50 protein-coding genes and 1 tRNA gene (1 of these 51 only partly in view) are annotated in these 55661 nt (G+C 69.2%); 12 read left to right on the forward strand and 39 right to left on the reverse strand.

Features of this window, described 5'->3' with window-relative positions; genetic code table 11:
- The first annotated feature begins 165 nt into the window (after positions 1–165).
- Positions 166–242: transfer RNA gene (locus AC3WQY_RS10400), tRNA-Asp, on the forward strand.
- A 52-nt stretch (positions 243–294) separates the two neighbouring features.
- Here AC3WQY_RS10400 and AC3WQY_RS10405 read toward each other — a convergent pair.
- Together AC3WQY_RS10405 and lexA are read right to left on the reverse strand one after the other, a co-directional pair.
- The gene (locus tag AC3WQY_RS10405; protein ID WP_492708081.1) at positions 295–591 is read right to left on the reverse strand and encodes a helix-hairpin-helix domain-containing protein; all 297 of its coding nucleotides are present in this window, start codon (positions 589–591) and stop codon (positions 295–297) included.
- Positions 592–603: 12 nt separating this feature from the next.
- On the reverse strand, positions 604–1302 hold the full coding sequence (gene lexA, locus AC3WQY_RS10410; RefSeq protein WP_492708083.1) for a transcriptional repressor LexA: 699 nt from the start codon (positions 1300–1302) through the stop codon (positions 604–606).
- A gap of 99 nt (positions 1303–1401) precedes the next feature.
- On the opposite strand from lexA, the gene AC3WQY_RS10415 reads away from it, so the two are divergent.
- Positions 1402–2328, forward strand: a complete 927-nt coding sequence (locus AC3WQY_RS10415) for an asparaginase (protein ID WP_492708085.1) — start codon at positions 1402–1404, stop codon at positions 2326–2328.
- A gap of 49 nt (positions 2329–2377) precedes the next feature.
- Here AC3WQY_RS10415 and AC3WQY_RS10420 read toward each other — a convergent pair whose 3' ends face one another.
- Positions 2378–2803, reverse strand: a complete 426-nt coding sequence (locus tag AC3WQY_RS10420) for an organic hydroperoxide resistance protein (protein ID WP_492708087.1) — start codon at positions 2801–2803, stop codon at positions 2378–2380.
- A gap of 26 nt (positions 2804–2829) precedes the next feature.
- Positions 2830–3324 (reverse strand): MarR family winged helix-turn-helix transcriptional regulator, encoded by a 495-nt coding sequence (locus AC3WQY_RS10425; RefSeq protein ID WP_492708090.1) that lies wholly within the window; start codon positions 3322–3324, stop codon positions 2830–2832.
- A 67-nt stretch (positions 3325–3391) separates the two neighbouring features.
- Here AC3WQY_RS10425 and AC3WQY_RS10430 point away from each other — a divergent pair, with 67 nt between their 5' ends.
- Positions 3392–3751, forward strand: a complete 360-nt coding sequence (locus AC3WQY_RS10430; RefSeq protein WP_492708092.1) for a DUF1304 domain-containing protein — start codon at positions 3392–3394, stop codon at positions 3749–3751.
- Positions 3752–3755: 4 nt separating this feature from the next.
- Here the strand turns inward: AC3WQY_RS10430 and AC3WQY_RS10435 are convergent, their stop codons facing one another.
- The 8 genes from AC3WQY_RS10435 to queF are packed head-to-tail and all read right to left on the reverse strand — an operon-like array spanning position 3756 to position 11943.
- Positions 3756–5744: an ATP-binding cassette domain-containing protein gene (locus AC3WQY_RS10435; RefSeq protein WP_285232031.1), complete on the reverse strand. Its 1989-nt coding sequence runs from the start codon at positions 5742–5744 to the stop codon at positions 3756–3758.
- A complete protein-coding gene (gene prmB, locus AC3WQY_RS10440) occupies positions 5741–6610 on the reverse strand; it encodes a 50S ribosomal protein L3 N(5)-glutamine methyltransferase (RefSeq protein ID WP_492708227.1) in 870 nt (289 codons plus the stop codon). The genes AC3WQY_RS10435 and prmB overlap by 4 nt, the downstream gene beginning before the upstream one ends.
- A gap of 5 nt (positions 6611–6615) precedes the next feature.
- Positions 6616–7773 (reverse strand): succinyl-diaminopimelate desuccinylase, encoded by a 1158-nt coding sequence (gene dapE, locus AC3WQY_RS10445; protein ID WP_492708094.1) that lies wholly within the window; start codon positions 7771–7773, stop codon positions 6616–6618.
- 2 nt (positions 7774–7775) lie between these two features.
- Positions 7776–8930, reverse strand: a complete 1155-nt coding sequence (locus AC3WQY_RS10450) for a PilT/PilU family type 4a pilus ATPase (RefSeq protein ID WP_285232034.1) — start codon at positions 8928–8930, stop codon at positions 7776–7778.
- Positions 8931–8964: 34 nt separating this feature from the next.
- Positions 8965–9789, reverse strand: coding sequence for a 2,3,4,5-tetrahydropyridine-2,6-dicarboxylate N-succinyltransferase (gene dapD, locus AC3WQY_RS10455; RefSeq protein ID WP_285232035.1), 825 nt, complete (start codon positions 9787–9789; stop codon positions 8965–8967).
- Positions 9790–9846: 57 nt separating this feature from the next.
- Positions 9847–11067 carry a succinyldiaminopimelate transaminase gene (gene dapC / locus AC3WQY_RS10460; protein ID WP_492708097.1) on the reverse strand — a complete coding sequence of 407 codons (1221 nt, stop codon included), beginning with the start codon at positions 11065–11067 and terminating at the stop codon, positions 9847–9849.
- A gap of 7 nt (positions 11068–11074) precedes the next feature.
- Positions 11075–11500: an SET domain-containing protein gene (locus AC3WQY_RS10465; RefSeq protein WP_285232037.1), complete on the reverse strand. Its 426-nt coding sequence runs from the start codon at positions 11498–11500 to the stop codon at positions 11075–11077.
- Positions 11501–11511: 11 nt separating this feature from the next.
- Positions 11512–11943 carry a preQ(1) synthase gene (gene queF, locus AC3WQY_RS10470; protein WP_285235634.1) on the reverse strand — a complete coding sequence of 144 codons (432 nt, stop codon included), beginning with the start codon at positions 11941–11943 and terminating at the stop codon, positions 11512–11514.
- Positions 11944–12168: 225 nt separating this feature from the next.
- Between queF and smc the strand changes: the two genes are divergently transcribed.
- Genes smc through paeA form a run of 3 tightly spaced genes read left to right on the forward strand, consistent with a single transcriptional unit; the run spans position 12169 to position 18082 of the window.
- Positions 12169–15690: a chromosome segregation protein SMC gene (smc, locus tag AC3WQY_RS10475; RefSeq protein WP_492708100.1), complete on the forward strand. Its 3522-nt coding sequence runs from the start codon at positions 12169–12171 to the stop codon at positions 15688–15690.
- Positions 15687–16754, forward strand: a complete 1068-nt coding sequence (locus AC3WQY_RS10480) for a cell division protein ZipA C-terminal FtsZ-binding domain-containing protein (protein WP_285232039.1) — start codon at positions 15687–15689, stop codon at positions 16752–16754. Before smc ends, AC3WQY_RS10480 begins: the two co-directional genes overlap by 4 nt.
- Before the next feature lie 35 nt (positions 16755–16789).
- Positions 16790–18082: a polyamine export protein PaeA gene (paeA, locus tag AC3WQY_RS10485; protein WP_285232040.1), complete on the forward strand. Its 1293-nt coding sequence runs from the start codon at positions 16790–16792 to the stop codon at positions 18080–18082.
- 23 nt (positions 18083–18105) lie between these two features.
- Here the strand turns inward: paeA and AC3WQY_RS10490 are convergent, their stop codons facing one another.
- Positions 18106–18831: a hypothetical protein gene (locus AC3WQY_RS10490; RefSeq protein ID WP_492708103.1), complete on the reverse strand. Its 726-nt coding sequence runs from the start codon at positions 18829–18831 to the stop codon at positions 18106–18108.
- Positions 18832–18994: 163 nt separating this feature from the next.
- On the opposite strand from AC3WQY_RS10490, the gene AC3WQY_RS10495 reads away from it, so the two are divergent.
- Together AC3WQY_RS10495 and ligA are read left to right on the forward strand one after the other, a co-directional pair.
- Positions 18995–19684, forward strand: a complete 690-nt coding sequence (locus tag AC3WQY_RS10495; protein ID WP_492708106.1) for a DUF4082 domain-containing protein — start codon at positions 18995–18997, stop codon at positions 19682–19684.
- 91 nt (positions 19685–19775) lie between these two features.
- The gene (ligA, locus tag AC3WQY_RS10500) at positions 19776–21839 is read left to right on the forward strand and encodes an NAD-dependent DNA ligase LigA (protein WP_492708108.1); all 2064 of its coding nucleotides are present in this window, start codon (positions 19776–19778) and stop codon (positions 21837–21839) included.
- Here ligA and AC3WQY_RS10505 read toward each other — a convergent pair.
- The 6 genes from AC3WQY_RS10505 to AC3WQY_RS10530 all read right to left on the reverse strand — a co-directional run bounded on the left by AC3WQY_RS10505 (position 21811) and on the right by AC3WQY_RS10530 (position 28849).
- Positions 21811–23184, reverse strand: coding sequence for an MFS transporter (locus AC3WQY_RS10505; RefSeq protein WP_492708110.1), 1374 nt, complete (start codon positions 23182–23184; stop codon positions 21811–21813). The two genes, ligA and AC3WQY_RS10505, sit on opposite strands and share 29 nt — an antisense overlap.
- A gap of 93 nt (positions 23185–23277) precedes the next feature.
- Positions 23278–24717, reverse strand: a complete 1440-nt coding sequence (locus tag AC3WQY_RS10510) for an aldehyde dehydrogenase family protein (RefSeq protein ID WP_492708229.1) — start codon at positions 24715–24717, stop codon at positions 23278–23280.
- 15 nt (positions 24718–24732) lie between these two features.
- Complete coding sequence (gene gudD, locus AC3WQY_RS10515) at positions 24733–26067, reverse strand: glucarate dehydratase (protein WP_492708111.1); 1335 nt, start codon at positions 26065–26067, stop codon at positions 24733–24735.
- Positions 26068–26086: 19 nt separating this feature from the next.
- Complete coding sequence (locus AC3WQY_RS10520; RefSeq protein WP_492708113.1) at positions 26087–27046, reverse strand: Bug family tripartite tricarboxylate transporter substrate binding protein; 960 nt, start codon at positions 27044–27046, stop codon at positions 26087–26089.
- Positions 27047–27088: 42 nt separating this feature from the next.
- A complete protein-coding gene (gene kdgD / locus AC3WQY_RS10525; RefSeq protein ID WP_492708115.1) occupies positions 27089–28000 on the reverse strand; it encodes a 5-dehydro-4-deoxyglucarate dehydratase in 912 nt (303 codons plus the stop codon).
- Positions 28001–28117: 117 nt separating this feature from the next.
- Positions 28118–28849: a FadR/GntR family transcriptional regulator gene (locus AC3WQY_RS10530; protein ID WP_492708117.1), complete on the reverse strand. Its 732-nt coding sequence runs from the start codon at positions 28847–28849 to the stop codon at positions 28118–28120.
- Between the two features lie 127 nt (positions 28850–28976).
- Here AC3WQY_RS10530 and garD point away from each other — a divergent pair, with 127 nt between their 5' ends.
- Positions 28977–30578, forward strand: a complete 1602-nt coding sequence (gene garD, locus AC3WQY_RS10535; protein WP_492708119.1) for a galactarate dehydratase — start codon at positions 28977–28979, stop codon at positions 30576–30578.
- Positions 30579–30593: 15 nt separating this feature from the next.
- Here the strand turns inward: garD and AC3WQY_RS10540 are convergent, their stop codons facing one another.
- From AC3WQY_RS10540 to AC3WQY_RS10560, 5 genes are all read right to left on the reverse strand, one after another.
- On the reverse strand, positions 30594–31481 hold the full coding sequence (locus AC3WQY_RS10540) for a DMT family transporter (protein ID WP_492708121.1): 888 nt from the start codon (positions 31479–31481) through the stop codon (positions 30594–30596).
- Positions 31478–33004, reverse strand: a complete 1527-nt coding sequence (locus tag AC3WQY_RS10545) for a DNA-3-methyladenine glycosylase 2 family protein (RefSeq protein WP_492708123.1) — start codon at positions 33002–33004, stop codon at positions 31478–31480. The genes AC3WQY_RS10540 and AC3WQY_RS10545 overlap by 4 nt, the downstream gene beginning before the upstream one ends.
- A gap of 59 nt (positions 33005–33063) precedes the next feature.
- On the reverse strand, positions 33064–33804 hold the full coding sequence (locus AC3WQY_RS10550) for a substrate-binding periplasmic protein (RefSeq protein ID WP_285232051.1): 741 nt from the start codon (positions 33802–33804) through the stop codon (positions 33064–33066).
- A 103-nt stretch (positions 33805–33907) separates the two neighbouring features.
- Entirely contained in the window at positions 33908–34681 is a 774-nt protein-coding gene (locus AC3WQY_RS10555; protein WP_285232052.1) for a LytR/AlgR family response regulator transcription factor, read from the reverse strand.
- A gap of 11 nt (positions 34682–34692) precedes the next feature.
- Positions 34693–35820, reverse strand: a complete 1128-nt coding sequence (locus tag AC3WQY_RS10560) for a sensor histidine kinase (protein ID WP_285232053.1) — start codon at positions 35818–35820, stop codon at positions 34693–34695.
- A gap of 154 nt (positions 35821–35974) precedes the next feature.
- Between AC3WQY_RS10560 and AC3WQY_RS10565 the strand changes: the two genes are divergently transcribed.
- The 3 genes from AC3WQY_RS10565 (at position 35975) to AC3WQY_RS10575 (ending at position 39367) form a co-directional block, all read left to right on the forward strand.
- On the forward strand, positions 35975–37372 hold the full coding sequence (locus AC3WQY_RS10565) for a phosphomannomutase/phosphoglucomutase (protein WP_285232054.1): 1398 nt from the start codon (positions 35975–35977) through the stop codon (positions 37370–37372).
- A complete protein-coding gene (locus tag AC3WQY_RS10570) occupies positions 37369–38673 on the forward strand; it encodes a 3-deoxy-D-manno-octulosonic acid transferase (protein WP_492708126.1) in 1305 nt (434 codons plus the stop codon). Before AC3WQY_RS10565 ends, AC3WQY_RS10570 begins: the two co-directional genes overlap by 4 nt.
- 193 nt (positions 38674–38866) lie before the next feature.
- Positions 38867–39367 (forward strand): DUF2938 family protein, encoded by a 501-nt coding sequence (locus AC3WQY_RS10575; protein WP_492708128.1) that lies wholly within the window; start codon positions 38867–38869, stop codon positions 39365–39367.
- A gap of 16 nt (positions 39368–39383) precedes the next feature.
- On the opposite strand, the gene AC3WQY_RS10580 is transcribed toward AC3WQY_RS10575, so the two are convergent.
- The 15 genes from AC3WQY_RS10580 to AC3WQY_RS10650 form a co-directional block, all read right to left on the reverse strand.
- Positions 39384–40568, reverse strand: coding sequence for a sigma-54-dependent Fis family transcriptional regulator (locus AC3WQY_RS10580; protein WP_492708130.1), 1185 nt, complete (start codon positions 40566–40568; stop codon positions 39384–39386).
- A gap of 100 nt (positions 40569–40668) precedes the next feature.
- The gene (locus tag AC3WQY_RS10585; protein WP_492708132.1) at positions 40669–42522 is read right to left on the reverse strand and encodes a secretin GspD/PilQ domain-containing protein; all 1854 of its coding nucleotides are present in this window, start codon (positions 42520–42522) and stop codon (positions 40669–40671) included.
- Positions 42519–42932 carry a hypothetical protein gene (locus AC3WQY_RS10590; protein ID WP_492708134.1) on the reverse strand — a complete coding sequence of 138 codons (414 nt, stop codon included), beginning with the start codon at positions 42930–42932 and terminating at the stop codon, positions 42519–42521. Before AC3WQY_RS10590 ends, AC3WQY_RS10585 begins: the two co-directional genes overlap by 4 nt.
- Complete coding sequence (locus tag AC3WQY_RS10595; protein ID WP_492708136.1) at positions 42929–43588, reverse strand: hypothetical protein; 660 nt, start codon at positions 43586–43588, stop codon at positions 42929–42931. Before AC3WQY_RS10595 ends, AC3WQY_RS10590 begins: the two co-directional genes overlap by 4 nt.
- Positions 43585–44289 (reverse strand): PilN domain-containing protein, encoded by a 705-nt coding sequence (locus AC3WQY_RS10600; RefSeq protein WP_492708138.1) that lies wholly within the window; start codon positions 44287–44289, stop codon positions 43585–43587. Before AC3WQY_RS10600 ends, AC3WQY_RS10595 begins: the two co-directional genes overlap by 4 nt.
- A 20-nt stretch (positions 44290–44309) precedes the next feature.
- A complete protein-coding gene (locus tag AC3WQY_RS10605; RefSeq protein WP_492708140.1) occupies positions 44310–45347 on the reverse strand; it encodes a hypothetical protein in 1038 nt (345 codons plus the stop codon).
- Entirely contained in the window at positions 45347–48028 is a 2682-nt protein-coding gene (locus tag AC3WQY_RS10610) for a hypothetical protein (RefSeq protein ID WP_492708142.1), read from the reverse strand. The genes AC3WQY_RS10605 and AC3WQY_RS10610 overlap by 1 nt, the downstream gene beginning before the upstream one ends.
- On the reverse strand, positions 48025–48495 hold the full coding sequence (locus AC3WQY_RS10615) for a pilus assembly FimT family protein (protein ID WP_285232064.1): 471 nt from the start codon (positions 48493–48495) through the stop codon (positions 48025–48027). The genes AC3WQY_RS10610 and AC3WQY_RS10615 overlap by 4 nt, the downstream gene beginning before the upstream one ends.
- Positions 48476–49294, reverse strand: a complete 819-nt coding sequence (locus tag AC3WQY_RS10620) for a PulJ/GspJ family protein (RefSeq protein WP_492708144.1) — start codon at positions 49292–49294, stop codon at positions 48476–48478. Before AC3WQY_RS10620 ends, AC3WQY_RS10615 begins: the two co-directional genes overlap by 20 nt.
- Entirely contained in the window at positions 49281–49850 is a 570-nt protein-coding gene (locus AC3WQY_RS10625) for a prepilin-type N-terminal cleavage/methylation domain-containing protein (RefSeq protein ID WP_492708146.1), read from the reverse strand. The genes AC3WQY_RS10620 and AC3WQY_RS10625 overlap by 14 nt, the downstream gene beginning before the upstream one ends.
- A 52-nt stretch (positions 49851–49902) precedes the next feature.
- The gene (locus tag AC3WQY_RS10630; protein ID WP_492708148.1) at positions 49903–50391 is read right to left on the reverse strand and encodes a prepilin-type N-terminal cleavage/methylation domain-containing protein; all 489 of its coding nucleotides are present in this window, start codon (positions 50389–50391) and stop codon (positions 49903–49905) included.
- The gene (locus tag AC3WQY_RS10635; RefSeq protein ID WP_492708150.1) at positions 50388–50774 is read right to left on the reverse strand and encodes a pilin; all 387 of its coding nucleotides are present in this window, start codon (positions 50772–50774) and stop codon (positions 50388–50390) included. The genes AC3WQY_RS10630 and AC3WQY_RS10635 overlap by 4 nt, the downstream gene beginning before the upstream one ends.
- A gap of 134 nt (positions 50775–50908) precedes the next feature.
- Entirely contained in the window at positions 50909–52141 is a 1233-nt protein-coding gene (locus tag AC3WQY_RS10640) for a type II secretion system F family protein (RefSeq protein ID WP_492708152.1), read from the reverse strand.
- 5 nt (positions 52142–52146) lie between these two features.
- The gene (locus AC3WQY_RS10645) at positions 52147–53889 is read right to left on the reverse strand and encodes a GspE/PulE family protein (protein ID WP_492708154.1); all 1743 of its coding nucleotides are present in this window, start codon (positions 53887–53889) and stop codon (positions 52147–52149) included.
- Between the two features lie 6 nt (positions 53890–53895).
- On the reverse strand, positions 53896–55661 hold the 3' portion of the coding sequence (locus AC3WQY_RS10650; RefSeq protein WP_492708156.1) for a GspE/PulE family protein. 766 nt of this gene lie beyond the right edge of the window; 1766 of the gene's 2532 nt are visible here — the last part of the coding sequence; its start codon lies beyond the right edge, outside the window; its stop codon occupies positions 53896–53898.

Here is a 55661-nt window from a genome sequence, read left to right on the forward strand (position 1 = left end):
CCCCTTCGTCTAGAGGCCTAGGACACCACCCTTTCACGGTGACTACAGGGGTTCGAATCCCCTAGGGGACGCCAAGTTTTACAAGGCTTGGTAAACGGCAGCGCGCAAGCGCTGCGAGTTTACGAAACTTGTTGATGCGACGAGTTATATAATGCTCATCCATCTGGAGTGGTAGTTCAGTTGGTTAGAATACCGGCCTGTCACGCCGGGGGTCGCGGGTTCGAGTCCCGTCCACTCCGCCAACATTTTTGTCAAACCCCGATTGCGCAAGTAGTCGGGGTTTTTCTTTATGCGCTAGATACTGCCGTAGAGCGCCTTGCGCTGTGGCGTGTAATGCCACCAGGGCGCTGCGGCAGCACCGGCCATGAAGTCAACCGCCGCCATCAATGTATCGAGCACGCAGGGGTCGTGGCGCTGCTCGGTAATGGCGCAGAGCTGCTGGTAGAGCACGAAGGCATCACGCCCGCGCAACTCGCCTGGCACGCGTATGCCAAGCAGACGCAGATCCTCCACCATGGCGGGGCCGATATTCGGGATCTGCTCCAGCGCCACGCAGTCGTCGCGATGCGCCGCCTTGCTCGGTTTCACCATGGGCGCGCCGCCTCAGGAGAGAAACTGCGAGCGAATCAGGCCGACCGCCAGCCCTTCGAGCGCAAAGCTCTGGTCGCCTTCGGTTACGCGTATGGGCTCGAAATCGGGGTTCTCGGGCAGCAGTTCAATGCCTTGCTTGCCGCGTTTGAAACGCTTCACGGTGACCTCATCGCCGATGCGCGCCACCACGATCTGACCGTTCTTGGCCTCGCTGGCACGCTGCACGGCCAGCAGGTCGCCATCCATGATGCCGATGTCTTTCATGCTCATGCCACGTACGCGTAGCAAATAGTCCGGCTTGCGCGCAAACATGCCGGCCTCGACGCTATAGTTTTGCTCGATATGTTCTTGCGCCAATATGGGCGAGCCTGCCGCCACGCGCCCTACCAGGGGGAGGGTGAGTTGGTTCAAGCCCGGCATGGGCAGATTGAACTGCATGCCGCTGACGCCGGTGCGTGCCTCGCGCGCCAGGTTGAGGGCGCGCAGGGTGTCCGAGCGCAGCCGTATGCCGCGCGAGGTGCCACCCAGCAATTCGATCACGCCCTTGCGCGCCAGGGCCTGCAAATGCTCTTCGGCGGCGTTGGCGGAGCGAAATCCGAGCTCCTGTGCAATCTCGGCGCGCGTGGGTGGCGCACCGGTTTGCTCGATGCTGGTGCGTACCAGATCGAGGATTTGCTGCTGCCGGGCTGTGAGTTTGGGGCTATCGTCCACGCTGACCTCGCTGGAAATGGGCTGAAACTGGCAGACCGAGCCACTGCAGGCCTCTGATCATTTATCCAGCTACTGTATTTTCATCCAGGATTGAATAAATTGCAAAGCAACACCAATGACTTGATCGTGATCCTGGGCACCGGCGGCACGATCGCCGGTGCGGGTGATGACGTGGGCTACGTGGCCGGCCAGATCAGCGTGGCTGATCTGGTGACGGCAGTGCCGGCATTGGCTGCGCGGCAGCTCGAAGCCGAGCAGGTCGCGCAGCTGGACAGCAAGGACATGAGCCATGCCGTTTGGCGGCTGTTGGCGCAGCGGGTGGCCTATCACCTCGCCAGGCCCGAGGTGGCCGGCGTGGTCGTGACGCATGGCACCGACACGTTGGAGGAGACCGCCTACTTCCTGCATCGGGTGTTGGCACCAGGCAAGCCCGTGGTGTTGACGGCGGCGATGCGGCCGGTGACCTCCTTGCAGTCTGATGGCCCGCAAAACCTGCTCGATGCCGTGACGGTGGCCGCCCACCCGGGCGCGAGCGGGGTGCTGGCCGTACTGCAGGGGCGTGTGCATGGTCCGGTCGAGGTGCGCAAAGCCCAGCCCTTCGCGCTGGATGCGTTCAGCTCGGGTGAGGCTGGACCGTTGGCCTTGGTGCTGGAGGGGCAGGTTAGGGTGCTGCGCCACTGGCCAAGCTGCGCGCCCTTGGGCCTTGATGTCGTCGCGGCCGACCCCGAGCTCTGGCCGCGCGTCGACATCGTCGCCAGCCATGCTGGTGCGGATGGTGTGGTGATCGACGCGCTGGTCGCAGCGGGCGCCCGCGGCCTCGTGATCGAGGGTACGGGCAATGCGACCGTGCATGCTTCGCTGTTGGAGGCGCTGAAGCGCGCCCGTGCTGCGGGCCTGCCGGTGTTGCGTGCCACGCGCTGTACTGGCGCCGCCGTGGTGGGGGCGCCCGAAGGCGCGCTGCCGTCGGCCGGTGAGCTGTCGCCGGTCAAGGCGAGGGTCGAGTTGATGCTCGGCCTGCTTGCCTGACACTAGCCGGCCACCTGGTAGCCGGCATGTCCGGGCTTGCTGGAGCAGCTTAGACCAGGGTCAGCGTCACGTCGATATTGCCGCGTGTGGCGTTCGAGTAGGGGCAGACCTTGTGCGCAGCGTCGATCAGGGCCTGGGCGGCGGCGCGCTCCATGCCCGGCAGGCTGATGCGCATCGCCACCTGGATGCCGAAGCCGGCCGGGATCGGGCCGATGCCCACGTCCGAGGTGATGGAGACATCGGCCGGGATGGCGATCTTCTGTGCCGCGCCCACAGCCTTCATCGCGCCGATGAAGCAGGCAGAGTAGCCGGCGGCAAACAGCTGTTCGGGGTTGGTGCCCGGGCCGCCGGCGCCGCCCAGCTCGCGCGGCGTGCTGAGTTCGATCTTGAGCGCGCCGTCCGAAGACTTGGCCGAGCCCTGGCGGCCGCCGGTGGCGGTGGCGGTGGCGGTGTAGAGGACTTTGTCGAGAGCCATGGTGCTTTCCTTTGCGAACGAATCGTTCAGGTGGAGGCGGCGTTGCCGAGCTGCGCGCGCAGCTCATGCAGACGCCGGGTGAGGGAACTCAATTCATCGAGCGAACAGGCGCTCGCACAGGCCAGGGCCTTGGGAATGGGTTTGGCGCGCTGGCGCAGTGCAGCGCCGGCGTCGGTGAGGAGGATGTGGACACGCCGCTCATCGTCCAGTGCGCGCTGCCGCCGGATCAGGCCGTTGGCTTCCAGGCGCTTGAGCAGGGGGGTCAGGGTGCCGGAATCCAGCTGCAGCCGTTCGCCCAGGGCCGAAACGCTGAGGTCATCGCCCTCCCAGAGCACCAGCATCGCCAGATACTGCGGATAGGTCAGGCCCAGCGGCGCCAGCAGCGGCTTGTAGAGCTTGGTCATGGCCAACGAGCTGGCGTAGAGCGCAAAGCAGAGCTGCTGGTCCAGTGCCAGCCAGTCGGCGTGCGCGCGGGCCTCGGTCTGCTTGCGGTTTGTACGGATGGTGCGTGCGCTGTCCATGGGCGTTAATGTAGTTCGCAATTAAATTGCACACAATCTAAATGGGTATTGCTTCTGAGGAGCTGCGATGGGCATGGTGAGCAAGATCTTGGTGGGGCTGGTGGCGGCCCTGCACGTCTACATCCTGGTGCTGGAAATGTTTCTCTGGACCACGCCACGCGGGCGCCGCGCCTTCGGCCTGACGGCCGAATTCGCCGAAGCCAGCAAGGTGCTGGCCGCGAATCAGGGGCTTTACAACGGCTTCCTGGCCGCCGGCCTGGCCTGGGGCCTGCTGCTGGGCGACGCCGCCGGCCGTCCGGTGCAGTTCTTCTTCCTGGGCTGCGTGCTGGTGGCCGGCCTGTATGGCGCGGCCACCGCCAGCCGCAAGATCCTCTTCGTGCAGGCGCTGCCGGCCGCGCTCGGCATTGCGGCCTTGCTGCTGAGCTGAGCCGTCAGTCGGCCGCTGCGTGCAGCGCGTCGACCTCGGCGCTGAGCTCCAGCCAGCGCAGCTCGGCCGCCTCGAGTTCGTCGTGGATGGTCTTCAGGCGCTTGCCCAGATCGGCGATCTGGGCCGGCGTGACCGTGCCCGATGCCAGCTGTGCTTCCAGCGCCGTGCGCTCGTCCGCCAGCTTGTTGAGCTTGGCGTCGATCGCTTCCATCTCCTTGCGCATGGGCTTGGTCTGCTCGGCCAGTTTCTGGCGCGCCTGGCCGCTGGCCTTGCGGTCCTCGCGCTTGGGCGCAGGCGCGGGCGCCGCCACCGGTGCCGCAGCCACCACCACGGCGGGTTTCTTCGCGCCCGCCTTCGCGGCCTCCTTGGCCGCTTCCTTGGCCGCCTTGGCGGCCTCCTTGGACTGCTCCAGCAGCCAGCGCTGGTAGTCGTCCAGGTCGCCGTCGAAGGGCCCGACCACGCCCTTGCTCACCAGCCAGAACTCATCGCAGACCTCGCGCAGCAACGCACGGTCATGGCTCACCAGCATCACCGTGCCCTCGAACTCGTTCAGCGCCATCGAGAGCGCTTCGCGGGTGTTCAGGTCCAGGTGGTTGGTCGGTTCGTCCAGCAGCAGCAGGTTGGGGCGCTGCCACACCAGCATGGCCAGCACCAGGCGGGCCTTCTCGCCGCCGGAAAGGCTGCCGACCTGCTGGTTCACCATCTCGCCGACAAAGCGGAACTGGCCCAGGAAGTCGCGCAGCTCCTGCTCGCGCGCGCTCGGGCTGACCTCCTTGGCCAGCCGCACCATGTGCGAGAGCGGCCCCTCGTCGGGGCGCAGCACATCCATTTCCTGCTGGGCAAAGTAGCCAATCTGCAGGCCCTTGCCCTCGGTGATCTTGCCGCCCAGAGCCCGCTGCATGCGCGCGATGGTTTTCACCACGGTGGACTTGCCCTGGCCGTTGGCGCCCAGGATGCCGATGCGCTGGCCGGCCAGCACCGAGCGGTTGATGCCGCGCACGATGATCTTCTCGCCTTCGTCGGTCTCATAGCCGCAGGCCACCTCGTCGAACATCAGCATCGGATTCGGCAGGCTAACCGGCTCACGGAACTCGAAGGAGAAGTCCGAGGCGGTCAGCACCGGCGCCAGGCGCTCCATGCGCTCCAGCGCCTTCACGCGGCTCTGCGCCTGCTTGGCCTTGCTGGCCTTGGCCTTGAAGCGGTCGATGAATTTCTGCAGATGGGCCATGCGGTCCTGCTGCTTCTCGAATGCGGCCTGCTGCAGCACCATGCGCTCGGCGCGCATCGCCTCGAAGGCGGTGTAGTTGCCGCCATAGCGCATCAGCTTCATCTCATCCAGGTGCAGGGTCACGCGCGTGATCGCATCCAGGAACTCGCGATCATGGCTGATGATGATGAGCGTGCCCTCGTAGCGCTGCAGCCAGGCTTCCAGCCAGACCAGGGCGTCCAAGTCCAGGTGGTTGGTGGGCTCGTCCAGCAGCATCAGATCGGCCGGGCACATCAGTGCGCGCGCCAGCTGCAAGCGCATGCGCCAGCCGCCCGAGAAGCTGTTCACCGGGGCATCCACCTGGGCGCCGGTGAAGCCCAGACCCATCAGCAGGGCCTGCGCGCGCGGGCGGGCGTCGAACACGCCGGCGTCCATCAGCAGGGCGTGGGCATCGGCCATGGCGTGGCCGTCCTCGGCCGCCTCGGCCGCGGCCAGGGCCTGCTGCGCGGCCATCAGGCGGGTGTCGCCCTCCAGCACGAAGTCGGTGGCCGGCATCTCGGTCTCGGGCATGTTCTGCGCCACCTCGGCCATGGTCCATTGGCGCGGAATGTCGACGTCGCCCTTGTCGCTTTGCAGCTTGTCGGTGAGCAGCGCGAACAGGCTGGACTTGCCGGCGCCGTTGCGGCCCACCAGGCCGACCTTCTCGCCGGGCTGCAGCGTGACGCTGGCATCGTCCAGCACGACCTTGGTGCCGCGACGCAGCGTGATATTGCGCAGCGTGATCATGCGTGCAGGGCTTTCTTCAGGGACTCTTGAGTGACTAGCAAAACTTGATCTTCTCCGGCCGATGTTTCCATCCAGGCCACTTCCAGTTGCGGGAATGCCGCTTCAAAAAACGCGCGCTCGTTGCCGATCTCCAGCACCAGCACGCCATGCTCGCTGAGGTGCTGCGGGGCGTCCGCCAACAGGCGGCGCACAAAGTCCATGCCGTCGCTGCCGCCGGCCAGGGCCAGCTCGGGCTCGGCGCGGTACTCGGCGGGCAGGCGGGCCATGGACTGGCTGTTCACATAGGGCGGGTTGCACAGGATCAGGTCGTAAGGCCCCTGCGCCGGCGCCAGGCCGTCACCCTGCAGCAGGCGGATGCGCTGCTGCAAGGCATGCTTGGCCACATTGATCTCGGCCACTTCCAGCGCCTGGGGGCTGAGGTCGATGGCGTCCACCTGCACCTCGGGCCAGGCCAGCGCGGCCAGCACGGCCAGGCTGCCGTTGCCGGTGCACAGATCCAGCACGCGCCGCGTCTGGTCCGACAGCCAGGCGTCGATGCTCGCGTCGGCGATCAGTTCGGCGATGAAGCTGCGCGGCACGATGGCGCGTTCGTCCACATAGAAGGGCACGCCCTGCAGCCAGGCCTCGCGCGTGATGTAGGCGGCGGGCTTGCGGCTCAGGATGCGCTCATCCACCAGGGCGGCCAGGCGCGCCTGCTGCTCCGGGGTCAGGTCTTGCTCGGCATGCGCGTCGAGCGCATCCAGCGGCAGGTTGAGGCTCCACAGCGCCAGCCAGGCCGCCTCGTCAAAGGCATTGGTGGTGCCATGCCCAAAAGAAACGCCCGCCTCGGTCAGGCGGGCGGCGTGGGCCTCGATGCAGGCAATCAGGGTGGTCACAGCAACAGGTTCTCCAGGGTGCGCCGGTAGATGGCGGTGAGCGGCGCGATATTGTCGACCGGCACGTACTCGTCGATCTTGTGGATGCTGGCGTTGATGGGGCCGAACTCCAGCACCTGGGGGCAGATCTTGGCGATGAAGCGGCCGTCCGAGGTGCCACCGGTGGTGGAGAGCTCGGGCCGGCGGCCGGTCTCGGCCTCGATGGCGGCGCTCAGCGCGGCCGAGAGATTGCCCACCGGCGTCAGGAAGGGCTCGCCGCCCAGCACCCAGTCGAGGTTGTATTCGAGGCCATGGCGATCGAGCAGCGCATGCACGCGCGCCTTCAGGCCATCCGGCGTGGACTCGGTGGAAAAACGGAAGTTGAAATCCAGCTCCAGCTCGCCGGGGATCACATTGGTGGCGCCGGTGCCGGCCTTGATATTGGAGATCTGGAAGGTGGTGGGCGGGAAATACTCGTTGCCCTGGTCCCAGAGCTCGGCGGCCAGTTCGGCCAGCGCGGGCGCGGCCTGGTGCACCGGGTTGCGCGCCAGCTGCGGGTAGGCCACATGGCCCTGGATGCCCTGCACGCGCAGCTTGCCGCTGAGCGTGCCGCGGCGGCCGTTCTTGACCATGTCGCCGATCTGAGCCACCGAGGTCGGTTCGCCGACGATGGCGTAGTCCAGGCGCTGGCCGCGCGCCTTCAGGCGCTCGCAGCAGACCACCGTGCCATCGCGGGCCGGGCCTTCCTCGTCGCTGGTGAGCAGGAAGGCGATGCTGCCGGCATGCTGCGGATGCGCGGCCACAAAGGCCTCGCAGGCCACCACCATGGCCGCCAGCGAGCTCTTCATGTCGGCCGTGCCGCGGCCGTAGAGGCGGCCATCGCGGTAGCTGGGCACGAAGGGGTCGCTGGTCCAGGCCGCCAGCGAGCCGGTGGGCACCACGTCGGTATGGCCGGCAAACATCAGCACCGGACCGTCGGCGGCGCTGCCGCGCCTGATCGCCCAGAGATTGCTGACGCGGAAGTCCTCGGGCCCCGAGTCCATGCGCTCCAGCTCGAAGCCCAGGGCCTGCAGGCGCGCGCCCAGCAGCTCCAGGCAACCGGCATCGCGCGGCGTCACCGAGGGCAGGGCGATCAGCTGCTCGAGCAGCGCAAAAGTGCTGTCTGCCTGACTCATGCTTATTCGGGCCTCACGTCCAGGGTGATCTCGGTGAAGCTGGCCTCGTCCTGGGCCGGCTCTTCCTTCTTGGCGCTCGGCTTGGTCTGGCCGGGCATGTCGTTCTGCAGCCGCCACAGCAGGTTGGTGGGCGAGTCGGCAAACGCCAGGCCTTCCTCGCGCGTGATGGTGCCGTCCTTGATGAGCTTGGCGAAATGCTCCTCGAAGGTCAGCGAGCCCTCGGCAATCGACTTCTCCATCGCCTCCTTCACGCTGGTGAAATCGCCCTGCTCGATGAACTCGGCGATCAGCTTGGTGTTGAGCATGATCTCGGTCACCGGTACGCGGCCGCCCGCAGTGGCGCGCACCAGGCGCTGCGAGATCACCGCCTTCAGGCCCGCGGCCAGGTCGTTGAGCAGCGCGGGGCGCGATTCCGGCGTGTAGAAGGAGAGGATGCGGTTCAGCGCGTGGTAGCTGTTGTTGCCGTGCAGGGTGGCCACCACCAGATGGCCCGAGAGCGCATAGGAGATCGCCGCCGTCATGGTGTCGCGATCGCGGATCTCGCCGATCAGGATGCAGTCGGGCGACTGGCGCAGCGCGTTCTTCAAGGCCACCTGCAGCGAGGCGGTGTCGCGCCCCACCTCGCGCTGGTTCACCACCGAGCGCTTGTTGGTGAACAGGTATTCCAGCGGGTCCTCGATGGTGAGGATGTGGCCGGCCATGTTCTGGTTGCGCTGCTCCAGCATGGCGGCCAGCGTGGTGCTCTTGCCGGTGCCGGTGGCGCCCACCATCAGGATCAGGCCGCGCTTTTCCTGCACCAGCTTGCCCAGTATCGGCGGCAGGTTGAGGCTTTCCAGCGAGGGGATGGTGTGCGGGATATGGCGGAACACCGCGGCGATGCTGCCGCGCTGGCGAAAGCCCGAGAGCCGGAAGCTGCCCACCTTGGGGATCGACACCGCCATGTTCAGCTCGCCGGTCTGGTCCAGCTCGGCCAGCTGGGCCGGCTCGATCACCTCGCTGATGAGCTGGCGCGGTTGCGAGGGGCTCAGCAACTGGTCGGACAGCTGCAGGATCTGGCCGTTGATGCGTATCAGCACCGGCATATTGGCCGAGAGATAGGAGTCGGACGCCCCTTTCTCCGCCATCAGGCGCAGGATGCGCTCCATGTTTCCACTCATGCCGGTGCTCCCTCGCGTTGGCGTTGGCTGAAGATCAGGCGCGCAGCAGGTCGTTGATGCTGGTCTTGGCGCGCGTGCCGGCATCGACCTTCTTGACGATGATGGCGGCGTAGAGGCTGTACTTGCCATCGGCCTTGGGCAGGCTGCCGCTGATCACCACCGAGCCGGCGGGGATGCGGCCATAGCTCACGGTGTCGGTCTCGCGGTCGTAGATGGGCGTGCTCTGGCCCAGGTAGACGCCCATCGAGATCACCGAGTTCTCCTCCACGATCACGCCTTCCACCACCTCGGAGCGCGCGCCGATGAAGCAGTTGTCTTCGATGATGGTGGGGTTGGCCTGCAGGGGCTCCAGCACGCCGCCGATGCCCACGCCGCCGGAGAGGTGCACGTTCTTGCCGATCTGCGCGCAGGAGCCCACGGTGGCCCAGGTGTCCACCATCGCGCCCTCGTCCACATAGGCACCGATGTTCACGTAGGAAGGCATCAGCACCACGTTCTTGGCCTGGTAGCTGCCGCGGCGTGCCACCGCGGGCGGCACCACGCGCACGCCGGTGGCGCGCAGCTGCTCTTCGCTCATGCCGCCGAACTTGGTGGGCACCTTGTCGAAGAAGGTCAGCGGGCCTTCGCCCATGATGTGGTTGTCGTTCAGCCGGAAGGACAGCAGCACCGCCTTCTTGATCCATTGGTGCACCGTCCACTGGCCCACGGCCTGGCGCTCGGCCACGCGCAGGCGGCCGGCATCCAGCTCGGCGATCACATGCTCCACCGCCTCGCGCACCTCGGGGGCGTTGGTGGCGGTGATGTTGGCGCGGCCTTCCCAGGCGAGGTCGATGACGGATTGCAGTGCTTGGTGGCTCATGAGGAAACTCGTTCGAAGAGGGAGGGAAGAGGTTGGATGGATGAATACGGGTGCGGCTCAGGCCTGGTAGGTCTTCGCGAAGGCGCGGATGCGTTCGGCCGCTTCCATGCATTCGGCCACCTCGGCCACCAGGGCCAGGCGGATACGCCCGGCGCCCGGATTCGTGCCATGGGCGGTTCGCGCCAGCAGGCTGCCCGGCAGCACCGCGACATTGTATTGAGCCAGCAGTTCCAGGGCGAAACGTACATCGTCTCCGCCAGGTACCCCAGCCCATAGATAGAAGCTGGCATCCGGCAGCGCCACGTCCAGCACCTCGGCCAGCAGCGGCGTCACCTGGGCGAACTTGGCGCGGTACTGCTCGCGGTTCGCGATCACATGGGCCTCGTCGCCCCAGGCCGCGATGCTGGCCGCCTGCACCATCGGGCTCATGGCGCTGCCATGGTAGGTGCGGTAGAGCAGGAAGCGCTTGATGATCTGGGCATCGCCCGCCACGAAGCCAGAGCGCAGGCCCGGCACATTGGAGCGCTTGCTGAGGCTGGTGAAGGCGATCAGGTTCCTGAAATCGCTGCGCCCCAGCTTGACCGCGGCCTCCAGGCCCGACAGCGGCGCCTCGTCGCGGAAGTAGATCTCCGAGTAGCACTCGTCCGAGGCGATCACGAAGCCGTAGCGGTCGCTGAGCGCGAACAGTTGCTCCCACTCCGAAAGCGGCATCACCGCGCCGGTCGGGTTGCCGGGTGAGCAGACGTAGAGCAACTGCGTCCTGGCCCAGGTGGCGGCATCGATCTGCGACCAGTCGGCCGCAAAGTTGCGCGCCGGATCCGAGTTGGCGAAGGCCGTCTCGGCGCCGGCCAGCAGGGCCGCGCCCTCGTAGATCTGGTAGAAGGGATTGGGGCAGACCACGGTCGCGCCAGCACGCGTGGGGTCGATCACCGTCTGCGCGATGGCGAACAGCGCCTCGCGCGAACCGTTCACCGGCAGTACCTGGGTGGCCGCGTCCAGGCTCAGGCCATAGCGGCGCCGCAGCCAGCCCACGATGGCTTCGCGCAGGGCCGGTGCACCGGCGGTGGCGGGGTAGGCCGAGAGGCTCTTGAGGCTGGCCACCAGGGCGTCCTCGATCAGCTTGGGCGCGGGATGCTTGGGCTCGCCAATGCCCAGGCTGATGGGCTTGTAGGCCGGGTTGGGCGTCAGCCCTGCGGTGAGCGCGCGCAGGCGCTCGAAGGGGTAGGGGTGCAGCTTGTCCAGCAGCGGGTTGTGTGGTGCAGGCGGTGCAATGCTCATGGCGGCTTCAGAGTTGACCCTGGCAATTCTCGGCCCCGCAGCGGCAGGCCAGGCGCCCTTCGTGGTGGGTGCTGCCGTAGGACACGGTTATTTCTTCGCCAAGCGAGATATCGCGCAGCGCGAAGAAGGCAATTTCGCCGGCCTCCACCCGCAGGCGGGCATTCGGTGCGCAGCTGTGGTTGGTGAAGCGCATCGGGTCGCTGCTGCGGCTGGCATCGATGGCGCGGCTGGCGGAGAGCTCCACCAGCATCAGGCGCTGCCGGCCCTCGGCGCGGCGGCGCGCCTCGGCCACCGTGATGGCCTCGCCGGTCAGCTCACCCAGGCGCGCGCCCGCGCCAATCGCCTCGGCCGCGAACACGCCGAAGCCGTCGATGCGGCTGCGCCGCACCGTCACCTCGACCAGTTGATGCGCGGGGTGGGAGGCCAGGGCCACGCAGCGATCGATCAGCGCAGCAGACCGGATTCGAAACCATGCGCGGGCAGGTCCACGCGCGGCTGCGGCTTCCAGCCCTTCTTGCGGTGCTCCACCACCACATTGGTGTAGATGCCGCCGCGCACATACCACTTGGCGGTGATGCGGATGAAGCGTGGGTTGGTGACCTTGACGATGTCTTCCAGGATGGTGTTGGTGACCTTCTCGTGGAAGGCGCCCTCGTCGCGGTAGCTCCAGAAATACATCTTCAGGCTCTTCAGTTCGACGCAATACTGGTCCGCGATCATGTCGATGGTGAAGTGCGCGAAGTCGGGCTGGCCGGTGAGCGGGCAGTGGCAGGTGAACTCGGGCACCTGGAACTGGATCACATAGTCGCGCTCGGGGGCCGGGTTGGGGAAGACATGCAGCTCCTTGCTGGGACGCGAGGGCGGGTTGGGCGGCATCTCGCGCTGCTTGGGCGCGAGCTCCACGTCTTTGCGCATCTTGGGCGCGGGGGCTGCGGACTTGGCGGTTTTCTTCTGGGTGGCCATGGATGCTGCGGCCCGGGGCCATGGCCCTGGGCTTGTCTTAAATGGGGAGGCCCCGATGGTATCATCCGGCCCCGAGACGAGCCCCCTTGAAGGGGCTTTTCTGTAAATAAATCAAGGGCTTAGTACGCGTCCACTGAAATGCGCCTGAACTCGATCAAGCTCTCCGGCTTCAAGTCCTTTGCCGAGCCCACGAATTTCCAGCTGCCCGGGCAGCTGGTGGGCGTGGTGGGGCCCAATGGCTGCGGCAAGTCCAACATCATGGACGCCGTGCGCTGGGTGCTGGGCGAAAGCAAGGCCAGCGAGCTGCGCGGCGAGTCCATGCAGGACGTGATCTTCAATGGCTCGGGCAACCGCAAGCCGGCCAGCCGCGCCAGCGTGGAACTGGTGTTCAGCAATGAAGACGCGCGTGCCGGCGGCCAGTGGAACCAGTTCACCGAGATCGCCGTCAAGCGCGTGCTGACGCGCGACGGCAGCTCCAGCTACTTCATCAACAACCAGGTGGTGCGCCGCCGCGATGTGCAGGACGTGTTCCTGGGCACCGGCCTGGGGCCGCGCGCCTACGCCATCATCGGCCAGGGCACCATCAGCCGCATCATCGAGAGCAAGCCCGAAGAGCTGCGCATGTTTCTCGAGGAGGCGGCCGGCGTCTCCAAGTACAAGGAGCGCCGCCGCGAGACCGAGAACCGGCTCAAGGACACGCGCGAGAACCTCACCCGCGTGGACGACATCCTGCGCGAGCTCAACAACAACCTCGAGCGCCTGGAGAAGCAGGCCGTGGTGGCGGCCAGCTATCGCCAGCTGCAGGAGCAGGGCACGCTCAAGCTGCATCAGCTCTGGTTCCTCAAGCACCGCGACGCCACCGGCGAACAGGCGCGCGTGAAGGGCGAGCAGCTCGAAGCGGTGAACGCGCTGGAGGCCCGCATGGCCGAGCTGCGCGCCGTCGAGGCCGAGCTGGAAACGGTGCGCCAGGCCCACTATGCGGCGGGCGACGAGCTGCATGCCTCGCAGGGCCGCATGGCCGAGGCCCAGCTGGAAGTGAGCCGGCTGGAAGAGCGCATCCGCTATGTGGTGGAGGGGCGCCAGCGCGTTGAGCAACGCCTGCTGGAGCTGCACACCCAGAACCAGCAATGGGAAGAGCGCTCGGCCCAGGCGCGCGAGGAGCAGGAGCACATCGGCGCGCAGATCGCCACGGCCGAGGAGCAGAGCGAGATCCTCGCCGCCCAGGCCGAGGAGCAGGGCATGAACCTGCCCAATAGCGAGGACGCGGTGCGCGCCGCTCAAGGCCGGGCCAACGAGCAGCGCGGCCTGGTGACCCAGGTGCAGCAGCAGATCCAGGTGCTGGCCGCCGAGAGCCGCAATATCGACGAGCAAGCGCGCCAGTTGCGCGGTCGGCGCGAGCGCCTGGCCACCGAGCGGCAAGGCCTGACCCTGCCGGACCAGGATCGCCTGGCCGAATTGAAGCGCCAGAGCGAGGCCGCCGACGAGGCGCGCGAGCTGGCCGATGCGCGCCTGCACGAGCTCTCCGAGCAGGTGCCGGCGCTGGACGAGACGCGTCGCGCCGCACAGCAGGATGCCAACGCCCAGCTGGCGCGGCAATCGGAGCTCTCCGCCAAGCTCGATGCGCTGCGCGCCCTGCAAGAGAAGGTGCAGACCGAGGGCAAGCTCAAGCCCTGGCTGGCCAAGCATGGGCTGGAGGGCCTGGCCGGACTGTGGACCAGGCTGCACATCCAGCAGGGCTGGGAAAACGCCCTGGAGGCGGCCCTGCGCGAGCGCATGGGGGCGCTGGAGGTGGGCCGGCTGGAGACGGTGCGCGCCTTCGCCTGCGATGCGCCGCCCGCCCGGCTGGCGTTTTACTCGCCGCCCGCGGCCTCGATCGCCAACACCCACGAGACCCTGCCGCGCCTCACCGAGCTGTTGAGGCTGGACGATCAGCCCGGTTTGAAGGCCTTGCTGAACGACTGGCTGGAAGGCGTCTACACCGCCGCCAGCATCGACGAGGCTCTGGCGGGCCGTGCCAAGCTCACGCATGGCGAGGTCATCATGACCCGCGAGGGCCATGCGGTGAGTCAGTTCGCGGTGAGCTTCTATGCGCCCGATTCCGAGGCCGCCGGCCTGCTGGCGCGCGCCCAGGAGATCGAGAACCTGGGCCGCGAGTTGCGCGCCCAGCAGCTCATCGCCGAAGACGCCAAGACGCAATTGGTGCGCGCCGAGGCCGGCTATACCGAGGCCTCGCAGCGCCTGGGCCAGGTGCGCCGCGAAGCCACCGACACCCAGACCCGCGCCCACCAGCTGCATGTGGAGCTGCTGCGCCTCACCCAGCAGAGCGAGGCCGCCAGCACCCGGCGTGCCCAACTGGAAGAGGAGCTGTTCGAGATCGATGCCCAGTCCGAGGAGCTGCAGGAGCGCCGCATCACCGGCGAGGCCCGTTTCGAGGAGCTGGACATGCAGCTGGCCACCTGCCAGGAGAAGCATGCCGAGCTGGACGATGCGGTGATCAGCGCCGAGCGCCGCCTGGCCGAGGCGCGCGAGCAGCTGCGCTCGCTGGAGCGCCGCGCCCAGGAGGCTACCTTCAGCGCCCGCACGCTGGCGGCGCGCCGCGGCGAGCTGCAGCGTTCCATCGAGACCGCCCAGCAGCAGATGGCGCTGAACGTGCAGTCGGCCGAGACCCTGGGCAAGGAGCTGGACACGCTCAACGACGCGGCCGCCCAGGCCGGCCTGCAGGACGCGCTGGCGCTGAAGGTCGAGCGCGAGCGCGAGCTCGCCGCCGTGCGCGCCGGTTATGACGACCTGAGCCTGCGCCTGCGCAAGGCCGAGGAGCAGCGCCTGGCCTTCGAGCGCAGCCTGGACCCGCTGCGCGAACGCATCACCAAGCTGCAGCTGGACGAGCAGGCCGCCTCGCTGGGCGGCGCCCAGTACATGGAGCAGCTGCTCGCCGCCGCGGTGGACCTGGAGGCGCTCGCCAGGACAGTAGAAGAGGGCCAGGTCAAGCTCTACGGCCTGCAGGGCGAGATCGACCGCATCAACCGCGAGATCGCGGCCCTGGGCGCGGTGAACCTGGCTGCGCTGGACGAGCTGAGCGCGGCGCGCGAGCGTAAGACCTTCCTCGACTCGCAGTACACCGACCTCAGCACCGCGATGAAGACCCTGGAAGATGCGATCCACAAGATCGACCTCGAGACGCGCGACCTGCTCTCCGGCACCTTCAACCAGGTGAACGAGCATTTCGGCCGCATGTTCCCCACGCTCTTCGGCGGCGGCAATGCCAAGCTGGTGATCACCGGCGACGAGATCCTCGATTCCGGCGTGCAGGTGATGGCCCAGCCGCCCGGCAAGAAGAACAGCACCATCCACCTGCTCTCGGGCGGCGAGAAGGCGCTCACCGCGATCGCCCTGGTGTTCGCCATCTTCATGCTCAACCCCGCGCCCTTCTGCCTGCTGGACGAGGTGGATGCGCCGCTGGACGACGCCAACACCGAGCGTTACGCGAAACTGGTTTCTGAGATGAGCAGCAAGGGCACGCAGTTCCTCTTCATCTCGCACAACAAGATTGCAATGGAAATGGCAGAACAACTGATTGGCGTGACCATGCAGGAGCAGGGCGTGTCGCGCATCGTGGCCGTCGACATGGAAGCCGCGCTGGGCATGGCGGAGGCCGCATGACCTTGACTGCCATGCTCGCCATCCTCGGTGGCCTGATCCTCGCCGCCGTCATCGCCCATGGCGCCTGGACCGCCCGCAAGGCCGGCCCGCGCCGTGCCGACCCGCCGATCGAGCCGCAGCTGGGCGAGCGGCAAGACCCGACCCTGGGCGAGGCCAAGGACGCGGTGGGCGAGCCCTTCCAGCCCGCCATGCCGGGCGACGAGACCGTGCCCCTGGTGGCGCGCCAGCTGCCGCGCAAGCCCTCGGCCCGCATCGATGCGCTGATCGACGCCATCGCCACCGTCACGCTGGAAGCGCCGGTGACCGGCGACCTGGCGATCTCGCACCTGCCGGGCAGCCGCCGCGCCGGCACCAAGCCCTTCCACATCGAGGGGCTGAATGCCGAATCGGGCGAGTGGGAGCTGCCCCTGCCGGGCCAGCGCTACAGCGAGTTCCAGGCCGGTGTGCAGATGGCCAACCGCAGCGGCGCGATGAACGAGATCGAGTACTCGGAGTTCGTGCAGAAGGTGCAGGGCTTCGCCGATGGCCTGAGCGCCTTCGTGCAGTTCCCCGACATGCTGGACGTGGTGGCGCGTGCCCGCGAGCTCGATCAGTTCGCCAGCGAGCATGACGCCCAGCTGGCCGTGGTGCTGCGCGCGCGCAGCGCCGCCTGGACCCTGGGCTATGTGCAGCAGATGGCGCTGCGCCACGGCTTCGTGCCCGGTGCCATCCCCGGCCGCCTGGTGCTGGCCGCCGAAGAGGAGGGCGCGCCGCCGATCCTGAGCCTGCAGTTCGATGCCCAGGCGGCCCTGGCCGAAGACCCGCAGGCCTCGGCGCTGCGCGAGCTGACGCTGGCGCTGGACGTGCCGCAGACCCCCGAGGCGCTGGAGCCCTTTGCCGCCTGGCAGGAAGCCGCGCGGGCGCTCTCGCGCGACATCGAGGCCGATGTCTGCGACGACCGCGCCCAGGTCCTCAATCTGCATGCCTTCGCCGCCATCGGCCAGGAGCTGTCCACGCTCTACAAGGCCCTGGCCTCGCGCGATCTGGCGGCCGGCAGCCTGGCCGCGCGGCGCCTGTTCAGCTGACTACACTGGGGCTCTGAGCAGCCCCTGGAGTCCCCTTGAGCACCAGCCTCTTGCTGATTGCCCTCTTGATCGCCGCCAGTGCCTTCTTCTCGATGGCCGAGATGTCGGTGGCGGCCTCGCGTCGGCTCAAGCTGCGCCAGCTGGCCGACGAGGGCGATGGCCGTGCCGAGCGCGTGTTGGAGGTGCAGGAGCAGCCCGGCCATTACTTCACCGTGGTGCAGATCGGCGTCAACACCGTGGCCATCCTGGGCGGCATCGTCGGCGAGGGCGCGTTCACGCCGCATTTCTCCGCCGCCCTGGGCCTGCTGCTGGCGCCCGAGCAGGCGCAAAGCCTGGGCTTCGCGCTTTCCTTCGCGGCCATCACCGCACTCTTCATCGTGCTGGCCGACCTGGTGCCCAAGCGCCTCTCGATGAACGAACCCGAGCGCGTGGCGCTGATCCTGATCGCGCCCATGCTGGCGCTGTGCACCCTGCTGCGGCCCTTGTCCTGGGCCTTCAGCCGGATCAGCGAGGCCTTGATACGGCTGATGGGCCTGCCTGCCGCGCGCGACAACAGCATCACCCATGCCGACATCCTGGCCCTGGCCGAGGCCGGCAACCTTGCCGGCGTGGTGGCCGATGCCGAGCAGCAGATCATCGAGAACGTGTTCGAGCTCGACACGCGCACGGTGGAAAGCGTGATGACCACGCGCGAGCGCATCGTCTTCTTCGGCCTCGACGACGAAGACGCGCTGGTGCGCAACCGCATCGCCGAGGAACCGCATTCCACCTACCTGGTCTGCGAGGGCGAGATCGACCAGGTGGTGGGCTATGTGGACGCCACCGACCTGTTCCAGCGCGTGCTGCGCGAGGAGGCGCTGCGCCTGCGCGGCAGCGAGGGCCTGATCAAGAAGGTGCTGATCGTGCCGGACCGCATCACCCTCTCCGAGGTGCTGCTGCAGTTCCGCGAGAAGCATGAAGACTTCGCCGTGGTGGTGAACGAATACAGCCTGGTGGTGGGCGTGATCACCCTCAACGACGTGATGAGCACGGTGATGGGCAGCCTGGTGGCCAGCCACGACGAGGAGCAGATCGTGCGCCGCGAGGACGGCTCCTTCCTGGCCGACGGCATCACCCCCATCCCCGATGTGCAGCGCGCGCTGGAGGTGGAGGCCTGGCCCCATGCCGGCCAGTACGACACCCTAGCCGGCTTCCTGATGGTGATGCTGCGCCGCATCCCGCGCCGCACCGATCAGGTCGTCTGGGAGGGCTGGCGCTTCGAGGTGGTGGACGTGGACAGCCACCGCGTCGACCAGGTGATGATCACGCGCCTGCCGGCGCCACCGTAAGCCCCTGGCGCCCAGGCATCAAGTCAAGGGACGTGGGCCAGCTGCGCGCTGGCCCGCACGCCCTGGCCACCGAGCACGGTGGACCAGTTGCCGGTGGCCTGGTTGTCGTAGCCGCCGACCACCGCCGAGTAATAGCCCCCCGAGACATTGCCGGTGCCGCCCAGCACCGAGGCGAAATGGTTGCTGCTGCTGTTGACCGCCCCCAGCAAGAGCGCCCCGGCGTGGCTGTAGTTCTGGTTGAAGCCCAGTATCAGATTGTGCGAGCCGCTGCGCGTATTGACCGCGCCGCTGCCGCCGCGCAACTCGTTGTAGCCGATGGTCAGATTGCCCAGGCCGTTGAGGGTTTGGTAGGTGAGGCCCGTGCCATTGCGAAGATTCAGGTTGGCGCCGGTGATGTAGATCTCGTTGCCATTGCGGCTGAAGTGCGCCAGCTTGTTGTTCAGCGGACTCACCAGGCCGTCGCCATAGCTCTTTGCGCTGGCCAGCGCGTTGGCGGCCGCGGCGTCGGCATAGGCCTTGCGATCGGCAACCTCCGTGCTCAACGCCGTCTGCAGCGCGGCGATCGTGCTCGCCTGTGCCGTGTTGGCGGCCTGCAAGCTGGCGACCGTCTGGCTCAGGGCGGCGACCGTCGTCTCCAAGTTGGCCAGGCGCTGGGCGGAACTGACGACCGGCTGCGCCTGCGCCGCGCCAGCCAGACACAAGGCGACCGTGAGGACGGCTGACAGGCCAAGGGTTCTGAAGAGCTGCATCTGAATCTCCTGTTGGCGAGCCGTTGATTGTGATGAGCGCGCCGGCCCTTGACCAGCGCCTGCAGCCGCCGGGCAGCGATCAGACGGGCCCACACCCCTATGTTGATGAGGCTCGACGCCGATGGGCCCGCATAGACTGAAACCTCACTCTGGCGAGGCTCGGATGAAACACTCTGCAAACCTGCTGGCTCCGCTCGTCGCCGGCCTGATGGCGCTGGCAGCCCCGGAGGTCGGTGCGGCCACGCCGGCCCTGACCCTGGACAGCGTCGGCGCCACCTTCCCGACCGACGGCAAGTTCACGCTGGGCTTCGAGTTCATGGTGTCCGAGGCGGTCGAGGTGGTCTCGCTGGGCGTCTTTGACGGCGGAGCGCCCGGGCTCGCTGCGCCGGCACAGGTCTCGCTGTGGCTGGACGACCAGGTTGGCACCCTGCTGGCCACGACCGAGGTGGCCGCCGGGACCGTTGCGACCCTGGTGGGCCAGTTCCGGCATGCGGCGATCAGCCCACTGACGCTGCTGCCGGGCCATATCTACGTCATCGGGGCCTATCTGCCGGTCGGCGAGGCCACCGCCTTCAATATGGGCGGCGACAGCAGCGTGGGCAGCTTCGACGGGCGCCTGACCCAGGTGGTGGACCGCTACTGGGACGACGGCCAGGACTTCCCGCTGGGCTCGTCCGGTGTGGCCGGCTCGGCCTGGCTCGGTGCGAACTTCCAGATCGCCGCGGTGCCCGAACCGGGCCAGGCCGGCTTGCTGACCCTGGGCCTGCTGGGCCTGGCGCTGCGGCGCCGGCAACTGATGAGCGCCGGCACATCGGCGGTTCAGAGCAGCTCGGGCAGCATCGTGCAGCGTTAGTTGGCTCCCGGTCGGGCCCTGGTGCCAGCGCGGCGCGCCGAGGCACGCGCGCAGCCGGGGCTAGGCCCGAGGTGTGGGCACAATCGGGGCCATGAGCCAGACCGATACCCTCGCCGCCGCGGATCGCGCCGCCGCCCTGCGTGCCCAACTTCATCACCACGCCCATCTCTACTACGTGCTCGATGCCCCGGTGCTGCCGGATGCCGAGTACGACAAGCTGTTCCAGGAGTTGCAGGCGCTGGAGGCCGCCCACCCCGAGCTGCTGAGCCCCGACTCGCCCACCCAGCGCGTGATCGGCCAGGTGCTGGACGGCTTTGCGCCGGTGCGCCATGCCGTGCCGATGCTGAGCATACGCACCGAGACCGACACCGAGGCCAGCGGCGCCCGCGCCTTTGACGAGCGCGTGCGCCGCCAGCTCGAGCTGGGCGAGGACGCGCCACCGGTGGAATATGCCGCCGAGCTCAAGTTCGATGGCCTGGCCATCAATCTGCGCTACGAGCAGGGCGTGCTGGTGCAGGCCGCCACCCGCGGCGATGGCGAGACCGGCGAGGACGTGACGCAGAACATCCGCACCGTGGGCCAGATCCCCTTGCGCCTCCAGGGCGTGGACGCGCCGGTGCTGGAGGTGCGCGGCGAGGTCTATATGCGGCGTGACGATTTCGAGGCCCTCAACGAGCGCCAGCGCGAGGCCGGTGAGAAAACCTTTGTGAACCCGCGCAACACCGCGGCCGGCGCGGTGCGCCAGCTCGACCCGGCGCTGGCCGCCAAGAAGCCGCTGAGCTTCTTCGCCTATGGCCTGGGCGAGGTACAGGGCTGGGTTGTGCCCGAGACGCACAGCGCCCTGCTGGACGCGCTGCAGGCGATGGGCATGCCGGTGTGCGAGCACCGCGTCGTCACCCAGGGGGCCGCGGGCCTGATCGCCTTTCACCAAGCCATGGGCGCGCAGCGCGATGGCCTGCCCTTCGACATCGACGGCATCGTCTACAAGGTCAACAGCCGTGCCCTGCAGCAGCGCCTGGGCTTTGTGACGCGCGAGCCGCGCTGGGCGGTGGCGCACAAATACCCGGCGCAGGAGCAGCTGACGCGCCTGCTGGCGATCGACATCCAGGTCGGCCGCACCGGCAAGCTCACGCCGGTGGCAAGGCTTGAGCCGGTGTTCGTGGGCGGCACCACGGTCAGCAATGCCACCCTGCACAACCTCTTCGAGCTGCGCCGCAAGGGCGTGCGCGTGGGCGACCAGGTGATCGTGCGGCGCGCCGGCGACGTGATCCCCGAAGTGGTGGGCGTGCTGAAGGCCGAACGCGCCGCCTACGTGCCCAATTTCCGCATGCCGCGCAGCTGCCCGGTGTGCGACAGCGCCACCGTGCGCGAGAAGGGCGGCATGGACTACCGCTGCTCGGGCGGCATCTTCTGCCCGGCCCAGCGCAAGCAGGCGCTGCTGCACTTTGCCGGCCGCCGCGCCATGGACATCGAGGGCCTGGGCGACAAGCTGGTCGAGCAGCTGGTGGACGCCGGCATCGTCGACAGCCTGCCCAGCCTCTACAAACTGGGCGTGGCCAAGCTGGCGGCGCTGGAGCGCATGGCCGAGAAGAGCGCGCAGAACATCGTCGATGCACTGGAGAAGAGCAAGACGACCACGCTGGCGCGCTTTCTGTTCGGGCTGGGGATTCGCCAGATCGGCGAGACCACCGCCAAGGATCTGGCGCGACATTTCGGCTCGCTCGACGCCTTGATGGACGCCAGCGTCGAGCAGCTGCTGCAGGTGCGCGATGTCGGCCCCATCGTGGCGCAGAGCATCCACATGTTCTTCGCCCAGCCGCACAACCGCGAGGTGGTGGCGCAGCTGCGCGCCGCCGGCGTGCATTGGCCCGAGGGCGAGGGCGCTGCCGCCGAGCAGGGCCCCAAGCCGCTGCTGGGCAAGACCCTGGTGCTCACCGGCACGCTTCCCACGCTCTCGCGCGACGCCGCCAAGGACTTGATCGAAGCGGCGGGCGGCAAGGTCAGCGGCTCGGTCTCCAAGAAGACTCACTATGTGGTGGCGGGCGAGGAGGCCGGCTCCAAGCTCGACAAGGCGCGCGAGCTGGGCGTCACGGTGCTGGACGAGGCTGGCCTGCAGGCCCTGCTGCTTAGCGCTTCGTCAACTCAAAGCGCTTGATCTCACCCACCACGAAGAGGTAGCAGCACACCGCCACCAGCGCATTCGCGGCCACGAAGACCAGGGCCGCGTTGAAGGAGCCCGTGCCCTTGATGAGGTAGCCGATCACGATCGGCGTGGTGACGCCGGCGGTGTTGCCGAAAGTGTTGAAGAGCGCGCCGCTCAGGCCCGAGATCTCCTTGGGCGAGGTGTCGGACACGACCGCCCACCCCAGCGCGCCCAGGCCCTTGCCGAAGAAGGCCAGCGCCATGATGGCCACCACCAGGGTCGAGCCCTCCACGTAGTTGCAGGCAATCATGCAGGTGGAGAGCAGCATGCCGATCACGATGGGCGTCTTGCGCGCCACGGTGAGCGAATGGCCGCGGCGCAGCAGGCCGTCGGAGATCAGGCCGCCCAGCACGCCGCCGGCAAAACCGCAGATCGCCGGCAGCGCCGCGACGAAGCCGGCGTTGAGGATGGACATGCCGCGTTCTTTCACCAGATAGACCGGGAACCAGGTGAGGAAGAAATAGGTCAGGGTGGTGATGCAGTACTGGCCGATGTAGACCCCCAGCAGCATGCGGTTGCCGAGCAGCTGCTTGATGTAAGCCCACTTGGGTGCGTCGGCCTGGCTGGCCCGGGCGGCCGGCTGATCCATATCCACCAGGGCGCCGCCCTGGGCGATGGTGTCCAGCTCGGCGCGGTTGATGCCCGGGTGGGTCTTGGGGCTGTGCACCGTCTTGAGCCAGATCGCGCTCACCACCATGCCGATCGCGCCCATCACATAGAACACCGCCGGCCAGCCATAGGCATGGGTGATCCAGCCCATCAGCGGCGCGAACAGCACGGTGGCAAAGTACTGGGCCGAGTTGAAGATGGCCGAGGCGGTGCCGCGTTCCTTGGCCGGGAACCAGGAGGCGACGATGCGGCCGTTGGCGGGGAAGGATGGCGCCTCGGCGGCGCCGACCAGGAAGCGCAGGGCGAACAGCACCACCACCGCCGTGCCCGCGGTGGCGCTGATGAAGCTGATGCCGCCCTGCAGCAGGGTGAACAGCGACCAGATGAAGATGCTGGCGGCGTAGACCTTCTTGGAGCCATAGCGGTCCAGCAGCCAGCCACCGGGCAGCTGCGCCAGCACATAGGACCAGCCGAAGGCCGAGAAGATATAGCCCATCGTGACCGTGTCTATGCCCAGTTCCTTGGACAGGGCCGGCCCGGCGATGGAGAGCGTGGCGCGGTCGGCATAGTTGATGGTGGTCACCAGGAACAGCATGGCCAGCACCTGGTAGCGCTTGCGCGTGGCCTGGGCGCTGCTGGGCTGGGCGGCGGGGGCGGACAACGGGTCCGCGGTGGTGGCAGTGTGCATGTCTCGCTCCGGTCGATGTGGGCATGGCGCTGCCCCGCCGTCCGTCTTGAGGCGGACTGCTGTCGGGGCTTGCGCCGGTGTTCAGGCCTGCATTTAGGCCTGTGTATAGGCCGTCTTCACGGTGGTGTAGAACTCGGCGGCATGGCGGCCCTGCTCGCGTGGCCCATAGCTGGAGCCCTTGCGGCCGCCGAAGGGCACGTGGTAGTCCACGCCCGCGGTGGGCAGGTTCACCATCACCATGCCGGCCTGGGCATGACGCTTGAAGTGCGTGGCATGCTTGAGCGAGCTGGTGGCGATGCCGGCGGCCAGGCCGAAGGGCGTGTCGTTCGCCAGCGCCAGGGCCTCCTCGTAGTCGCGTGCGCGCAGCACGCTCACCACCGGGCCGAACACTTCCTCGCGGTTGATGCGCATGGCCGTCGTGGTGTCGGTGATGAGGGCCGGGCGCAGATAGAAGCCGGGCTGGCCCTCGGGGTTGTGGGCCAGGGCCTCGCCGCCGCAGGCCAGGCGCGCGCCCTCGGCCTGGGCGATGGCGATGTATTCCAGGTCCTGGCCCAGCTGGCTCTGGTCCACCACCGGCCCGATGTCGGTGCCAGGCTTGCGTGCGTCGTCCACCTTCAGGCTCTGCATGCGCGCCACCATGGCGGCCACGAAGCGCTCGTGGATGCCCGCGGTGACGATCAGGCGCGAGGAGGCGGTGCAGCGCTGGCCGGTGGAGAAGAAGCCGCTCTGCACCGCGCAGTTCACCGCCAGGTCCAGGTCGGCATCGTCCAGCACGACCATGGGGTTCTTGCCGCCCATCTCGAGCTGGAACTTGGCCATGCGTGCGACGCAGGCGGCCGCCACCTTCTGCCCCGTGCCCACCGAGCCGGTGAAGCTGATGGCGGCGACGCGGCGGTCATCCAGCAGGGTGGCCCCCACCTCCGAGCCGCGCCCCATCACCAGATTGAACACCCCCTGCGGCAGGCCGCTGCGCGAGAGGATCTCGGCCAGCGCCCAGGCCGAGCCGGGCACCAGATCGGCCGGCTTGAAGACCACGCAGTTGCCATAGGCCAGGGCCGGCGCGATCTTCCAGGCCGGGATCGCGATCGGAAAATTCCAGGGCGTGATGATGCCCACCACGCCGATCGGCTCGCGCGTGATTTCCACGCCCACGCCGGGCCGCACCGAGGGCATCAGCTCGCCGCCGGGGCGCAGCGCCTCGCCGGCAAAGAACTTGAAGATATTGCCGGCGCGCGCCACCTCGCCGACGGCCTCGGGCAGGGTCTTGCCTTCCTCGCGGGCCAGCAGCTCGCCCAGCTCGGCGCGGCGCGCCAGGATTTCACTGCCCACCGCGTCGAGGATGTCGAAGCGCTGCTGCGGCGTGGAGAGGCTCCAGGTCGGGAAGGCGGCCTCGGCGGCGGCGATCGCCAGGCGCGCCTGGGCGGCATCGGCCTGGGCGTATTCGCCGATCAGGTCGCGCGTGTCCGAGGGGTTGATATTGCGTGAGACGCGCTGGCCTTCCAGCCACTCGCCGGCGATCAGATTCTTGAACATCGTCATGTTTGCTTTCTAGCGGTCCAGCGCGGGGCGCTTGGGGTCGAAGCGCCAGCCGGGGATCAGGTCTTGCATGGCGATGGCGTCGTCGCGCGCGCCCAGCCCATGCTGCAGATAGAGCTGGTGGGCCTTCTCGACCTCGACCATGTCGAGCTCGACGCCCAGGCCCGGTTTTTTGGGCACCTGCACATGGCCGCCGACGATCTGCAGCGGCTCCTTGCTGAGGCGCTGGCCGTCCTGCCAGATCCAGTGCGTGTCGATGGCGGTGACCTTGCCGGGCGCGGCCGCGCCCACATGGGTGAACATGGCCAGCGAGACGTCGAAATGGTTGTTGGAATGCGAGCCCCAGGTGAGGCCCCAGTCGCGGCAGGTCTGGGCCACACGCACCGAGCCGGCCATGGTCCAGAAATGCGGGTCGGCCAGCGGGATGTCCACGCTCTGCAGGGCCAGGGCATGGCTGAGCTGGCGCCAGTCGGTGGCGATCATGTTCGTGGCCGTGGGCAGGCCGGTGGCGCGGCGGAACTCGGCCATCACCTCGCGGCCGGAGAAGCCGTCCTCGGCGCCGCAGGGGTCTTCGGCATAGGCGATCACGCCGCGCATATCGCGCATCAGGCGGATCGCGTCCTTGAGCAGCCAGCCGCCGTTGGGGTCCAGCGTCACGCGTGCGCTGGGGAAGCGCTCGTGCAGCGCGCGGATCGCCTCCACTTCCTCGTCGCCGCGCAGCACGCCGCCCTTGAGCTTGAAGTCGTTGAAGCCGTAGCGCTCGCGCGCGGCCTCGGCCAGGCGCACGATGGCCTCGGGGGTGAGCGCCTGTTCGTGACGCAGGCGGCACCAGTCGTTGTCGGCGCCGGGTTCGCTGGCGTAGGGCAGCGCGCTGCGCGTGCGGTCGCCCACATAGAAGAGATAGCCCAGCATCTCCACCGCGTCGCGCTGCTGGCCTTCGCCCAGCAGCGCCGCCACCGGCACGTTGAGGTGCTGGCCCAGCAGGTCCAGCAAGGCGGATTCAATCGCCGTCACCGCATGGATGGTGGTGCGCAGGTCGAAGGTCTGCTGGCCGCGGCCGCCGGCATCGCGGTCGGCGAACTGCGCCTGCACCGTCTGCAGCACGCGCTGCTGCGAGCCCAGGGGCTGGCCCAGCACGAGGGCGCGCGCATCCTCCAGGGTCTGGCGTATCTTCTCGCCGCCCGGCACCTCGCCCACACCGGTGCGGCCGGCGCTGTCGGTGAGTATCAGCAGATTGCGTGTGAAGAAGGGGGCGTGGGCGCCGCTGAGGTTGAGCAGCATGCTGTCGCGGCCGGCGACGGGGATCACGCGCAGCGCGCTGATCACGGGGGTGGCGGAGAGGCTCATGCGGGGTGGTCTCTTTGCATCAGTCGGCGGTGATCTTGCCCAGCTCGATCACCTTTTTCCAGCGTGCGAACTCGCTCGCCTGGTAGGCGCTGAACTGCTCGGGCGTGTTGGCCACGATCTCGAAGCCCAGCTCCAGCAGCTTGGCCTTGACCTGGGGCTCGTTGAGGGCGGCCACCAGTGCGCCATGCAGCTTGCCCTTGATGTCGGCCGGCAGACCCTTGGGCGCGGCCACGGCCTGCCAGGAATAGACCGTCACGCCCTTGATGCCCAGCTCTTCCAGCGTCGGCACCTCGGGCAGCTGCGGCGAGCGCTTGCTGCCGGTGACGGCCAGGGCCTTGAGCTTGCCGGCCTTGATATTGCTGAGGCCGGTGTTGATGTTCATGAAGGTGGCATCCACCTGGCCGCCCAACAGGTCTGACAGCGCCGGGGCGCCGCCCTTGTAGGGGATGTGCAGGCCCATGGTGCCGGTCTGCTGCCAGAACAGCTCGGCGGTGAGGTGGTCGCTGGAGCCATTGCCCGAGGAGGCGAAGCTCATCTTGTCGGGATTCGCCTTCATGAAGGCCACCACCTCGGCCAGGCTCTTGTGCGGCGAGCTCGCCGGCACGGCCAGCACATTGGGCGCCTGTACCGCAAGGGTGATGTAGTCGAAATCCTTGAGCGGGTCGTAGCCCACGTTCTTCATCAGGTGCGGGCCGATCACGAAGGGCCCGAGCGAGGACACCAGCAGGGTGTAGCCATCGGGCGCGGCGCGCTTCACCAGGGCCGAGCCCACGGTGCCGCCGGCGCCGCCCTTGTTGTCGACGATGAAGCTGCCGCCCAGCTTCTCCTGCAGGCGCGGGCCCACGGCGCGGGCGATGGCGTCCGACGAGCCGCCGGCCGGGAAGGGCACCAGCAGGGTCACCGGCTTGCTGGGCCAGGGTTGGGCCTGCGCCAGCGTCGCCAGGCCGAGCAACAGGGTCGTTAGCAGTTTTTTATTCATCGTCATCATCATCATGGTTTGTCTCCGTTCTGACTTGTTGGTTTACTGCGGGCCGAGCTTGGAAATCAGGGCGCCCAGCTGGTCCACCTCGGCGGGCAGCAGGTCCGACAGCGGCGGCCGCACCGGGCCGGCGCTGTGGCCCACCAGGGTGGCGCCGGCCTTCACGATGGACACCGCATAACCCTCGCCCTTGTTGCGCAGCGCGATATAGGGCAGGAAGAAGTCGCGGATCAGGCGGTCGCAGGTGATGGTGTCACCAGCTGCGTGGGCGTTGTAGAACTCCATCGCCGTCTTCGGGATGAAGTTGAACACCGCCGAGGAATAGACCGGGCAGCCCATGGCCTTGTAGGCGCCGGCAAAGAGCTCGGCGGTGGGCAGGCCGCCCAGATAGGCGAAGCGCTCACCCAAGGTCTGGCGGATCGCGACGAACTTCTCGATATCGCCCAGGCCGTCCTTGAAACCGATCAGGTTGGGGCAGCGCTCGGCCAGCACCAGCAGGCTTTCCGGCGTGAGCTTGCAGGCGCCGCGGTTGTAGACGGTGACGCCGAACTTGACGCTCTTGCACACCGCCTCGACATGGGCGATCAGGCCGGCCTGGCTGGCCTCGGTGAGGTAGTGCGGCAGCAGCAGGATGCCTTGCGCGCCCAGGCGCTCGGCCTCCTGCGCGTACTTGATGGCCAGGCTGGTGCCGCCACCGGCGCCGGCGATGATGGGGGTACGGCCGCGGCAGGTGTCCAGCGCCACCTTGATGACCTCGCTGTACTCGCCCGGCTCCAGCGAGAAGAACTCGCCCGTGCCGCCGGCCGCGAACAGCGCCGAAGCGCCATAGGGTTGCAGCCACTCCAGCCGCTCGGCATAGGGCTTGGGCGCGAAGCGCAGCTGGCTGTCGAAATCGGTCAGCGGGAAGGACAGCAGGCCGGCTTGCAGCACGCTCTTGAGTTCTTGGGGCGACATGGATCAGGCTCCTGCGATGGTGTGGTGTGAAAGGCGGAGGCCAGCGTGCCGGCCTGTTGATGTTGTATGTCATCGTACAACTAAGTTCAAGCGAGGCGAAGTGAGGGGAATTACGCATCAGCCCAGATCGGCCTGGGCGCGGCGCCGGCGCTCGCGGCTGTTGGTGAGGTGGGTGCGCATGGCGGCGCGCGCGGCATCGGGGTCCTGGGCGGCGATGGCGTCGAAGATGTTCTCGTGCTCGCTGTTGACGCGCCGCAGATAGGCCTGGCGCTCGGCGCTGAGCTCGCCCGCCGGCTCGAGCCGGGCGCGCGGGATGATCTGGCTGCCCAGGGTGTTCATCAGCTCGGTGAAGTGGCTGTTCTGGGTGGCGCGGGCAATCTCCAGATGAAACTGGAAGTCCGCCGCCACCGCGTCCTGGCCGGCTTCCACCGCCGCCACCACCGCACCCAGCGCGGCGCGCATCTGCGTCAGATTGGCCTCGCTGCGACGCTGGGCGGCCAGGCCGGCGGCCTCGGTTTCCAGGCCGATGCGCAGCTCCAGCACCGCGATCACGTCCTGCAGGGTGCTGAACTGCTCGGGCGTGATCTTGAAGGCCGGCGCATCGCCGATGCCCAGCACAAAGGTGCCGATGCCGTGGCGGGTCTCCACCAGCCCGGCGGCTTGCAGCTTGGAAATGGCCTCGCGCACCACCGTGCGGCTGACCTCGAACTCGGCCATGATGGCGGCCTCGGTGGGCAGCTTGTCGCCCGCCTGCAGGCGGCCGTCGCGGATGCGCTGGCCCAGCGAATCGACCAGCTCCAAGGCCAGGGTGCGGGGGCGTCGGCGGGCGGGAGCGGCAGGGCTGTTCATGGCTTGTACGTACTATCCCGAGGGTCCGGTGCAGGGCTTTGGCCTACAGTTCATGCAAGTTGTACGACAACTAGACGACGTACAACAAGTGTTTTGTGCACTGTAGCAACATCTTCCGGGTTCCGACATGACCGAACAAACGCCTCCGCGGCCTCCGCGCCCGCCGCTGACGATACGCATGCACGCGGACGACAACGTCGCCATCGTCGCCAACGACGGCGGCTTGGCCGCAGGCACCTTGCTGCCCGACGGCGTGCCGGGGGCCGGATTGCAACTGCGAGACAAGCTGCCGCAGGGCCACAAGCTCGCCCTGCAGGACATCGCACAGGGTGAGCCGGTGCTGCGCTACGGCGTCCCGATAGGCTATGCATTGAAAGACATACCCGCCGGCAGCTGGGTGCATGAGCGCCTGCTGCAGATGCCCTCGGCGCGCGCGCTCGAAGGCCTGCCGATGGCCACGGTCCGGCCTGCGGAACTGCCGCCGTTGCAGGGCCATACCTTCGAGGGCTATCGCAACGCCGACGGATCGGTGGGCACGCGCAACATCCTGGCCATCACCACCACGGTGCAATGCGTGGCCGGCGTGGTGGCGCAGGCGGTGGCGCGCATCAAGGCCGAGTTGCTACCGCTGTACCCCCATGTGGACGACGTGATCGGCCTGGAGCATGGCTATGGCTGCGGCGTGGCCATCGACGCGCCCGGCGCCGAGATCCCGATCCGCACGCTGCGCCATATCTCGCTCAACCCCAACTTCGGCGGCGAGCTGATGGTGGTGAGCCTGGGCTGCGAGAAGCTGCAGCCCGAGCGCCTGTTGCCGCCGGGCTCCTTCGCCATCACGGACGAGCGTGCGGCCGACGCGGGCCCCGAGACCATCTGCCTGCAGGCCGAGCACCATGTGGGCTTCATGTCGATGCTGGACGACATCCTGCAGAGCGCGCGCCCGCACCTGGAACGCCTGAACGCGCGCCGGCGCGAGACCCTGCCGGCCAGCGCCCTGGTGGTGGGCCTGCAATGCGGCGGCAGCGATGCCTTCTCGGGCGTCACCGCCAACCCGGCGCTGGGTTTCTGCGCCGACCTGCTGGTGCGCGCCGGCGCCACGGTGATGTTCAGCGAGAACACCGAGGTGCGCGACGCGGTGGAGCAGCTCACCAGCCGCGCCGCCACGCCCGCGGTGGCCGAGGCGATCGTGCGCGAGCTGGGCTGGTACGACCGCTATCTGGAGCGCGGCCGGGTGGACCGCGCCGCCAACACCACGCCGGGCAACAAGGCCGGTGGCCTCGCCAATATCGCCGAGAAGGCGATGGGCTCCATCGTCAAGAGCGGTAGTGCGGCGATCTCGCATGTGCTGGCGCCGGGCGAGAAGCTCAGGCCCGATCAGCGTGGCCTGGTCTACGCCGCCACGCCGGCCAGCGACTTTATCTGCGGCACCCTGCAGCTGGCCGCCGGCATGAATCTGCATGTCTTCACGACCGGCCGCGGCACCCCGTACGGGCTGGCCGAATGCCCGGTCGTGAAGGTGGCCACGCGCAGCGATCTGGCGCGGCGCTGGCATGACCTGATGGACGTGAATGCCGGCCAGATCGCCGACGGCGAGGCCAGCATCGAGCAGGTCGGCTGGCAGCTGTTCGAGCTATTGCTGGAGGTGGCCAGCGGCCGCAAGAAGACCTGGGCCGAGCATTGGAAGCTGCACAACGCCCTGGTGCTGTTCAACCCGGCGCCGGTGACTTGAGATTGTGATGCCAACTCAGGCCGGCTTGGGCGCCGGCAGCGGCAGCCGCAGCAGGCCCACCGCCAGCGCCGTGCCCAGCAGCACGATGGCGCAGCCTGCGGCCATGTGCAGGGTGAAGGCCTCGGCCAGGAACAGATAGCCCCAGAGCACGGCGAACACCGGGATCAGAAAGGTCACCGCGATGGTGTTGGTGGGCCCCACCCGCTGCATCAGGCGGAAATAGAGGATGTAGGCGATGCCCGAGCACAGCACCGCCAGCAGGGCCACGCTGGTCCAGGCCTGGGCGCTCGGCAGCTGGGCCGGCCATTGCCAGGCGGCCAGCGGCGCCAGCATGAAGGCGGCGCTGACCTGGCTGCCGGTGGCCACCGTGAGCGGGCCGACCTTGGCGAGATAACGCTTGGTGTAGTTGGCCGCGATGCCATAGCACAGGGTGGCCACCAGGCAGGCCAGGATGGCCCAGCCGCTGCCGCCGGGCTTGAAGCTGGCCTTGTCCCAGGCCAGGAAGACCACGCCGGCAAAGCCCAGCGCCAGGCCGCTCAGGCGGCTGGCGTTCAGGCCCTGCGAGAGCCAGATCCAGGCCACCAGGGCGCCCCACAGCGGCGTGGTGGCGTTGAGGATGCTGGACAGGCCGGCGGTGATGGAGAGCGCCGCATAGGCATAGAGCGCGAAGGGGATGGCACTGTTGAGCAGACCCACCGCCAGCAGCGGCTTCCATTCCCGCAGCAGCTCGCCCAGGCCCTGGCGCGCCGCCAGTATCGGCAGCAGGAACAGGCTGGCGCCGCCGACACGCAGCGCCGCCATTGCCAGCGGGCCGAACTCATGCGCGCCCAGGCGCATGAAGAGAAACGAGGCGCCCCAGATGGCGGCCAGCAGGCTCAGTTCGCTCAGGTCTTTGGATTTCATCGGTGCTTTTCTTTCTTGGCTGCATCGGCCAGCGCGGCGCGGCGCCAGAGCTGCAGCACGGCATAGCTGCGGTAGGGCGCAAAGGCCGCGGCCGCTTGCTGCACCTCACGCGGTTTCAGTGGCGCGTCCGGCGGGCTGAGCTGCTTGCGCAGCACCACGTCGGCCTCGGGAAACATATCGGGCCAGCTCCAGCCGCGCATCAGCATGTATTGCGCCGTCCAGGGGCCCAGGCCGGGCATGGCCTGCAGCTCGGCCAGGGCTTCGGCGGGCGTGCCCAGGCCGGCGGCAAAGCGCGAGCCGGGCCAGGCGCGCGCCAGCGCGATCAGGGCCTCGGCACGGCGCCGGATGATGCCCAGCGCGGCGATCTCGTCCACCGCCGCAACGGCGATGCGCGCCGGGCTCGGGAACAGCCGGTGCACGCTGGCGGTGGTCTGCCCCTCGGGCAGCGGCTCGCCGAAGCGCTCGACAAAGCGGCTGGCCAGGGTGCGCGCCGCCGCCACCGTGACCTGCTGGCCCAGCACCGCACGCACCGCCAGCTCGTAGCGGTCGACGCAGCCGGGCAGGCGCATGCCGGGTTCCGCCTGTGCCAGCGCGCCGAGGCAGCCATCGATGGTGGCGGGCTCGGCATCCAGGTCCAGCCAGCGGCGCAGGCTGGGCATCAGGCTGGCCACCGCCGGCCAAACGGCCGAGCAGGGCAGCAGCCAGACGCGCGGCAGCTGGGCATCGAATTGCAGCTCCACCCGCCCCGCCAACCATTCGCCCTGGTGGCGCACGCGCAGGCTGCGGCTGATGCGGCGCTCGGCCAGATCCACCTCCTCGATGCCGGGAATGGCGCGCGCCGCCAGGAACTGCAGCAGCGCATCGACCGCGAAGGGCGGGCGGTAATTCAGTGCCAGCCTGGGCTCACCGCAGGCGCTCAGGTTCAGGCTCTGGCCGCGCCGCAGCGCCGAGGGCTGCAGCCGGTATTGCTCGGCAAAGGCGGCGTTGAAACGCCGCAAGCTGCCAAAGCCGGCATGGTGGGCCACCTCGGCGATGGGCATGCGGGTGTCGCTGAGCAGCTGCTTGGCCAGCAGCAGGCGGCGGGTCTGCAGGTATTGCAGCGGCGTCACGCCATGCTCGGCCAGAAAGATGCGGCGCAGGTGGCGGCTCGTGATGCCCAGATGCGCGGCCAACTGCTCCATCGAGCCGGCGCCATCCTCGGCCCACTCGGCCTGGTCCAGCCAGGCGGCGGCCTGCTGGGCCAGGGTGCGCGAGGCATCCATCACCGACCAGGCCGGCCGGCCCGCACGCGGCGCCAGCTCGGGCCGGCATTTCAGGCAGGGGCGAAAGCGCGCCGCCTCGGCCAGCGCGGCGCTGCCGAAGAAGCGGCAGTTCTCGGCCTTGGGCGTGCGCACCCGGCAGATCGGTCGGCAGTAGACGCCGGTGGAGGTGACGCCCACGAACCAGCGCCCGTCAAAGCGCGCATCGCGCGCCAGCAGGGCGGGGTAGCAGAGTTCGGCGCTGAGGTCCGGGCTGGTTGACATGGCCGCATGATAGGGGCGCGGCCGGCGCACTACTGGCCGGATCCGGACATGTGGCTGGCTTACTTGAAATAGCGCTGCTGCAGCCGCGCCACGCTGCCGTCCGCCACCAGCTGCTGATAGGCCTGCAGCCAGCGTTCGGCCTCGCCCTCGGCCAGGCGCAGCGAGGTGCCCATATACAGATCGGCCTCGCCCAGGCTGGTGTGGGTCTTGAATTCGCCGCGTGGGTAACCGTATTGCTCGATGGCGGCCTGCAGCATCGGCGCGCCGGCATAGATGGCCGTCAGCATGTCGCTGCGCAGCATGCGCAGGAGGTCCTTGTAGTCCTTGGCCTCGGTGACGCTGGTGAACTTCTCGGCCTGCAGGTTCTTGATGATGGGCGAGCCGCGCAGCACGCCGATGCGGGCGTGGCGCAACTGCTCGAGGCTCAGGTTGGGCTCGCCGGCACGGCCGACGAAGCTGTAGCGCACATGCATCAGCAGGATCAGCCAGCGGAACTTGGCTTCGCGGTCGGGCGTGCGCGCCAGCGGGAAGACGCCGAGGTTCTCTCCCTCCTCGGTCATGCGCACCGCGCGCGCCCAGGGATAGAAGTCCACCGTGTCGCTGCGCCCCAGGCGCTGCGACATCAGCAGCGCCAATTCATAGGCATAGCCCTCGGGGCCCTGGCTGCCCTGCCAGACGAAGGGGGGCAGATCGCCCGCCACCCAGCGCAATTGGCCCGGTGGGCCGGGCGGGCTGGCCACAGCAGCGGCGGCACACAGCAGGCCAAACAAAAGACCAAGCAGCTGACGACGCAAGCTCATGGACATCGATGTGGAAGGCCTGTGCCGGCCGCTGACTCCCCGCTCCGTATCGACTCTAGCACCGCGCCGCGCCCGATGGCTCCCCACGGGCATGGGGGCCGCGCTACATGGACTTGAACAGATGCACGTAGGCGCGGCTCACCGGCAGCTCGCGCGGCAGGGCGCGGAAGCGCACATAGAGCCGGCTCAGCTCGTCGCGCCGGGTGCCGGCCAGATGGGCCAGATTGATGATGGTGGAGCGGTGCACCTGCCAGAAGCTCTGCGGGTCCAGCTGCGCCACCAGCTCGGTGATGGGCGTGCGTATCAGGTACTCGGCCGTGGCCGTCTGCACGCAGGTGTATTTCTCGTCGGCGTGGAAGTAGACCACCTCGTCCACCGCGATCTGGTGCATGAGCTCGCCCTGGCTGGCGCGGATGTAGCGCAGCGTCTGCCCCGTTGCCTGCGCGCCCAGCAGCTGCTGCAGGGTGCGGGCCAGCCTGGCGTCGGGCTCGGCATCACCCTCGGCCGCGCCGGCGAGGCTGAGCCTCACGCGCGCCAGCGCCTTGGCCAGGCGCTCGGTCTTCACCGGCTTCAGCACATAGTCCAGCGCGGCATGCTCGAAGGCCTCGAGCGCGTATTCGTCATAGGCGGTGACGAAGACCACGCGCGTCTCGCCCTCGATGCCCTGTGCCACTTCGAGGCCGCTGAGGCCGGGCATCTGGATGTCCAGAAAGGCCAGGTCGGGCCGCAATGCGGCGATCTGGGCGGCCGCCTCGTTGCCGTTCCTGGCCATCGCCACGATGGTGAGCTCGGGCCACAGCTGGGCCAGTTGCTCCTTCAGGTACTGGGCCAGGTGCGGCTCGTCGTCGGCGATCAGGGCGGTGACGGCAGATGGCATGGTGTGCTCGTTCAGTTGGTTTCGTAGGGAATTTCGAGCAGGGCCTGGGTGCCGGGCTCGGCGGCTTGCAGCTGCAGACTGGCGCGCTCGCCGTAGCGGCTTTGCAGGCGGGCGCGGATGTTGGCGAGCGCCATGCCGTGGCCGCGTCGGCCGCTGCGCCGCGGGGCGTCCAGCCCCAGGCCATCGTCCCGCACCGTCAGGCGCAGCTGGCCCTGCTCGACGCTGGCCTCGATCACGATGTGGCCGCCCTCCAGCTTGGGCTCCAGGCCATGGTGGATGGCGTTCTCGATCAGCGGCTGCAGCAGCAGCGGCGGCAGGCGCGCGCCACGCGCCGCCTCGCTGGCCTCGATGCGGAAGGCGAGCCGATCGGCCATGCGGGCCTGCATCAGGCTCAGATAGCTCTGCGCCATGTCCAGCTCCTGGGCCAGGCTGCAGCTGTCGCTGCGCAGTTGCTGCAGGCTGGCGCGCAGATAGTCGGTGAAGGCCTCCAGCATGCGCTTGGCGAGCGGCGCGTCCACGTCGATCAGGCTCTGCACATTCGCCAGCGTGTTGAAGAGAAAGTGCGGCTCGATCTGGGCCTGCAGCAGGCGCAGCTGCGCCTCGCTGGCCTTGAGCCGCTGTTGCTGCCGCTGCCAGCGCCACTGGCTGTTCAGGTGCACCAGCACCGAGATGACGATGGAGGTGACGATGAACTGCGGGATGGAGAAGTTCTGCAGCGTGAAGATGCGCCAGGCATCGATCTGCAGCGCCCAGCTCATCACCCACAGCGAGATGGCAAAGCCCAGGGCGACGCAGAACATGCTGTAGAACATGTAGAACAGCGCCGCGCGCCAATCACGCGCGCCGCCCAGGCGCTGCAAGGTGGCGCGCGGCAGCGCCGCTTGCAGGCCACGCCGTACCAGCTGGAAGGTGTAGCTGACGCACAGCATGGTGATCACATTGGCGGGCAGGGTGTAGCTCCACCAATGCGCCGCGCCGAGCTGCTCGCCCAGCCAGCCCGCCAGCACGCCGATCGCCGCGCCCAGCACCAGGCCCGCGCCGGTGCTGATGAGCAGCAGGAACCAGAGCGGCGTGCGGCTCTCGGTCTGCAGGCGCCAATGCTCGCTCCAGGCCTGCTTGAAGGGTGAGCTTGTATCCATGGGCGGCGAGTGTAGACAGGCCGGCCTCCGCCGGCGCCCTTGCGCGACGAAACGCCAGCGCGGCCGACGACCGGCGAGTTACGGCGCTGCAACAAGGGCCATGCCTACAATCCGCCCAAATCCAATTCGCCAAGCAAGGCAAGACAGGACATTCATGCAAGTCAATGCATCCATCTTCAAGGCCTATGACATCCGCGGCGTGGTCGGCACGAGCCTGAACGAAGAACTGGCCGAGCACCTGGGCCGCGCTTTCGGCACCGAGGCCCGCAAGCTCGGCGAGAAGGCCGTGGCGGTCGGCCGCGACGGCCGCATCTCGGGCCCCGCCCTGGTCGCCGCGCTGATCCGCGGCCTGCGCTCGACCGGCCTCGACGTCGTCGACATCGGCGCCGTCACCACGCCGATGCTGTACTACGTGGCGGCCACGCGCATCCAGCATGGCTGCAACTCCGGCATCATGGTCACGGGCAGCCACAACCCCAAGGACTACAACGGCTTCAAGATGGTGCTGAAGGGCGCGGCCGTCTACGGCGAGCAGATCCAGGGCCTGCGCCAGCGCATCGAGGCGGAGGACTATGCGAAGGGCAAGGGCCGCGTGGCGCAGATGGACGTGGGCGCCGAGTACGCGCACCGCATCGTCAGCGACTGCAAGCTGGCGCGCCCGATGAAGATCGTCGTCGACAGCGGCAACGGCATCCCCGGCGCCAGCGCCCCGGCGATCCTGCGCGCGCTCGGCTGCGAGGTGATCGACATCTATTCCAGGGTCGATGGCGATTTCCCCAACCACCATCCCGATCCCTCGCGCCCCGAGAACCTGGAAGACCTGAAGCGCATCGTGCATGCCTGCGATGCCGAGCTGGGCCTGGCCTTCGACGGCGATGGCGACCGCCTTGGCATCGTCACCAAGGACGGCACGATGATCATGCCGGACCGCCAGATCATGCTGCTGGCGGCCGACATCCTGAAGCGCAAGCCCGGCGCCGAGATCATCTTCGACGTCAAGTGCACCCAGCGCCTGGGCCCCTGGATCCGCGAGCATGGCGGCCGCCCTCTGATGTGGATGACCGGCCATTCGCTGGCCAAGGCCAAGCTGAAGGAAACCGGCGCGCCGCTGGCCGGCGAGCTCTCGGGCCATATCTTCTTCGCCGAGCGCTGGTATGGCTTCGACGATGCCATGTACACGGCCGGCCGCATGCTGGAGATCCTCTCGCGCGCGGCCGACCCCAGCGCGGTGCTGAACGGCCTGCCCAACAGCTTCAACACGCCCGAGATCAACGTGCCCTGCGCCGAGGGCGAGCACCACGAGGTGGTGGCCAAGCTGAAGGCCTTGACCACGCTGGCCGACTTCCCCGGCGCCAAGGAGCTGGTCACCATCGACGGCCTGCGCATCGAGTACGAAGACGGCTTCGGCCTGATCCGCCCCAGCAACACCACGCCGGTGCTGGTGCTGCGCTTCGAGGGCCACACCCAGGCCGCGCTCGAGCGCATCCAGCACGATGTGCTGGCCCAGCTCAAGCGCGTCAAGCCCGACGCCACCTTCGCGGCCGGCCATTGACGCAAGAGCGCCTCGCCGAGCGCCTGGCCCGCTGGGTCTACGGCACCCTGCTGCGCCTGCTCACGCCCTACTACCTGCTGCGCCTGTGGCGGCGCGGCGGGGCCGAGCCGCTCTACCGCGCGCATTGGGGTGAGCGCCTGGCGCTCGCCGGCCCCACGGCGGCGCCCGGTGCGATCTGGGTGCATGCGGTCTCGCTGGGTGAGACGCGTGCCGCGGCCGCCCTCGTCGACGCCCTGCGCGAACAGCGCCCCGGCATGCGGCTGCTGCTCACGCATGGCACGGCCACCGGTCGCGAGGCCGGCCAGGCCCTGCTGCGCGCGGGCGACATCCAGGTCTGGCTGCCCTACGACACGCCCGGCGCGGTGCGGCGCTTCATGCAGCGCCATAACCCGGCCATCGGCCTGCTGATGGAGACCGAGATCTGGCCGAATCTGCTGCATGCCGCACGCCGGGCCGGCGTGCCCATGGTGTCGGCGAATGCGCGCCTGTCGGCCAAGAGCGCGCGCCAGGGCGAGCGCTTTCGGCTGCTGCTGGCGCCGGCGGTGCGCGGCCTGGCGCTGGCGCTGGCGCAGACCGATGCCGATGCCCAGCGCCTGCGCGCGGGCGGCGTGCCGCAGGTGGCGGTGATGGGCAATCTGAAGTACGACCTGCAGCCCGATGCCGCGCTGCTGGCGCGCGGCCGCGCCTGGCGCGCCGCCCTGGGCGCACGCCAGGTGCTGCTGTTCGCGGTCTCGCGCGAGGGCGAGGAGGCGATGCTGCTGCAGGCCTGGGCGCAGGTGCCGGCCGCCGGCCGCCCGCTGCTCCTGATCGTGCCGCGCCATCCGCAGCGCTTTGACGAGGTGGCGGCGCTCATGGCCGCGCAAGGCCTGAGCCTGGCGCGCCGAAGCCAATGGCTGGAAAACGGGCAAGACCTGCCCCCCGACGCTGCACTGGCTGCCGACGCCTGGCTGGGCGACAGCATGCGCGAGATGGCGCTCTATTACGGCCTGGCTGACGTGGCCCTGCTGGGCGGCAGCTTTGCCCCGCTGGGTGGCCAGAACCTGATCGAGGCGGCCGCCTGCGCCTGCCCGGTGGTGATGGGGCCGCATACCTTCAATTTCGCCGAGGCGGCCGAGCTGGCGCTGGCCGCCGGCGCGGCGCAGCGCGTGGCCGACATGTCGCAAGGCCTCGCCGCCGCCCTGGCCCTGCTGGCCGAACCCGGCGCGCTGGCGCGGGCCGGCGAGCAGGCCGAGCGCTTTGCGGCCCAGCATCGCGGCGCGGCGCGCCGCATGGCCGAGGCGGTTGAGGCGCTGTTGCGCTGAGCGCTCAGCCGCATGACCGGCGCGGGCACAGCTCGGCCGCCGTCGAATACCAGCCGCCACTGCGCCGGGCCAACACCATTCGGTCGAGCGCCGCCCCCACTGCGGCACGGCATGCCACGGCTCGTCTCAGAGCGCTGGCGCGGCGCTGCCGGCGCGCCGACAGTGCGGCCATCGAAGCAATCGGACGCAGCAAATGGAATCACTTGTCCTGGCCTATCTCGGCGGTATCGTGGGCGCCGCGCTCATGGACATGACCGAAACCGTTGCGGCCGGCTTCGGCATCCGCAGTGGCGTGAACGCCGCCCTGCTGGGGCGCTGGGCCGGCGGTCTGCCACATGGGCGGCTGAGGCACGCCGACATCCTCAAGGCCCCGGCCCGGCCGGGTGAGGCCAGGCTGGGTTGGGCCTTCCATTTCCTGCTGGGCGGCGGCGGCGTGGCACTTGCGTATCCCGCCTTCTTCCAGCTCACGGGGGCGTTGCTGCCGGCCAATCACCTGCTGGCGGGCGTGCTCTTCGGCTTGACGACGTCCGTGCTGCCCTGGTTCGTGCTGCTGCCCTGTTTCGGCTGGGGCCTGTTCGGACGGCGCGGGCCACACGGCACGAACGCCTTGCTGGCCGCCACGCTGTCGCACATGCCCTATGGACTTGGCGTTGGCGCGGTGATCGCGGCGGGCGCGCTGCCGCTGGCGAGCTGAGCGCGCAGCGGCCGATTCAGCGCTCGCGCAGCTTGCGGTACAGCGTGCTGCGCCCGATGCCCAGCTGGCGCGCCGCCAGCGACAGATTGCCCGCCGCCGCCAGCACGGCGGCCTGGATGGCCTGCGCCTCGGCCTCGCGCAGGCTGTGCGACACCGCGCCGGGCGCTGCGGGGGCCTCGGTGGCCTCGGAACTCCGGTAGGGCGCCGAGGCCGGTGCCAGGTCTTGCCTGAAGGCCTCATGCGTGGCGGTGCGCTGTTGCGCCAGGCCGGCCTGCGGCAGGCAGAGCTTGAGCAGCATCTCGCCGCGCTGCGGCAGTTGCACGCGCAGGTATTCCTCGCCGGAGCGCCGGCCGGCCTCGGCCAGCGCACCCAGCCCGCAGCCCAGCAGCGAGCCGAGGCTCTCGCGCCGCAGTGCCGCGGGCGTGAAGGCCAGCAGCTCCATCGCGGGCCGGTTGGCGCCCAGGATGCGGCCGTCCTCGTCCAGCGCCAGCACCGCCTCACGCAGCGTGCCCAGGGCTTGCGGCTGGGCATGGAAGTGCAGGCGGATGCTATGGCGGAAGCGGTCGACAAACCATTGCGCCTCGATCATGCGCGCCGACATGCCGGCCAGGGCCAGCGTGTGCGGATGGTAGGAGCGGCGGTCGCCGGAGACGTCGATCACGCCCAGCAGGCCGCCGCGATGGTCGAAGATCGGCGCCGCCGAGCAGGTCAGGAACTGCATCGCCTTGAGGTAATGCTCCTGCCCATGCACCAGGGTCGGCGCCTCGGTCATCAGCGCCGTGCCCACCGCATTGGTGCCCTTGTCGGCCTCGGCCCAGAGCGCGCCGGGCGCCAGCGCGACCTGCTGGGCGCGGCCCAGAAAGCCCGGGTCGCCCAGGGCATGCAGGATGGTGCCGCTGGCGTCGGTCAGCAGCACCATGCTCTGCGCATGCATGAGCTGCTCGTAAAGCATGTCCATCACCGGCAGGGCCTGGGCGCACAGGCGCGCATTGCGCGCCTGCAGCTCGCGCAGTGGCTCGGGCGCCAGGCGGCTGAGGTCGGGGCTGCCCGTGCTCACCAGGCCGAAGGCGCGGCAGCGCTCGTGCGAACTGGCGATCGTCTGGGCGTGCAGGCCCGGGCTCAGGCCGGCCAGGCCCGGCCCACCCAGCAGATGCGGGGCAAGCTGGCCGGGGCCGGAGGATGGGGCATAGGGTGCAACCAAGAGGCCTCCCGCAAGAGCTGGATCGTCAGTGCATGAGCCGTTGACTATCCATCAGCGCGGCGGGCCTGGCAAGGCGGGACTGCCCGCCGCTGTCACCGATTTACGGTTGCTTGCCGGCCGTAGTGGGTGACGTGGGTGACGTGGGTGACGTGGTTGGCGTGCCATTGACGGTGATGACGCGGCGGCGGCCCGCCTCCATCTCGTCCAGGCGCTGGTTGAGCGCCTGGTTGGCCTGCTCCCAGTCGTCCTGGCTGCGGATGATGGTGGGCTTGATCAGCACCACCAGCTCGCGCTTGCGGCCGACGCTGGCGCGGTTGCCGAACAGGGCCGCGGTGAGGGCGTTCTCGCCGCTGCCGGGCAGGCCCGAACCGCGCCGCGAGGACTCCATCTGCATCAGCCCGCCGATCGCGACGATGGCGCCATCGGGGATGCGCACCATGGTGTCGGTCTCGTTGACGCTGCTGGAGGCGAGCGGCAGGCGGTAGTTGCCCACCGCACCCAGGTCCACCTGTTTGACCTTCTCGGTCACCGAGGTCACCGAGGGGTGGATGTGCAGGGTGATCATGTTGGCGTCGTCGATCTGCGGCGTCACGTCCAGCGCGATGCCCGAGAAGAACGGCGTCAGCGTCAGCGTCGGCATGCTGATGCCGGTGTTGTTGTTGCTGGTGTTGTTATTGTTGTTGCTGTTGCCGCCCGAGATGCCGGTGACGAAGTAGTCGTCGGCGCCGACCTTGAGCACCGCCTTCTGGTTGTTGAGCGTGGCCACGCGCGGGCTGGAGAGGATCTGCAGATCGCCGTAGTTCTCCAGAAAGCTCAGCAGGCCCTGGAAGCCGCCCTTGGCCAGCGCCAGGCCGAAGGCGCCGCCACCCGGCGAGGGCAGGGGAATCAGGTCGGGCCAGCCGGAGGCATTGGTGGTGGTGGAGAGCACCGGCAGGCCGCGGCTGTTGCTGACCAGTGGGTTGATGATGGTGTTGACGCCGCTGGGCAGCGAGGGGCTCACGCCGGTCTGGCCGATGGCGCCGTTCTTGCCGAGGTAGGACCAGTCGATGCCGCTCTGGAAGCCCTCGCGCAGCTCCACCTCCACCAGCTTGGCCTCCAGCATCACCTGGCGCTCCACCGCCAGCTTGGTGGCGCGCAGAAAGCTCTCCACATGGCGCAGCTCGTCCGGCATGGCGCGCACCGCGACCGTGCCGGCCTGCGGGCTGACGATGACGTTGCGGCCGGCCTCATTGCCCACCAGGGCACGCAGGCCCGTGCCCAGCTCGGCCCAGAAGTCGCTCTTGGTGCTGGTGGAGACCTGCGAGCTCTCGGGCGCGGCCACCGCCGTGCCGGGCGTGGCCGGGCTGCCGGAGCTGCCACCGGCGCCCGTGCCATTGCCGGGCGGAGTGGGCGCCGAGCCCGAGCTGACGCGCAGCTCGCTGCGGCCGACGCGCTGGCCGGGCAGGTAGTTGACGCTGAACACGCGCGTCTGCATGGTGGGCGGATAGACGGTGACGCGGCGGCCATCGATCTTGAAGTCGTAGCCGTAGACGTCTCGGATCGCCTCCAGCGCCTCGCGCAGGGTCACGCCCTTGAGCGTCACCGAGAGCTGACCGGCGACGCCCGGGTGCACCATCATGCTGTAGCGGGTGTCGGCCACCAGCGAGAGAAACACGTCGCGCACCTGGGCGCCGTTGACCACCAGGTCGAAGCGCGGCTCGGCCGGTAGCTCGGCGCGCGGCGCCGCCTCGGGCAGGGCTGGTGGCGTGGCTGCCGACGCGGCCGACGCGGCTGCCACCGGCTTGCGCGCCGCCTGCTGTTGCAGTTCGCTCTGCAGATCGCTGCTGGGCTGGCTCAAACGCAGGGGCTTGTCGGCGCAGCCGCCCAGCAGCAGGCTCAGCGCCGCGACCGCAGCGGCTGTAGCGGCTGCAGGCGGGCGGGCCAGAGGATGGACCAGTTGGCCTGAACGACTCATGATTTCTCCGATGCGTTTCTTTGCTTGCGCGCCTGGCTGGCCGCGGGTGCGGCGGCGGCGGCGGCGGGCGGGCTGCTGTTCGCCTTCTCCACGCCCTGATAGAGCGGCAGGCGGCGCTTCACGCCGCCCTCGCTGAGCGTCACCGACCGATCGTCGATGGCCAGGATGCGGGCCTCGCCCCAGCGGTCGCCCACGCCCAGGCGGCGGCCCTGAGTCAGCAGATAGGGGCGGCCGTCGACCACCATGATGTGCTGCGGCAGCAGCGCGGCCTCGGCCGCGGCGGCGGAGGCGGCGGGGCCGGCCGCGCGCAGGCTGGCGGGGGCCTGCAGCGGGTCGCGCAACTCGCCCTGGGCCAGGGCGGGCAGGGCGCAGCCCAACATGGCGAGGGTGGCGATGGCGTGGCGCATCATGGCTGCGGGCTCGCCAGCACGACTTGCAGCTGCAGCACCGCCTTGGCCGCGCCTTCGCCCTGCGCCACCAGGCGCAGCTCGCCCCAGCGCAGGCCGGGCAGTTCGGCTTGCAGTTCGTTCATGTACTTCATCAGATCCAGATAGTCGCCCTGCACGCGCAGTTCCACGGCCTGCAGGCGCCAGGCGCCCGGCGGCGCGGGCAGGCCGGGCGGGCGCTCGTCCAGGGTCTGCAAGCGCAGCAGGCGCAGCTGGGGATGGGTTTGCAGCAAGGTGCCCAGCACGTCGGCCAGCGCCGTGCCCGCATGGCCCGCCTTGCCGGCGCCCGCGGCTTGCAGGGCCTGGCGCAGCGCGAGCTGGCGCGCGCGCTCGGACTCCAGCTCGGCCCGCAGCCGGGCCTGCGGGCCGTTGGGGCCCTGCTGCTGGCCGGCCAGCAGGAATTGCTGGCGCAGCGTCTGCAGCTCGGTCTCGACCTTGCGCAGCCCACCGAGCTGCAGCCTCTGCTCCTGGCTCAACGGCGCCACCAGCAGGCTGTCCAGCAGGCCCAGCAGCAGCACCGCCAGGGTCAGGAACATGAACAGGCGTTCGCGCACCGAGAGCGCGTCGATGCGTGCCGACTGCTGGGCCCAGGCGTTTTGCAAACGGGCGCGCAAGCTCATGGCTGCCTCCCGCTGGCGGCCGAGGCGGCGGGGGAGGCGGAAGAGGCCGCCGGCATGGCGCTGACGACGCGGAAGGCCCACACCGCCTGGCCTGTGGCTTCGGCCGTGCCGACGGGGGCCGCCTCATCGCCGAAGCGCAAAGCACCGCTGCCGCCGCCGGCCTGGCGCTCGACGCGCACCGCCGCGAGCTGCTGGCCCTGCAGCAGCGGATGCGCGGCCAGGCGCGCCAGCCAGGGTTGCAGGCTGGCGGGTACCAGCGTGCGGCCCTCCAGTTGCAGGCGCTCGCCGTTCCAGCGCAGCTCCTGCAGCCAGACCGTGGCCGGCGTGGTCTGGGCCAGCAGGCGCAGCAGGTCCGCATGGCTGCGGCCGGCCTGGGGCAGGCCGCTCTGCCAATCGCTGAGGGCCTGTGCCTGCCTGGCGTTGTCTTCCTTCAACTGGGCCAGCTGCTGGCGCAGCGCGGTGCCGTCGCCGCCACCCGGCAGCGCCGCCATGGCCTGCTGCAGCGCCTGGCGCTCGTTGCGCGCCTGCAGATGGGCCTCGGCCAGCGCGGCGCTGGTCTGCTTGGACTGCCAGATCAGGGCGACGCTGATGAGCAGGCCGCCGCCCAGCAGCAGCAGCAGGCCCTGCAGCATGGCCACGGCCGAGAACAGCCGCCGCGGCGCCAGCAGGATGGGGGTGAGGAGATTGATTTGCTGTGCCATCTTGTCGGCTACTTCCGGCCCTAGAGCGCGCGTTCATCCTGGCGCAGCAGGGCACCCAGCAGGGGCAGGCAGGCCGCATAGGCCGCGGGCCCATGGGCGGCGGGCTCGAAACCGGGGAACAGCGCGGCCGGGTCGATCGCGCTGGTGCGCAGGCCCAGTTCGCGCTGCAGCAGGGCCGCCAGCTCCTGGCCATGCTCGGGCGCTGCGAGGTACAGCCTGGCCAGCGGCAGGTCGGGCCAGGAGCGCTCCCAGACATCGATGGAGCGCTGCAGCTCCAGCACCAGGGGCGAGGATTCGAGGTCGGCGTCCAGGCCGCTGCCACCACCACCGTAGGCCAGGTCGTCGCCGGGCATGTACTCATAGCCCAGCGGCGCGGGTGCGTCGGCCTTGGGCGCGCTGGTCTGGGTGGCGCGCTTGAGCAGGCGCGCATCCCAGTCGAGCCGGCGCGTGTAGAACAGCTCGCCATGCGCGCAGATGGTGAGCAGGCATTGCGTGCCTTGCAGCAGCAGCGCCGCGGTGGCGCGCTTGCTCAGCTCCTCGGCCGCGGCGGCGGCGCTCTGCAGATTGCGCAGCGCGGTCTCGGCGATGTCCACCACGTCCAGCGGCAGGCCGGCGGCCGCGCCGAGCTTGCTGATGCGCTCGATCGCGCGGTTGCTGCCCGCCACCACGAAGAGCTGCTTGTGCGCGCGCGGCTGGTCGTCGCCGACATGCATCACGTCAAGGGTGAGTTCGTCCAGCGGCACCTCCAGCAGGTCCTTGATCTGCCAGCGCGCGGCCGCCTTGAGCTCGTCCTGCGGCACATTGGGGGTGTCGATCTTGAGGATCTGGTAGGCATCGGCATCCAGCAGGGCCAGCACCTCGCCGCCGGCCAGGCCCAGCGCGGCGAGCTGGCGCTGCAGGGCCTCGTCGGCGGGCTCGCCCAGCTCGATCAGGCCCCAGCGCTCGGGCGCCAGCGGCGCGCTGCCGCCCTTGGGCGCCTGCAGATAGGCGAGCTGCTGACGGCCGAGCTGCAGCACCACGCGGCTGTTCGATCTGGCGCTCTGCCAGGGCCATCGCATCAGTAGTTCTCCCGCTGGTAGATCAGGTTGGGGCTGCTGCCATAGAGGCCGAAGCTGGCGCGCGCCGAGGGGTCCTTGTCGTAGCTGCCGCCGGCGGTACACCAACCGCCCTGCAGGAAGGCGAGGTTGGCGCTGCTGCCGGCCGCCGGGTTGGGGCTCCAGGGCGCCAGGCAGGCGGCATCGCTGCTGCCGAGCTTGATGCTGAGGTCATAGCTGCCCGCGCGCCCGCCGCCGGGCGCGGCCAGGATCAGGCGGGCACGGCCGCTGGCGAGTTGCACGGGGCTGTTGGTCAGGGATGCGTCGGCGGGGATCAAGCTCTTGCGGTAGTTGCCAAAGTTCAGCTGGGCGGCGCTGATGCCGGTGCAGCTGTCGGCGCTGTTGGTGGTGAAGGCGCTGCCGTTCCAGTATTCCGCCTGCATGGGCATGAGCAGATTGCGAAGCTGCGAGCCTATGGCATTTTGCAGGCGCAGGCGACCGAAACGCAGCGGCACTGTGGCAATCAGGCTGCGATCGTTTACCCCATCGGCGGGGCTGTCGGTATCGAGATCGAGGCCGGCCATGCCTACGCCGTCCTGGTCGACCGGCGCGATGCCCAGGCGCAGCGCATCGGCACCCTCGAAGGGGCCGTCGGGCCCGCCGCTGGCGCGCAGCGCCGCCACGGTGAGCTTGAGATTGCTGCTGACGCCCTGGCTCCAGCTGCCGCTGCTGAGCAGCGAGAGCCGCAGCGGCGCGCCGCTGCTGAGGAAGCGGGTGCTGCCGGCCACCCCCGTCAGCTGCCAGACCGCGCTGCTGCCGAGGTCCAGGCGCGCAAAGCTGCCCTCGTAGTTGAGCGTGGTGGCGCCCAGCGCATTGCGGGCCGTGAGGGTCAGGGCTTGCTCGAAGTTCTCGCCCAGGTAGTTGAAGGTGGAGGCCGGGGCGCAGGCGAGATTGCTGCGCAGCTTCAGCGCGCCGGCGCTGACCGCGAAGCCCGCGGGCGTGAAGCGCCCCACCACGGCGCTGGGCGCGCCGCTGGCATTGAAGACCAGGGCATCGAGGTTCACGCCGGGGCTGCCCAGGTAGTTGCTCACCAGCGCGGCGCTGGCGAGCTGGAAGCTGCCCACCTCGGTGTACTGCAGCGTGCCGACGGTCTTGCTGCCGCCGCTGAAGCCGCTCACCGTGCCGTTGTTGAGGCTGCCCAGCACGCCGCTGGCCGGGGTCTGCGAGCCGGCCAGCGGGCTCAGGTTGAGGGTGGTGTTGAAGGAGGACGCCAGGCCGCCGGCGCTCACCTGCGCCAGGCTGGCACCGGCATCCGGCACGCCATCGCCATTGGCATCGGCGCCGGCGCTCCAGCGGTAGGCGCCCGCCGTGGCGCTGAAATCGGCGCCGGCCTTGCCGAACACCGCGCCGCTGGCGCTGCTGTTGGCGGGGTTGGCGACCGCGCCCATGGCGATGCCCGAGATCACCAGGGCAAAGGGGCGCAGCGTCAGATCGCCGCTGCTGCCGCTGATGGTGCTGGCGGCGTAGCCGAGCGAGTCGTCGTCGAGATTGAGCGCGAACTTGCCGATGTCGCTGCTGCTCAGCACCAGGCTGGCGACGCCGGCGCTGAAGTTCAGGCCGATCAGGTTGTTGCCGGCCGGGCGGCTCGCCGGCACGGCGGCCAGGGCCGGCGCGACGATGCCCGGCGCCGTCCACGGGCCGCCGGTGTTGCCGGTATCGCTGCGCCAGAGCTTGAGGTTGCGCGTGCCGCTGTAGTCGCTTGCGATGGCGCAGCTGCCGGTGCCGGGGTCCTTCTTGATCAGGCTGACCTGCAGGTCGTGGTTGCGGCCGGCCACCGCCACATTGCTGCCGGCGATCTGGTTGCCGAGGTCCTCGGCCCAGACAAAGGCGTTGTCGCGGTACTGGATGGTGGCCGAGACGGTGCTGCTGGCGGGGACGGCGTTGTCGACCACGGTGACGCTGAGGTTCTGCGCCAGGCTGTGCGCCAGCCTGAGCCTGACCGCACCGCCATCCGCGGCCGCAAAGCTGTAGCTGGCCAGGCCGCTGTTGGCCGCGCCCGGGCTCAGCGTGCCGGCCGGGGCCGGGCCGCTGCCGGCGCTCCAGTTGCCGCGGCCGGTGGAGGTGCTGAGACTGACCGTGCCGGTGTAGCCGCTCAGCGTGTTGCCGTTGCCGTCCCGGGCGGTGATGGTGAGGGTCTGCGGCAGGCAGGTGGAGGCGCTGCCGGTGCCGCCGATGCCGAAGCCTGCCAGGGGCGGGGCGGCGTTGACGGTGATATTGACCGTCCGCGAGGTCTGGGTCTGATATTCCGTGAAGGTGATGGAGCGGCTGCCGGCGCTGGTGGCGATGTAGCGCAGGCTCAGCACGGCGACGCGGTTGCCGTTGTTGCCGGGAACATAGACCGAGTACCTGGCACCACCCGAGATATAGACGTTGTTGCAGTCCCAGTCGATGGAACTCGCGCAGCCCGCGTAGCTGAAGCCGGCCGGCGCGTTGTCGCCCACCTGCATCGCACCGCCCTGGCAATGGTCGTAGAAGATGGTCAGGTTCACCGTGACGGTGGCGCCTACGGTCACGTTGCTGGGGCTGGCCGTGACGGCGCCCAGGCTCATGCTGCAGGCGCTGGCGCCGGCGCTGCAAAGCCATTGCAGCGCCAGCAGCAGGCACAGGCGCAACAGGCGCAACGGGTGCAAAGGCCGGCGCATCATGGCCGCACCACCGTGCGGCTCAGCTGCCGCTCCGCATAGCTGGGCTGTGGCGTGCCACTGGCCGGGCAGGCGCCGGCCGCCGGGGCGTTGCAGGCGTTCGCCACCAGTTGGTAGAAGACCAGGCTGCTGGCGCCGTCGCTCGCGCTGCTGCGCTGGCAGCTCACCGTCACCACGAAGTCGCCCAGGCTGATATTGGTGTTGCCCGGGCAGGCGGGGGCCGGCGCCGGCGGTGCCGGCACGCGCAGCACCTGGAAGCTGGCCCATTCCAGGCCGGCAAAGGCGGCCTGGTAGGCGCGCGCGGCGTTCAGCTCGGCGGCCGAACCCAGATGCTGGCGCTGGCTGAAGCGCGCCATCGCCGCGCCCAGCGCGGCCAGCACTACCAGGATGAAGATCACCGACACCATGGTGAAGCCATGCTGCTGCTGCGCGCGCCGCGGCCGCCTTGCCTCAGGGCTGGTTGTCGACATGCAGGGCATGGTGCAGGGTAATGGTTTCGTCGCCGCTGGCGGCGGTGCTTTGCAGCGTGAGGCGCAGCGTCACCAGGGCGGCGCGCGTCGCCGCGGCGGCGGCGCTGTAGCTGAAGCTGCAGGCCTTCACGCCGCGCGCCAGCAGCGCGGCGCTGCCGCCCGCGGGCGGATCGGGCTGCGCCGCCACAAAGCCATAGCCGCTGTAGCGCGTCAGCGTGGCGGCGGCCAGGTCGCAGCGGTAGCTGACGGGCTGCTCCACCGCAAACACGCGGTAGGGCGGGGCCGCGAGCGCGACCGGCAGCCCGGCCGCATTCGACATCGTGATGCTGCTGGCGAGGCCGGCGCCATTGCTGGCGCTGCGGCGGTTGGCGCCGGCATAGGCGTCGGCATCCGGGTTGTCGGCGCCCAGGTTGTAGAACACCAGCTGCTGGCCGCTCGCGAGGGCAAGACCCGGCCCCACGAGATCGAAGGCGTTGTCGGCGACGCCGAAGTCCAGCCGGCCGGCGCCCTCGGTGGCGTAGCGCGCCGCGCCGCTGCTGGGGATCAGCTCCAGGCTGGCGCCGCCGGCGCTGCTGAGCGTGCGTACGCTGTTGGGCAGGGCCACGGCGATGTCGCGGCCGATGCGGCGCAGCGCCGTGTCGGCCTGGTCCAGCAGCTGCGCGCGCGCGCTGCTGGCCAGGTAGCTGCGCACCGGCGCGACGATGAAGACCGACACGATGCCGGCCACGATGCCGGTGAGCGTGATCACCAGCACCGCCTCGACCAGGGTGAAACCCTTTTGCAGCTCAGAGCGCGGCATTGGGCGCATGGCGGGTGCGGTAACCCTGCAGGCTGATGGTCTCGCCACCCGGGCCGCTGACGGTGACGGTGATCCGCAGCGCATCGCCGCTGCCGGCGTTGATGCTGCCCAGGTCGGCCGCCGCGACCGTGATGCTGGCGTTGTAGCGTTCCAGGCCGCTGACGGCGCTGTCGCTCAGGTCGCGGATGCCGCTCATGCTGAAGCCGTGATAGTCGTTCACATTGTCGAAGGGCTGGCCGGCGTAGCGGGTCTCGCCGGCCTCGGGGCCGAGGTTCTCGGGCTGGCTGCAGGCGGCGCTGTCGGCGGCCTGGTCGGCGTTGGCATCATCCGGGTCGCAGAAGGTGAAGGGCATCAGCTGCACCTCCTGCAGCAGCGACTCGGCAATCGCCAGCGCCTGGCGGCGGATCATCGGATCGGCGCTCCTGGCACCGGCCTGCACGAAGATCTGCAGCACGCCCGCCAGCGCGGCGCTCACCACCACCATGAAGACGATCAGCTCCACCAGGGTCAGGCCTTGCTGACCGGCGCGGCGCGAGGGGTGAAGGTGGCTGGGCATGCGTGGAAGGCTCCAGGCCGCATGCTAGCCGCTGCAGCCCCCAGGCAAGGGCTCAGGGAAGGCGGAAAACCAGCCCAGTTTCGTGTTCCAGCTGATAGGCCTGGCTGTAAGCGCCATGGGCCACCGTGATGGTCAGACTGGTGTTGCTGCCGCTGAGGCTGCGGCCGCTGTTGCCGGCGTTGAAGGTGAAGCTGCGCGTGCCGCCCTCGGCGATGCAGGGGCTGGTGCCGGCGGGGCAGTCCAGCGTGCCCAGGCTGGCACCGCCCACATAGGCGAAGGCGATGCCGTCGCCGCTGATGGTGGCGATGATGGGGCGGCGCTGCGTCAGGGCCTGGCGCTGCATGGCGGGCAGTTCGGCCAGCAGCTGGTCACCGAAGGCGCGCAAGCGCCAGTCGGTGGTGTCGATCAGCCGGGGCAGGGCGATCACGGCGAGCGCGCCGATCAGCACCATCACGATGATCAGCTCGATCAAGGTAAAACCCGCCACGGGCCGTCGCGGGCCGGTGGCGGGTGGGCGGCAGGCGCGCGCGCCAGGGCTCACAGAATGCCGATGGCGCTGAAGGTGGCGCTGTGGCCGTTGCCGTCGGTGATGGTGCAGGTGACCGTGGCGCCGGGCGCGATGGCGGCCGCGGTGATGGTGTAGGTGGAACCATTGCCGGTGGGCAGCACGCCGCCCTGCAGGGCGCTCGCGACGCTGGTGCAATTGTTGATCGCGACGCCATTGGCGGCGTTGACGGTGCGGGCCGAGAAGTTGATCGACGAGGCCGAGCTGAGCGCGCCCGCCACGCCGTTCAGCGCGGCCGCCTGGGCGTCGCCGCGCAGGTCGACGAACTTGGGCAGGGCCACGGCGGCCAGCACGCCCAGGATGACGATGACCATCACCAGTTCGATGAGGGTGAAACCAGCTTGCGTCGTTTGCTTCATGGAACGGAACCTCTGTTGATGCCTTGAATCGGCCCGGCCGGGCAGGGCCCATGGACCCAGCTTAGCCGGGCATACCCTCGGCTCATCGTCCAAATGCGGCCACACTTGAGCGCGATTTGGGCGCCGGCGTGAAATCAGCCACGCCCCATGGCCGCCTGGCCCAGATTCCACAGCGGCAGGAACACGCCCAGCGCCAGCATCAGCACCATGGCGCCGATCAGCAGCAGCAAAATCGGTTCGATCGCGGCCGACAGGCCCTTGATGGCGTAATCGGTTTCGCGCTCGTACATGCCGGCGATCTCGACCATCAGGTTGTCGAGCTCGCCGGTCTCCTCGCCCACCGCAATCATCTGCAGCACGATGGGGGTGAATACGCCCGCCGCGGTGGCGCAGCGCGAGATGCTTTCGCCGCGCTCCACGCCATCGCGCATCTGGTCAATGCGCGCGCCGATGAAGGCGTTGTCCACCGTCTGCGCCACCACCGTCATGGCCTGGCTGATCGGCACGCCGCTGCGCGAGGCGAGCGCGAAGCTGCGCGCGAAACGCGACAGCGTGGCCTTCAGGATGATGGGGCCGGCGATCGGCAGGCGCAGCTTGAGGCGGTCCCAGCGGTAGCGGCCGGCCGCGGTGGCGAGCCAGCTGCGCGTGGCCAGCACCGCCGCCGCCGCCGCGGCCAGCAGGCCCGGCCACCATTTCAGCATCCAGGCCGAGAAGCCCAGCAGCAACCGCGTCATCAGCGGCAGCTCGGTCTTGAAGCCCGCGAACACCGCCGCAAAGGTGGGCAGCACGAAGATATTGATCACCACCAGGGCGATGGCCATCGCCACCACCACCATGGTGGGGTAGCGCAGCGCCTGCTTGATGCGGGCGCGCGTGTCGATCTCGAACTCGAGGTGCTGGCCCAGGCGCTCGAACACCTCGGTGAGGCGGCCGGTCATCTCGCCCACGCGCACCATCGCCACGTAGAAGGGCGTGAACACCTGCGGGTGGCGGGCCATCGCGGTGGAGAGTTCGCGCCCCTGGTCGAGGCTGGAACGCAGATCCTGCAGCAGGCCGATCATGGCCGGCTGCGCGGTGGAGGCCTCCAGGCCGGCGAGCGCGCGCAGGATGGGCACGCCGGCCTTCTGCAGGGTGTAGAGCTGGCGCGTCATCACCAGCAGGTCCACCATGCCGACCGGGCGCGCGCGCATTGCCGCCCACCAGTCCTGCCGGGGCGCGGAGAGGCTGCTGCCGGCCGGCTTGATGTCGATCGGGATCACGCCGCCGGCGCTGAGCTGCGCGGCCACCGCGTCCATGCCCTCGGCATCGATGACGCCGCTGAGCTGCTCGCCGCGGTTGTTGCGGCCGCGCCAGGCGTAGGACCTCACCGGGCTCAGTCTCCGGCGTCGGTGGCGATGCGCATGGCCTCGGCCACCGTGGTCTTGCCCTGGCGCACCAGCGCCAGCGCGCCATCGGCCAGGGTCTTGCCGCGCAGGCGCTCGCGCGAGGCGCGCATGAAGGCCTGGCTGTCGCTGTGAGTGATGGCCAGGGCCATCTCGGTGTCGATCTCCAGCATCTCGTAGATGCCGCGCCGGCCGTGGTAGCCGGTGCCGTTGCAGACCGAGCAACCGCGTCCGCGCTGGCTCTGCAGCGGCTTGCCGTCTTCCGCATTGGCGGCCAGCCAGGCGGCCTCCTGCGGCGAGGGCTCGTGCGGCTCGGCGCAGTTCTCGCAGATCGCGCGCAGCAGGCGCTGGGCGATCACGGCCTGCAGACTGGTGGCCACCATGAAGGGCGGCGCGCCCATGTCCAGGAGGCGGAAGGGGGTGCTGGCGGCGTCCTTGGTGTGCAGGGTGGAGAGCACCATATGGCCGGTGATGGCGGCGCGCAGGCCGATCTCGGCGGTCTCGGCATCGCGCATTTCGCCCACCAGGATCACGTCGGGGTCCTGGCGCAGGGTGGCGCGCAGCACGCGCGAGAAGCTGAGCTCGATCTTCTCGTTCACCTGCACCTGGGTCAGGCCCGGCAGGCGGTATTCGACCGGGTCTTCGACGGTGATGATCTTGTGCTGCTCGGCGTTGATCTCGGCCAGCGCGGCGTACAAGGTGGTGGTCTTGCCCGAACCGGTGGGGCCGGTCACCAGCACCATGCCCGAGATGCGGCCCAGCAGCTCGCGAAAGCGCGCCAGCATCTCCTCGGGCATGTGGATCTGGTCCAGGCGCCGGATCGCCGTGCCCTGGCCCAGCAGGCGCATCACCACCGATTCGCCATACTGGCCGGGCAGGGTGGAGAGGCGCACGTCGATGGTGCGCTCGCGCAGGCGCAGCGAGAAGCGGCCGTCCTGCGGCAGGCGCTTCTCGGAGATGTCCAGACCGGCCATCAGCTTAAGGCGCTGGGCGATCGCCGCGGCGATGCGCTTGTCGGCCTGGGTCTGGGTCTGCAGCACGCCATCGATGCGGTTGCGTATCAGCAGCTCGGTTTCCTGCGGCTCCACATGCACGTCCGAGGCACCCGCGGCGGCGGCGTCCTCGAACACCGATTGCAAGAGGCGCACCACCGGCGCACCCTCCTGGCCCACGCTGGCCTGCAGGGCGCCGAAGTCGACGGCGTCGCCGATGTCCTTCTCCAGCGCCTTGGCCAGGCCGGAGATCTCCTCGCTGCGCCGGTAATGGCGGTCAAAGGCGGCGGGCAGCTGGCTCTCGGCCACCACCGCCATGCTGATGCGGCGCTTCAGCAGCCGGCTCAGCTCGTCGAAGGCGAACAGGTCCAGCGGGTCGGCCATCGCCACCAGCAGGTAGTCGCCCTTGTCCTCCAGCACCAGGGCCTTGAAGCGGCGCGCCGGCGTCTCCGGCAGCAGGCGCACCAGCTCGCTGCGGGTGGGGAAGCTCTTCAGGTTGACGAAGGGCACGCGCAGCTGGCGCGCCAGCACATGGGCGAGCGCCTCTTCGGTGATGAGGCCGGCATCGATCAGCAGCCGCCCCAGCTTCTTGCCGGTGGCGCGCTGCAGCTCCAGGCTCTGCTGCAGCTGCGCTTCGCTGATCAGCTGCTGCTGCACCAGCACATCGCCCAGGCGCAGCTTCTGCGGCCGGCCGGTGGTGTCCGGAGTTGCTGGAGTTGCGGGATTGGCGGCGGTGTCCATGCCGGCTCAGTTGTTGCTGGTGGCCCGCACCTCGGCGAGCGTGGTGATGCCGGCAAGCACCTTGACGATGCCATCCTGGCGCAGCGTGCGCATGCCCTCGGCCATGCCGGCCTGCTGGATCTCCTCGGCGCGCGCGCCGGTCTGGATCAGGCGGCGTATCGGCCGCGTCACGCTCAGCAGCTCATGCAGGCCGGCGCGGCCCTTGAAGCCGGTCTGGTCGCATTGCGTGCAGCCGGGGCTGTGGAAATGCATCAGCTGGCCGTTCACGCCATGCTCGGTCAGCCAGTCGGCCAGCAGCGCCTCGCGCGTCGGCCGCTGGTCGGCGGCGAACACATGCAGATAGTCGTCCATCAGCTCGGTCAGCGCGGCCTCGCCGATGGGCTCCGAGCGGCGGCAGCTGGGGCACAGGCGGCGCACCAGGCGCTGCGCCAGCACGGCCAGCAGCGAGTCGGCGAAGTTGAATGGGTCCATACCCATGTCCAGCAGGCGCGTGACGGTCTCGGGCGCGCTGTTGGTGTGCAGGGTGGAGAGCACCAGGTGGCCGGTCAGCGAGGCTTCCACGGCGATCTGCGCGGTCTCTTCGTCGCGGATCTCGCCCACCATGATCACATCGGGATCGGCGCGCAGGAAGGCGCGCAGGGCCTTGGCAAAGGTCCAGTCGATCTTGGGATTCACCTGCACCTGGCGCAGGCCGGGCTGGGTGATTTCGACCGGGTCCTCGGCGGTCCAGATCTTGCGCTCGGGCGTGTTGATCTGGCTCAGCACCGAGTGCAGGGTGGTGGTCTTGCCCGAGCCGGTGGGGCCCACGCACAGCACCATGCCGTAGGGGCGCTGCACCGCGGCCTCGAGCTCGCGGCGGTTGTGCGGCGAGAGGCCCAGCTTGTCGATCGGGATGGGCCTGGCCGAGGCCAGGATGCGCATCACCACGTCTTCCAGGCCATTGCTGGTGGGAATGGTGGCGACGCGCAGCTCCAGCTTGTGCTGGGGCGAGAAGCGCGCGAAATTGATCTTGCCGTCCTGCGGCTTGCGGCGCTCGGAGATGTCGAGGTCGCACATGATCTTGATGCGCGCGATCATGGCGCTGCGATAGGTGTGCGGCAGCTCAAGATAGGGATGCAGCGCGCCATCCTTGCGGAAGCGGATCTTGAGCTTCTCGCGCCCCGGGTGGGTCTCGATATGGATGTCGGAGACGCCCTGCGCATGCGCTTCGATGATCATGGTGTTGATCATGCGCACCAGCGAGTTGTCGCTCTGCTCGATCGGGCTGTCGTCCTCGCGCGAGCTGCTCGCCAGGCCTTCGCGTTCCAGCGTCTCGACCAGCTTGTCGGCGTTGTCGAGCTCGAAATCCGCCTGCAGCGTCGGCAGCCCGAAGTCGCGGCTGCCGATCGGCTCGGAGCCGAAGCGGCCATAGGCGGCCGGGATCGCAAAGGCCAGGCTGCCCAGCTTGGCCAGCGTGGGCACGAGCTTGAGCTGGGAGACGAACTCGGCCTCGTCGATGGCGTCGCGCCGCGTCGGGTCCTCCATCGCCACGATCAGCTTGCCCTCGCGCAGCACCAGCGGCAGGATCTCCAACCGCTTGGCCACCGACAGCGGCAGCTTGCGGATGGCGTCGGGCTCGACCGGGAAATGCTCCACGTCGACGAGCGGATAGCCCATCTTGCGCGCCAGCGCCGACTGCAGCTGCTGGCGGCTCACGATGCCCTTGCGCACCAGCAGCTCGCCCAGCGGCACCGAGCGGTCCATGCGCTGCTGGGCCAGCGCATCCTCGAGCT

The organism is Roseateles sp. FW301-B2, assembly GCF_058788955.1.

What these genes read in the sequence shown, in the direction of transcription:
- AC3WQY_RS10405 (WP_492708081.1), bottom strand. Translation starts at nt 591, where the DNA reads ATGGTGAAACCGAGCAAGGCGGCGCATCGCGACGACTGCGTGGCGCTG.
- AC3WQY_RS10420 (WP_492708087.1), bottom strand. Translation starts at nt 2,803, where the DNA reads ATGGCTCTCGACAAAGTCCTCTACACCGCCACCGCCACCGCCACCGGC.
- AC3WQY_RS10425 (WP_492708090.1), bottom strand. Translation starts at nt 3,324, where the DNA reads ATGGACAGCGCACGCACCATCCGTACAAACCGCAAGCAGACCGAGGCC.
- AC3WQY_RS10430 (WP_492708092.1), top strand. Translation starts at nt 3,392, where the DNA reads ATGGGCATGGTGAGCAAGATCTTGGTGGGGCTGGTGGCGGCCCTGCAC.
- AC3WQY_RS10435 (WP_285232031.1), bottom strand. Translation starts at nt 5,744, where the DNA reads ATGATCACGCTGCGCAATATCACGCTGCGTCGCGGCACCAAGGTCGTG.
- dapE (WP_492708094.1), bottom strand. Translation starts at nt 7,773, where the DNA reads ATGAGTCAGGCAGACAGCACTTTTGCGCTGCTCGAGCAGCTGATCGCC.
- AC3WQY_RS10450 (WP_285232034.1), bottom strand. Translation starts at nt 8,930, where the DNA reads ATGAGTGGAAACATGGAGCGCATCCTGCGCCTGATGGCGGAGAAAGGG.
- dapD (WP_285232035.1), bottom strand. Translation starts at nt 9,789, where the DNA reads ATGAGCCACCAAGCACTGCAATCCGTCATCGACCTCGCCTGGGAAGGC.
- dapC (WP_492708097.1), bottom strand. Translation starts at nt 11,067, where the DNA reads ATGAGCATTGCACCGCCTGCACCACACAACCCGCTGCTGGACAAGCTG.
- queF (WP_285235634.1), bottom strand. Translation starts at nt 11,943, where the DNA reads ATGCCGCCCAACCCGCCCTCGCGTCCCAGCAAGGAGCTGCATGTCTTC.
- smc (WP_492708100.1), top strand. Translation starts at nt 12,169, where the DNA reads ATGCGCCTGAACTCGATCAAGCTCTCCGGCTTCAAGTCCTTTGCCGAG.
- AC3WQY_RS10480 (WP_285232039.1), top strand. Translation starts at nt 15,687, where the DNA reads ATGACCTTGACTGCCATGCTCGCCATCCTCGGTGGCCTGATCCTCGCC.
- AC3WQY_RS10490 (WP_492708103.1), bottom strand. Translation starts at nt 18,831, where the DNA reads ATGCAGCTCTTCAGAACCCTTGGCCTGTCAGCCGTCCTCACGGTCGCC.
- AC3WQY_RS10495 (WP_492708106.1), top strand. Translation starts at nt 18,995, where the DNA reads ATGAAACACTCTGCAAACCTGCTGGCTCCGCTCGTCGCCGGCCTGATG.
- ligA (WP_492708108.1), top strand. Translation starts at nt 19,776, where the DNA reads ATGAGCCAGACCGATACCCTCGCCGCCGCGGATCGCGCCGCCGCCCTG.
- AC3WQY_RS10505 (WP_492708110.1), bottom strand. Translation starts at nt 23,184, where the DNA reads ATGCACACTGCCACCACCGCGGACCCGTTGTCCGCCCCCGCCGCCCAG.
- AC3WQY_RS10510 (WP_492708229.1), bottom strand. Translation starts at nt 24,717, where the DNA reads ATGTTCAAGAATCTGATCGCCGGCGAGTGGCTGGAAGGCCAGCGCGTC.
- gudD (WP_492708111.1), bottom strand. Translation starts at nt 26,067, where the DNA reads ATGAGCCTCTCCGCCACCCCCGTGATCAGCGCGCTGCGCGTGATCCCC.
- AC3WQY_RS10520 (WP_492708113.1), bottom strand. Translation starts at nt 27,046, where the DNA reads ATGAATAAAAAACTGCTAACGACCCTGTTGCTCGGCCTGGCGACGCTG.
- kdgD (WP_492708115.1), bottom strand. Translation starts at nt 28,000, where the DNA reads ATGTCGCCCCAAGAACTCAAGAGCGTGCTGCAAGCCGGCCTGCTGTCC.
- AC3WQY_RS10530 (WP_492708117.1), bottom strand. Translation starts at nt 28,849, where the DNA reads ATGAACAGCCCTGCCGCTCCCGCCCGCCGACGCCCCCGCACCCTGGCC.
- garD (WP_492708119.1), top strand. Translation starts at nt 28,977, where the DNA reads ATGACCGAACAAACGCCTCCGCGGCCTCCGCGCCCGCCGCTGACGATA.
- AC3WQY_RS10540 (WP_492708121.1), bottom strand. Translation starts at nt 31,481, where the DNA reads ATGAAATCCAAAGACCTGAGCGAACTGAGCCTGCTGGCCGCCATCTGG.
- AC3WQY_RS10545 (WP_492708123.1), bottom strand. Translation starts at nt 33,004, where the DNA reads ATGTCAACCAGCCCGGACCTCAGCGCCGAACTCTGCTACCCCGCCCTG.
- AC3WQY_RS10550 (WP_285232051.1), bottom strand. Translation starts at nt 33,804, where the DNA reads ATGAGCTTGCGTCGTCAGCTGCTTGGTCTTTTGTTTGGCCTGCTGTGT.
- AC3WQY_RS10555 (WP_285232052.1), bottom strand. Translation starts at nt 34,681, where the DNA reads ATGCCATCTGCCGTCACCGCCCTGATCGCCGACGACGAGCCGCACCTG.
- AC3WQY_RS10560 (WP_285232053.1), bottom strand. Translation starts at nt 35,820, where the DNA reads ATGGATACAAGCTCACCCTTCAAGCAGGCCTGGAGCGAGCATTGGCGC.
- AC3WQY_RS10565 (WP_285232054.1), top strand. Translation starts at nt 35,975, where the DNA reads ATGCAAGTCAATGCATCCATCTTCAAGGCCTATGACATCCGCGGCGTG.
- AC3WQY_RS10575 (WP_492708128.1), top strand. Translation starts at nt 38,867, where the DNA reads ATGGAATCACTTGTCCTGGCCTATCTCGGCGGTATCGTGGGCGCCGCG.
- AC3WQY_RS10585 (WP_492708132.1), bottom strand. Translation starts at nt 42,522, where the DNA reads ATGAGTCGTTCAGGCCAACTGGTCCATCCTCTGGCCCGCCCGCCTGCA.
- AC3WQY_RS10590 (WP_492708134.1), bottom strand. Translation starts at nt 42,932, where the DNA reads ATGATGCGCCACGCCATCGCCACCCTCGCCATGTTGGGCTGCGCCCTG.
- AC3WQY_RS10595 (WP_492708136.1), bottom strand. Translation starts at nt 43,588, where the DNA reads ATGAGCTTGCGCGCCCGTTTGCAAAACGCCTGGGCCCAGCAGTCGGCA.
- AC3WQY_RS10600 (WP_492708138.1), bottom strand. Translation starts at nt 44,289, where the DNA reads ATGGCACAGCAAATCAATCTCCTCACCCCCATCCTGCTGGCGCCGCGG.
- AC3WQY_RS10605 (WP_492708140.1), bottom strand. Translation starts at nt 45,347, where the DNA reads ATGCGATGGCCCTGGCAGAGCGCCAGATCGAACAGCCGCGTGGTGCTG.
- AC3WQY_RS10610 (WP_492708142.1), bottom strand. Translation starts at nt 48,028, where the DNA reads ATGATGCGCCGGCCTTTGCACCCGTTGCGCCTGTTGCGCCTGTGCCTG.
- AC3WQY_RS10615 (WP_285232064.1), bottom strand. Translation starts at nt 48,495, where the DNA reads ATGTCGACAACCAGCCCTGAGGCAAGGCGGCCGCGGCGCGCGCAGCAG.
- AC3WQY_RS10620 (WP_492708144.1), bottom strand. Translation starts at nt 49,294, where the DNA reads ATGCCGCGCTCTGAGCTGCAAAAGGGTTTCACCCTGGTCGAGGCGGTG.
- AC3WQY_RS10625 (WP_492708146.1), bottom strand. Translation starts at nt 49,850, where the DNA reads ATGCCCAGCCACCTTCACCCCTCGCGCCGCGCCGGTCAGCAAGGCCTG.
- AC3WQY_RS10635 (WP_492708150.1), bottom strand. Translation starts at nt 50,774, where the DNA reads ATGAAGCAAACGACGCAAGCTGGTTTCACCCTCATCGAACTGGTGATG.
- AC3WQY_RS10645 (WP_492708154.1), bottom strand. Translation starts at nt 53,889, where the DNA reads ATGGACACCGCCGCCAATCCCGCAACTCCAGCAACTCCGGACACCACC.